Below are 57,671 nucleotides of genomic sequence, written 5' to 3'. Positions count from 1 at the left end.
CCTCAAACCTCGTCCGTCGGCACCCGCGCCGGTCCGCCCCAAGCCCTCGGCGAGCACCAAGGACCGCCTGCTCACCGGTGGTTCCCCGGCCGAGAGCAGCGCGCCCGTCGTCGCACCCGCCGCCGTCGCCGCGTTCGTACTGGTGGGCTTCGGCGGTGTCCTGGCCCTGGTCCTCGGCGGCCGCAGCCGCCGCCGGGCCCACCGCCGGGCCGGCGTGCGCAGCCACCGGAGGCAGTAATCGGCGTGCCCTTCGCGTGGGTCGAAGGGTGTCAACCTACAGTGATCCAGATGTCCACCTGGCCGAGCAGTCAAGCCCACCACCGCTGGCTGGACCAGCACACCCGCGACCTGCTGGCCTTCGGCCGCCGGACCGCCGACCCCGAGGGCGGCGCCCGCTGGCTCGGCGCGACGGGACTGCCCGAGCCCGGTCAGCCCACATCGACGTTGATCAGCAGCCGGATGGCTCACGTCTACGGCGTCGGCACGCTCCTCGGCGTGCCCGGGTCGGCGCCGATCGCCCAGCAGGCGCTGCACGGCCTGACCGGCCGCCTCCACGACGCCGAGCACGGCGGCTGGTTCCCGTCGGTCGCCGACCGCTCGATCAAGGCCTGCTACGACCACGCGTTTGTGCTGCTCGCCGCGGCGACGACCACGGCGGCCGGACTCCCGGGTGCGGCCGGGCTCCTCGCCACGGCCGAACGGACGTTCCTCGACCGTTTCTGGGACGAGAAAGCCGGCCGCTGCACCGACACCTGGAACCCCGGCTTCACCGAACTCGACGACTACCGCGGGCTCAACGGCAACATGCACGCGGTCGAGGCCATGCTGACGGTCGCGGGTGTCACCGGCGACCAGGAATGGCTCAACCGCGCCCTGCGCGTCTGCTGGTTCGTGGCCCAGACCGCCGAAGCCCACGAGTGGCGCCTGCCGGAGCACTACGACGCCGACTGGCAGCCCCTCCTCGACTTCAACCGCGACCAGCCCGACCACCCGTTCAAGCCGTACGGCGCGACGGTCGGCCACGGCCTGGAGTGGTCCCGCCTCTTCCTGCACGCCGAGGCCGCCCAGCCCCCCGGCTCGGCCCTGTGGCTCGCCGAGGGCGCCACCGAACTCTTCGACCGCGCGGTCACCGACGGCTGGGCGGTCGACGGCCAGCCCGGCTTCGTCTACACCACCGACTGGTCGGGCACCCCCGTCGTCCGCGACCGCATGCACTGGGTCGCCACCGAGGCCATCAGCGCGGCAGCCGCCCTCCACAGCCGCTTCGGCACCAGCCAGTACGCCGCCTGGTACCAGACCTGGTGGGACTACTCGGCCGCGTACCTGATGGACCACGACGAGGGTTCCTGGTTCCACCAGCTCGACCCGCAGAACGCCCCCACGGACACCGTCTGGCCGGGCAAACCCGACCTGTACCACGCCTTGCAGGCGACCATGACCGCCCGCCTCCCGCTCTACCCGATGCTCGCGCCGGCGGTCCTCTCCGGCCTGCAGTGACCAACCACGGCATCAACCTGGAACTGGACGTCGCAGCCTCCAGCGCCGTCATCCTGGAACCCGACCGGCGAGCCCCCGGAGATCTGGGGCATGGCCGAGGTCGCCGAGGGTCCCCGCACCCGCTGGGGCCCTCACACGATGAGCTGGTTGCGCCGCGAGCTTGCCGAGCTGCCCGCCCGCACCGACGTGTCCTTCGGCCTGCGGGCCGGCACCCGCTCGGTCAGCTACTGGCCGTCGCTGTACGCGGCAACGCCGGACGAGTCACCGCGCTGGCTGCGCATCGACGCCTACGTCCCGGAACATCTGTTCACCGACTCCCACGTCCAGCGCGTCTGGCTCGACGTCCTGCGCCCCTTTCGCCGAACGCCTCAACCCCGGATTCGGCCAGATCGAATACGGCTTCGACACCGAGGGCACGACCGCGCTGGAGGACGCCGTCGGCCAATCCCGCCGCTACCTCCGCGGCTACTCCTGGCTCACCGTCGTCCCCACCGAACTGGCCGACCGCCTCGGCGGCGTCCCCGCCCTCCAAGTGACCGGCGCCTTCACCGAGGTGGCGGCGCTCGCCCAGGGCGGCGTCTGGCTGCTGGCCACCGACGACTGGCGCGACTACGGCCCGGCCCAGGTCGAGGCCGCCTTCCACGCCCTGGCCCCGGTCCTCCGCCCAGGCCCACCGACGCCCGGCCTCCTGCGCCCCGGCCAGCCGCCGCGCCGGCTGATCTACACCGACGCGGCGGAGTTCACCCGAACCGACGATCGAACGCCCGAGTTCTGACGCCTAGGCTTCTACGGTGAAGCCGATCGAGCTGGCCGAATTCCAATCTGGCGTGTCCTGGTGGCGCACCGAGACCACGTGGCCCGCTGACCTCCACCACGCCGACTATCGCGTTCTTGCCGAGCAGAATCCGAACGGCAAGTTCGATCCGGTGTGGTGGGCGAGCGCGGTCAAGAGACTCACCAGTTGGAAGGCCCTGCGCCCCTTCAGCGGCGCGGAGGTGGGCCGGCGGGTCGCGCTCAACGCCGAAGAACTCGCTGAAGCGTGGAGGACCTCCTGCGAGCCCTACGGCAACTCCGACATCGAGCAGGTGACGTGGGAGAACGTGCGAGGCTTCCCGGACCTCGTGGGCCGGCTGAAGCCTACGAAGACTCCCTCCGCGGTGTTCACCTCCAAGTTCTGTCACTTCCTTCTGCCCCGGGTCTTTCCCGTCGTCGATGGCGTCGCCCTCCCGAGTGGACAGGGGACCTACGAGTCCTACTTCAACCAGGTCAAAGCCACCTGGGAGGCAACGGATGACGACGTTCGGACGCGGTTGAAGTCTGAGTTGAGGCGTTACCTGGGCAGCGAGGTGGACAGTTCTTTCCCTGTCGTCACCAAGATTGTTGAAGTAGCTCTGATCGGCCGGAACCACCAGGTGCCCGCTTGAAGTCCGCGGAGCGTCAGACTCCGGCGAGTTTGCGGGACGACGAGCGGAGGTAGACCGCCCAGGTGACCAGCACGCAGAGGGCGTAGAACGCGATGAACGCGATATAGGCAGCATCCGCGGTCTTGTAGGTCAGGAACGACTGGCGGAACGCCAGGTTGACCAGGACACCGCCGAAAGCGCCGATAGCCCCCGCGATCCCGATCACCGCGCCGGACAGACGCCGGGCTTCGTGGTTGTCGCCCGGGTGCTTCAGCGCAAAGATCCGAGGGATCATCTTGTAGGTCGACCCGTTGCCGATGCCGCTGAACACGAACAGCGCGATGAAGCCGACCAGATAGAGCGGCAGCGACCGCAGCTGCGAAGCCAGCAGCACGATGCTCGCCCCCGCCGCCATGGCCACGAAGTTCCAGAACGTCACGCGGGCGCCGCCCAGGCGATCCGCCAGGGCTCCGCCGACCGGGCGGATCAGGGAGCCGAGCAGCGGGCCGAGGAAGGTCAGGTACGCGGCTTTCACCGGAGTGCTGAAGACGTCCGCGAACTGCACCTGCAGTACCTGGCCGAACGCGAAGCCGAAGCCGATGAACGAGCCGAACGTGCCGATGTAGAGCAGGGACATGATCCAGGTGTGGGGTTCGCGGGTGGCGTCGCGCATGCCGCGTTTTTCGTTGCGGGCCTGCGACAGGTTGTCCATGTAGAGCGCCGAGCCGGCCGCCGCGATCACGATCAGGGGGATGTAGATGCCCGCGACCAGGCCGGGGCTGCCCGCGCCGAAGACCGCGAGGACGAAGAGGCCGATGAGCTGGACCGCGGCGACGCCCAGGTTGCCGCCGCCGGCGTTGATGCCGAGGGCCCAGCCCTTGAGGCGGTCCGGGTAGTAGGCGTTGATGTTGGCCATCGAGGAGGCGAAGTTGCCGCCGCCGACACCGGCGACCGCCGCGAGCACGATCAGCGTGCTGTAGGAGACGCCTGGTTCGATCAGGAACGCGGCCAGCACCGCCGGGATCAGCAGGAGGGATGCGCTGATGATGGTCCAGTTGCGGCCGCCGAAACGGGCCACCGCGAACGTGTACGGGATCCGCAGCGCCGCCCCGACCAGAGCCGGTACGGCCGTGAGCAGGAACTTGCCCGCGGGGTCGATGCCGTACGCGGGGCCGAGGAAGAGCACCAGCACCGACCACAGTGTCCAGACGGAGAAGCCGATGTGCTCGCTGAAGATCGAGAAGATGAGGTTGCGCCGGGCGATGCGGGCACCGGTCTGCTCCCAGAAGGTGGGGTCCTCGGGGCGCCAGTCGTCGATCCAGTGGCCTTGCACGGTCAGGGCGGCGGGACGTTCCAGGGTGGTGGCGCTCATGAGGGGACCTCCGCGGAAGCGAGTGAGGAGATGACGAGGTGGTCGGTGGCGTCGACGGTGACGGCGTAGACGGTCAGGTCGGGCTGGCCGGACAGCGAGCAGCCGGTGGTCAGGTCGAAGGCGTTGAGGTGCAGGGGGCAGACGACGACCTTGAGGTCGATCTGCCCGTCGGCCAGGGGTCCGCCGCGGTGCGGGCAGACGGCCTGCAGCGCACGCAACGAGCCGTCGCGCAGCCGGAAGACGGCGACCATCTCGCCGTCGACCGCGTACGTGCGGCCTTCGCCCAGGGGGATGTCGTCGACGGGTCCGAGGCGGGTCATGCCGGCTCCCCCGAGGCGCGGACCGGGACCTGCGGCAGGACGACCAGGGGCAGTGAAGTGCGGAACTGGCCGGGTGTCGCCGGTTCCGCGCGTTCCTTCCACGGGTCCTTGTAGGCCGCCACCGACGCGGCCATCGCCGCGTCGAGGTCGGCGGCGAGGCCGTCGCTGTCGTCGACCACGATCTCCCGGACCCGCTCGATGCCGATCCGTGGCACGAACGCGTAGGTGCGCTCGAGCCAGTTGGCGTTCTCGCGGTAGTACTGGAGGAATCGGCCGGTCAGCGTGACGACCTCGTCCGGCGAGTCGACCGTCGCGAGCAGGTCGCCCTTGCGGATGTGGGCGCCGGCCGCGCCGCCGACGTAGATCTCCCAGCGGCCGCCGTCGATCGCCACCACACCCAGGTCCTTCACGTACGCCTCGGCACAGTTGCGCGGGCAGCCGGTGACGGCGAGTTTCATCTTGCCGGGGCCCTCGATGCCCTGGAAGCGTTGCTCGATGGCGATGCCGAGCGCGGTCGAGTCACCGACCCCGAAACGGCAGAAGTCCGAGCCGACGCAGGTCTTCACCGTGCGGAAACTCTTGCCGTAGGCGTACCCGGACGGCATGTCGAGATCGGCCCAGATCTTCGGCAGCTGCTCCTTGGGCACCCCGAGCAGATCGATCCGCTGCCCACCGGTCAGCTTCACCATGGGTACGGCGTACTTCTCGGCGACGTCGGCGATCTTGCGCAGCTGCGCCGGGGTGGTCACGCCGCCTTTCATCTGCGGCACCACCGAGAAGGTGCCGTCGCGCTGGATGTTGGCGTGCACGCGGTCGTTGATGAAGCGGGCGTCGCGCTCGTCGACGTAGCGGTCGCCCCACATCATCTTCAGCAGCGAGGCGAGGCCCATCTTGCTCTTGGCGTCCTCCTCGCCGCCGGGCACGAGCTTGGCGAAGACCGACGAGACCGAGAACAGCTCGTACTGCCGGATCGCGTTCATCAGTTCGGGCTTGGGCATAGGTACGCCGGGGACGTACCAGCTCGCCTTGGGGTCCTCCTCGACGGCTCCCCCGGCGGCCCACTCGACGATCTGCGCGACCAGGCCCTTGCACGTGCCGCAGCCCTTGCCCGCCCGCGTCTTGTCCATGACGCCGGTGACCGTCTTGCAGCCCGCGTGGACCGTCTCGGCGATCGTGCCCTTGGTGACGCCGTTGCAGTTGCAGACCTGGGCGTCGTCGGCGAGCTCGGCCGCGCTGACCTCGGCCGGTGGCCCGCCGAGGTCGAACATCAGCTCGACGCGTTCCTCGGGCAGCGCCAGCCCCCGGTCGAACGCCTGCATCAGGAACGCGACCTTCTTGACGTCGCCGACCAGGGTGGCGCCGACGAGCCGGCCGTCACGGATGACGACACTCTTGTAGATGCCCTTGCGGGGCTCGCTGAAGACCAGCGTCTCGTCGTCGTCACGTTCGGCCTCCTTGAGGCCCATCGAGGCGACGTCGACACCGGCCACCTTGAGCTTCGTGGCGATCCGCGAGCCGTGGTACGCCGCCTGCGGGTCCCGGCCGGTGACGTGATCGGCAAGCACCTTGGCCTGATCCCAGAGCGGGGCGACCAGGCCGTACGTCTCACCGCGGTGCTGGACACACTCACCGACGGCGTAGATGTCGGGCTCGTCCTGGACGCGCATCTGATCGTCGACGACGATGCCGCGTTCGACGGTGAGCCCGCTCGCAGCGGCCATCTCGGCGTTGGCACGGATGCCGGCGGCGACCACCACGACGTCGCAGTCGATGACCCGGCCGTCGGCGAGCTTGACGCCGGTGACCGCGTGCTTGCCGAGGATCTCGGTGGTCCGCGCGTCGGTGACGATGCTGATGCCGAGCTTCTCGACGCTGCGCTGCAGGATCGCACCGGCCTGCGCGTCGAGCTGGGCGTTCATCAGGTGGCCGGCGGCGTGCAGCAGCGTCACGTGGGACAGGTGGTTCTGCAGGCCGCGGGCCGCCTCGAGACCGAGCAGGCCACCGCCGATGACCACGGCACGCTCGTGCTCGCGGGCGTACCGGATCATGTTGCGGGTGTCGTCGAGGGTGCGGAAGGCGAAGACGCCCTGGTGGTAGCCGCGGCCGGGGCGGTGGATGCCGGGAATCGGCGGGACGAACGCCCGGCTGCCGGTCGCGATGATCAGCTTGTCGTACGCCGCCGTGGTGCCGTCCTCGGCGTGGACCTGCTTGGCGTACGGGTCGATGCGGCTGATGCGGGTGCCGGTGTGGAGGGTGATGCCGTTGTCGGCGTACCAGGAGAGGTCGTTGAGGAAGATGCCCGCCTCGTCCTCGACACCCGCGAGGACGTTGGACAGCATGATGCGGTTGTAGTTGCCGTACGGCTCGTCGCCGAACATGGTGATGGCGAAGCGGTCGCCGCCGCCCCGGGCGAGGATCTCCTCGACCGTGCGGGCGCCCGCCATCCCGTTCCCGATGACCACGAGGCGTTCCATCAGACCTCGACCAGCCCGAGGTCGACGATCACGGTGCCCGTGACACCGGCGGGTGCGGCCAGCCACAGCTCCACCGCCGTACCGGAATCGAGGTCCTCGACGACGCGCAGCGGGACGTGGACGTCGCTCTTGGCGCCGATCGGGAAGTAGCGCATCGGTGTGCCGTCGCGCATCAGGACGAGGCAGACGAGTTCGTCGGCGGAGTTGCCGCCGCGGAAGTAGACGGCCTGCGCGACGACGCCGCCGGGCACTACGTATCCCAGGGACGCACCGATCGGTGCGGCCTGGTCGAGGCCCTTGCCCTCGAAGGCGAAGACGCCCTGCAGGAATCGGGGTGTGGAGTTCACCTAGGTGGTCCCTTCTCGGTGGGGAGCCGGCGCGATGGCGACCGCGCAGGCCTTGAAGGCGGGCATCTTGGAGTGCCGGTCGAGCGCCGGATCGGTGAGCAGGTTGACGGCGCCGTCGCCGCCCCAGTGGAACGGCGCGAAGACCGTGTCGGGCCGGATGCCGGGGTTGAGGCGGGCCCGGAAGTACGCCCGTCCGCGGCGGCTGCGCAGCTCGACCATGTCGCTGTCGGCTACACCGAGCCGCCGGCCCAGGTCCGGGTGCAGCTCGACGCGGGGCTCGGGCAGCGAGACGGTCAGCGCGGCGACCCGGCGCGTCTGGTTGCCGCTCTGGTACTGCTGCATGTTGCGGCCGGTCGTGAGCACGTACGGGTAGTCGCGGTCCGGCATCTCGTGCGGGTCCCGGTGCTCGACGCGGAAGAACTTCGCGCGCCCGTCGGCGGTCGGGAAGTCCTCGGCGAACAGTCGCGGCGTACCCGGGTGGTCCTCGGCCGGGCACGGCCAGAACACACCCTGCTCGGCCTCGATCCGCTCGTAGGTGATGCCGGCGTAGTCGGCGATCCCGCCGGCGCTGGCCCGCCGCAGCTCGTCGAAGACGGTCCGCGGGTCGTCGCTGAAGAACTCGCCACGACCGAGCCGGTCGGCCAGCCCACCGAGAAACTGCAGGTCGGTACGCACGTCCGGCGGTGGCGGCAACGCCATCTTGCGGCGGATGACCCGCCCCTCGAGGTTGGTCATCGTGCCCTCCTCCTCGGCGAACTGCGCGGTCGGCAGGACGACGTCGGCGAGCGCGGCGGTCTCGGAGAGGAAGATGTCGGAGACGACCAGCAGGTCCAGCGCCCGCAGCCGCTCGATGACGTGCCCGGCGTGCGGCGCGGAGACGGCCATGTTGCTGGCCAGCACGAGCAGGGCCCGGACGCCGCCGTCGGTGCCGAGGCGGTCGAGCATCTCGTAGGCGGACTTCCCCGGCTGCGGCAGCTCGGCGGGGTCGATGCCCCAGACACCGGCGACGTGTGCGCGGGCCGCCGGGTCGTCGAGCCGGCGATATCCGGGCAGCTGGTCGGCCTTCTGCCCGTGCTCGCGGCCGCCCTGCCCGTTGCCCTGGCCGGTGATCGTGCCGTACCCCGAGTGCGGCCGCCCGACCAGCCCGAGCGCGAGGGCCAGGTTCAGGTAGGCCTGGGCGGTGTCGGTGCCGTTGCTGTGCTGCTCGGCGCCGCGGGCGGTGAGGATCATCGACGGGCGTTCGGTAGCGAGCAGCCGCACGGTCTCGCGCAGATCGGACTCGCTGACACCGGTCATCCGCTCGACACGTTCGGGCCAGTAGGACGTGACCGCGGCCCGGACGGCGTCGAAACCGGTGGTCCGGTCCCGGATGTACTGCTCGTCGAGCAGGCCCTCCCGGACCGCGACGTGCAACAGACCGTTGGCCAGCGCCAGGTCCGTGCCGGGCAGGGGTTGCAGATGCCGGTACGCGCCCGCAGCCGTCGCCGTCCGCCGCGGATCGACGACGATGTGCCGCGCCCCCTCGGCCCGCCCGGCGTCCAGATATTGCATCGACGGCGGCATCGCGTCGGCCGGATTCGCGCCGACGAGCAGCACGGTCCGCGCCCCGGCCAGGTCCTCCAGCGGGAACGGCAGCCCACGGTCCACACCGAACGAGCGGTTCGCGGCGGTCGCGGCCGACGACATACAGAAGCGCCCGTTGTAGTCGATCGACGCCGACCGCAGAGCCACCCGCACGAACTTGCCGAGTGTGTACGCCTTCTCGTTGGTCAGCCCGCCGCCACCGAACGCACCCACGCTGTCCGGACCGTACTCGGCCTGGCTGCGGCGGATCCCGGTGACGATGCGCTCGTACGCCTCGTCCCAGGTCGCCTCGCGCAGCGGGCTGGTGCGGTCGGCCGGATCCTTGCGGACCAGCGGCGTGAGCAGCCGGTCGGGATGATCGAGCAGTTCGGCCGCGGTCCAGCCCTTGGCGCACAGACCGCCGCGGTTGACCGGGAACTCGGTCGGCTCCAGCCGGACCCGCGGGATCTGAGGCGTCAGGGCGATGCCGCACTGCAGGGCGCAGTACGGGCAATGCGTCTCGGTCACCGTCACGCAGATGATGCTCGGCGTTCACCGTTACCGCACCGGACCGTCCCGGTTGCCACGGCGTACGGAAATCCCTACAACCGCCGGATCGCCGTTGTGAGGTCCGCGGTCTGCCGGTCGTAGCGGGACAGGACCAGGTCGACGAGGGACGGATCCTCGCACAGCGGCGGTGTCACGACGTCGGCGCCGGCCCGGTGCAGTGACCGGTAGAACAGACCTTCGGCCAGCAGGTACGCCGCGACCGTGATGTGACGGGCACCCTCGGCGCGGAGGCGGGCGATCACGTCGGGGACGCGGAGGTCGGCGCCGGAGGCGTAGGCCACATGCGCGCCGAGCTGCGCGGCCACGCCCGCGATGTCCGCGCGCCAGACCGGGTCGGACGACCCCGCGGCCGCCAGCACGACGGCGTCACCCGGGCCGATCCTCCGGCGCAGGCTCTCCACGAGAAGGGGGTCGGGACCGAGTGGCGGGGCGGCCACGGCGTGGTGGGCCGCCACGGCCTCCGCGATGTCCACGCGGACGTGGTAGCCGGCCGACAGGAGCAGGGGCACGACCACCGTGTCCGGCCCGTGCAGGGCGTCCGCCACGCGGGGCTGCTGCACGTCCACATAGGCGAGCCGGACGTCGAGCTCGGGGCGGCGGCAGGCCACCCGGTCGACGAGGTCACGGATCTGGGCCTGACCGGCCGCCGAGCGGGTGCCGTGCGCAACGGCCAGGAGTGCCGGCGGGCGGCTCACTCGTCCACCCGCAGCCGGTACCCGCGCTTGATCACGGTCTCGATGTGGCCCGCCGGGCCCAGCGCGGTGCGCAGGCGGGCCACGGCGACGTCGACGGCGTGACCGTCGGTGCCGCGCGGCAGCGACGCGACCAGGCGGTCCTTCGAGACGACCGCACCCGGGCGGGCCGCGAGGGCGCCCAGGATGGCCATCGCCGCCGGGGCCAGGGCCTGGAGGCGGCCGTCGATGAGCACGGCGTGGCCACGGATCTCCAGCGTCGTACCGGCGACCGACAGGCTCGGGGCGCGCCGGGGCAGCTCGTCGGTCACCACCTTGACCAGGGCGCCGAGCCGGGACCGGTGCGGTGTCACCACCGGGACGTCCTGCTCGACCAGGGACGCGGCGGTCACCGGGCCGACGCAGGCCGCCATCGTGCCGGTGCGGAAGCTGTCGAGCACGTCGGCGGCGTTGTCACCGGCGATCTCCAGCAGTGCCTGGACGGCCGGTGCGCTGGTGAACGTGACCGCGTCGACCTGCCCGGCTGCGAGCTGGCCGACGAGGCGGCGTACCGGGGAGACGTCGGGGGGAAGCGTCCAGCGGTAGACCGGGATCTCCACGACGGCGGCGCCGGCCGACCGCAGGGCGGCGGTGAACTCCGCCTGCGGGCCACCGTGCAGCTGGACCGCGATGCGGCGGCCCGCGATGCCCTGGGCGATCAGCCGCTCCTGGATCTCCTCGGACGACTCGGTGACCGCCGACCACTCCTCGCTCAGGTCGGCCGCCCGGATGGCACCACAGGGCTTCGCGCCGCGGGCGATGAGCCGGGCCCGGCTGAGTGCCGCGCGCAGCGTGTCGCCCATCCCCCAGCCCTCGGCGGCCTCGAGCCAGCCACGGAACCCGATCCCGGTGGTGGCGATGACGATGTCGGGGGCCAGACCGACGCAGGCCTCGGTCGCGGCGTGCAGCGCCTGGTCGTCGCCGAGCGGGACGATCGTGATCGCGGGCGCGACCAGGACCTTCGCGCCGCGACGCTGGAACAGCGCGGCGAGCTCGTCGCGGCGCCGCTCGGCGGTGACCGCGATGGTGAAACCCGCCAGCGGCCCGGCGGGTGCGTCGGGGGCGGAAGCGCCCGCGGGCGTCACCGGCCCGGTCGAGTCGGCCATCCCCGCAGGCTGCCGACCCGCAGTTACCTGCGCGGGTAGGACGTGTTACCACGGTGAAAACCGTGTATCACTTCGTCGATCAAGACACGGTGAGGTTGCTCTCAGCCGTTCGGGGTCGCACGTTCCAGCAGCGTTCGGGTCCACCCGGACAGGAGGCCGCGTCGCGCGGCGGCTCCCCGCGTTCGCCGTACGTAAGTACCCGAACTGTGGATGTGAGTGCATTGCGACGTACCTTCACCATGCTGGCGCTGCTCGGTCTCGGCGGTGCCGCCCTGGTGGTGCTGCCGGACGCGTCGGCGTCGGCCGTACCCGACACGACACCCGCCCTGGCCGCCACCGGCGCCGAGTCGATGAGCCTGGTCTGGCGGGGTTCCGCGCCCCGCCGGCTGAACGAGCAGACCTCGACGGGCGGCCGCTGGGGCGAGGCGGCCGCGTTCACCGGCGCCCGGCCCGTCGGCGACACCAGCGGCGTCGGCCTCGGCGCCGACCCGGCCACCGGCAAGGTCGTGGCGGCCACGGTCGCCGACGAGCAGGTCTGGGTGCGTACCGAGGCGGGCGGGAAGTGGTCCGGCCTGGGCGGGAACGCAACCGGCGCCCCGGCGGTCGCCCACCTCGGCGGCGGCGCGTTCGCGCTGGTCGTCCGCGACGACGAGGGTGCGATCCGCGTCCGCTACCTGCGCGGGGGCAGGTGGAGCCGCTGGTCGGCGCTGGGTGGCAAGTTCGGCACGTCGCCGGCGGCGGTGGGCCGCTCCGGCAGCCTGGTCGTCGCCGCAGCGGGCAGGAACCGTCAGGTGAGCACCACCGTCGTCACCGGCGGCAGGTCGTCGGGCTGGCGCAACACCGGCGTGGTGTCGACGGCGACGCCGGGCCTCGCGGCCGAACCGGGCAGCGGCACCCTGCACCTGATCACCCGCAACCCGGACCTGACCCCGGCCGCCCGGATCTCGGTCAACGGCGCCCGCACCTGGGGCAGCCCCACCCGGCTCAACGGCCGGCTGGGCTCCGGCATCGCCGCCACCTCCCGCGCCCGGGGCACGGTGGACATCGCCGCCCTCGGCCTCGACGGCCGGGTCGTGCAGAGCACCCGCGGGTCCGGCCGGTGGGGCGAGTTCCGCCTGGTCGCGACGAGCAGCACCACCGTCCTGCCCGAGGACGCGGTCACGTCGGTCAGCGGCGACCCCGCGGGCACCCGCACCATTCAGCTGGCGCCGACCGCGCGCCTGCCGAAGGCGGGCGAGATCTTGGCCGCGACCAGTACCCCGGCCACCCCGGACGGCCTGCTGGTCAAGGTCACGTCGGTCTCCGGCCGCACGATCCAGGCCGGCCCGGCCAAGCTCACCGAGGCGATCCCCGAGGGCACGATCGACGAGACCTTCACCCTCGGTACGGGCGACGTCGCCGCCCGCTCGTCCGGCGGCCCGCTCCTGCAGCCGATCAAGAAGAACATGACCTGCGGGAACGGCGCCAAGGCCGAGGTCACGGGCTCGGTCAGCATCACGCCGACGTTCGACTTCGACGCGAAGTGGAGCCTCCTCGGCGGCGTCGAGAACGTGGCCTTCACCGGCACGGTGACCGAGGACGCGCAGCTCAAGGCGTCCATCAGCGGCAACGCGTCGTGCTCGCTGAAGGAGACCGCGCTGCTCGCCGAGCCGGTCCGCTTCAAGCCGATCACCTTCTCCGTCGGCCCGGTCCCGATCGTCGTCACCCCGGAACTGCAGCTGTACCTGGACGCCACCGGCTCGGTGCAGGCCGCGCTGGAGACCTCCGTCGGCCAGCAGGCGACGGCGAAGGCGGGCGTGTCCTACCGCAACGGCCAGCTCAGCCCGGTGTCGTCGCTGAGCAACACGTTCTCGTACCAGCCGCCGACGATCAGCAGGACGTCGTCGGCGCAGGCCGGGGTCTCGCCGAAGTTCAGCTTCCTGATCTACGGCGTTGCCGGTCCGCGGCTGAGCACCCGTGCGTACGTGCGGATCGACTCGTCACCGGCCTGGACGCTGAAGGCGGGCCTCACCGCGGGCGTCAAGCTGGTCGTGCCGCAGCTCGGTGTCGACCAGGGCAAGGACGACATCATCCGCTTCGAGAAGACCCTCGCGACCGGCGGCAGCACCCCGCCGGCCACCGGTTCCAAGACCACGATCGCCACCACCCGGACGACCGCCAGGGTCGGCGACAAGGTCACCCTCTCCGGCAAGATCCTCAACGGCGACGGCACCCCGGCCAAGAACGCCTTCCTGTACGTGTCCTGGCACTCGCCGAAACGCGACGGCAAGGGTGAGGTCCTCGACCTGCGGACGGGCGCGGACGGGTCCTACAGCGTGACGGTGACGCTCGACGAGAAGGGCCAGCACTCGTTCAACGCGGTCTACTCCGGCACGCCCGACGCCGACGACGGCTCCGACGCGCGGGTGAACGTGCAGGTCAGCTGACCATTCTTGGCCTTCAGAACGCGTAGGGGCCGAAGCGACCCCAGGCCACGACCGCCGCGAGGAGCAGCAGGACGACGTTGCCCGCGATCATCGGGTACTCCTTGCGGCGGCCGTGGGTCACCGCCGCGGCGATCATCATCAGGACCAGGCCGACGGCCGCGAGGGGCACGAACACCGGTGCGATGTCCAGCAGCGGGGGCAGGATCAGGCCGATCGCGGCGAGGATCTCCAGCACGCCGATCAGCTTGATCGTGCCGGTGCTGAAGCTCTCCGTCCAGGCCAGGCCGGACTCGGCGAGCTTCTCCTTGGGCTGCAGCACCTTCATCACGCCGGCGCCCAGAAAGACCACGGCCAGCAGGCCGGCGATGATCCACAGAACCAGGTTCACCGCGTGAACATAGGGCTCCATGGTTCAAGGTGCAAGTGATCGGCGGCTATCGTGGATCCCGATGAACTCGATCATGAATCCGGCCGTCCACGCCGGGGCGTACGACACGTTCCTGCCGGAGGCCCTGCCGCGGGCACAGGCCCAGCGTGACTGGACGCCCGCCGACGGCCCACTGCCGACGCTGTACCTGAGCCACGGCGCACCGCCGCTGTTCAACGACGGCCCGTGGCTGCGCGAGCTGTTCGACTGGGCGCAGTCGATGCCGAAACCGAAGAGCATCCTCATCGTCTCCGCCCACTGGGAGACCGCGCCGGTGATGCTGTCGTCGCCGGCCGCCCGCACTCCCCTGGTCTACGACTTCGGCGGCTTCGACCGCCGCTACTACACGATGCGATACGAGACCCCCGACGCGACCGAGCTGGCTCGCCAGGTCACCGGGCTGGTCCCGGGCGTCTTCGCGCACCCGAGCCGCGGTCTCGACCACGGCGCGTGGGTGCCGCTGATGGCGATGTACCCGCTCGCCGACGTACCGGTGCTGCAGCTCAGCATGCCCACCCAGGACCCCGGCGGGCTGCTCGACCTGGGCCGCCGCCTGCGCTCGCTGCGCGAGGAGGGTGTCCTGGTCGTCGGCTCCGGCTTCATGGTCCACGGCCTGCCGTTCGTCACCCGCGAGATGTTCCTGCACGGCACGGTCCCCGCCTGGTCGTCGGACTTCGACGCGTGGGCCGCCGACGCCCTCGCCCGCGGCGACATCGACGAGCTGGCAGGCTACGTCACCAAGGCGCCGGGCATGCCCTACGCCCACCCGACCCCGGACCACTTCACCCCGCTCTTCGTCACCCTGGGCGCCGCCGACCGCCCCGAGGGCCCGGTCCGGACGGCCATCGAGGGTTACATGATGGGCTTCTCGAAACGCTCGTTCCAGACCGTCAGCGACTGAGCCTCACCGGGTCCCGTCCGGATGGGCCGCGATCGGTAACGCCTCGGACAGGAAGTCCTCGTCGAGGACGAGTGCCATGTGGAGCAGCCACGGGCGCAGCAGCGAGTAGTCACAGGTCACCATCCAGCGCAGCGGTGTGCGTTCGAGGCGCTGGTGGGCGTGCAGCAGCGTGGTGTGGAGACGACCGGCGACAAGAGCCGTCGCGCACAGGCCGTCCCAGCCGAGGTCGCGGACCAGCCGGCGATGGGTCTCGGCCTGGTGAAAGGTGCAGGCCAGATAGCGGGTCAGGCTTCCGGCGTGGTCGGGTGCGGCCCAGCCGAGGGCGACGATCGACTCTTCGATCAGGTCGTGACCCACCGTGTCCACCCCCAGGCTGCGGGCGGCCAGGAGGTGCTGGAGGGCCGGGCGGAGCGACCGGAGGTCGGTGCGGCTCTTCGGCCGGTGCTCGGGCTCGTCCGACAGCCGCCGTTCACCGCTCAGCGCTGCGCCCAGGGGCTCGAAGTCCTCCAGAAAGGCCTTGATCCCCTGTCGTGCCAGGTACTTGTCGGCCTTGGCCTCCCGCTCGGCGTCCGCGTAGGCGGAGTCCTCGTCCCGCTGGGGACCGGCCTCACCCGAGAAGACAGTGTCGAGGGCCTTCCGCACCGGGTGCTCGGGAATCGCCGTCGCGTCCTGGAAGGACACCATGGCCAGGTCGTAGAAGCGCCAGAGAATCCGGCCGACGAGGTCGGGGCCGGTGCGGCTGCACCGCTCCAGCATGCGGGCGCACTCGACGGCTTCCGGGCTCAGGACGGACACCGATCCGCGACCGCGGCCGAGACCTCGGCGCTGGTTCCGCGGCAGCAGGCCGGCGGTCCTCCAGCGCTCCAGCTGGTACGGCGACACCGTGAACCCGTCCAGCGCCAGAATCAGGATGAGTTCATGGTCAGCAGCACCGGCCGGCGACCTCGGCATGGACGCAGTTTAGAACCCCGCAGCAGTTATCACCGAGCGCCCCAGCCGTCTGGTCCACTTTGAGCCGTCCCCTCTCGAAGGATCCGAAGGAGTGCTCACCCGTCATGTCACAGCTTGCCGACGCCGCCCTCGTGGCCACCGGACTGATCACCATGCTGGCGTGCGTCTACCTGTGGTCGAAGGACGACCTGCGCCGCCGGAGGGCCGCCCACGTTCTCCGTCTGCTGCTCCGGCCCGGAAGCAGCATCACCGCCCCGGACAAGGAGAACTAGAGGAGGCGCCCGATGGTGTCGGCTGCTTTCAGGGCTGTTCCGGTGAGGACGGCCACCGCGGTCTCACCCGGGCGCAGCGAGCCGCGGCGGACGAACTCGCGGATCGCCGGGAGGATGGCCGCGCTGGTCGGTTCGGCGTAGAGGCCGCGGGAGGCGAGCTCGAAGGTGGCCGGGCCGAGGTCGGTCTCGTCGACCGCGGTCATGTCGCCGCCGGACGTGCGGATGGCGGCGAGCACCTCGCGGTCGCGGACCGGCATCGCGATCGCTGTTCCCTCGGCGATCGTCGGCGTCCACTCCCCCGGTGAGACCGACTCGGCGCCCGCGGCGAAGGCGCTCACCAGTGGGCTGCAGTTGCGGGGCTGGGAGACCAGCAACCGGGGACGCCGCGTGATGGCGCCGGAGCGGAGGAGCTCGCCGAAACCGACATGACAACCCAGGACGAGGCTGCCCGCGCCGGCCGGGAGGATCACCGCGTCCGGGGCGGTGAAACCCAGGTCCTCCCAGATCTCGTACGCGATCAGCTTCGTCCCCTGCAGGAAGAACGGGTGCCAGTTGTGGCTGGAGTAGAACGTCGTCGCCGAGCGGCGCACCGCCTCGTCGGCCGTGGCCTGGCGGGTGCCGGGCACGAGCTCGACCGTCGCGCCGTGCACCCGGCTCTGCTGGATCTTGGCGGCTGAGGTCGACGACGGGGCGAGGATCGTGGCGCGGATGCCCGCCGCGGCGGCGTACGCGGCCACCGACGAGCCGCCGTTGCCGCTGCTGTCCTCGAGCATCTCGGTGACACCCTGCCGGGCCAGCGTCGACACCATGACGGTGGTGCCGCGATCCTTGAAGCTGGCGGTCGGGTTGAACCACTCGGGCTTGACCGCCAGCGTCATCCCGTCGACCTCGAGAGGCAGCAGCGGGGTGCAGCCCTCACCGAGACTCACCGGACGGTCGTAGGTGAGCGGGAGCGCGGCGGCGTACCGCCACTGGGACCGTACGCGGGTGTCGACGTCGCCGCGGGTGATGCCGGGCTGGTCCTCGACCAGCAACGGGGAGCCGTCGTCGCCCTGCCAGCGGGGCTCGTCCAGCGGATAGCGGCGTCCGGCACGATCAACGAGCATGGCCCGATCCTGCCAGGTCGAGGAGGTAGTCGTCGGAGCCGGTACGGAAGCTGTCGATCGCCTCCACGACCCGCCGGGCCGGGCCGCTGCGGCGCACGATCCGCTGCACCAGCCACTGCTGTTCCGCGCGGGCCAGCAGGTCGGCTGCCGGTTCGAAGCCCGCGGACTCGTAGGCTTCGGCGACGGCGAGGCTGCCCTGGGCGCGTACGCGGGTGCCCGGGGGTGGGAGGTCCGCGGCCGGGCCGAGGTCCTGGGCGTAGAGGAGGATCCCGGCGGCCTCGACGAGCCAGCCGTCCGCGAAGATCGTGGTGGCGTAGGACTGCGACACGCCGACGAGCTCGCAGTCCCGGCCTTCCTCGCTCGTCACCCGGCTCGGCTCGTCCGCAGCGGCCGCCTCGCGCCGCAGGCACGCGAAGCCCAGCGCCACGGTGATCAGATCGCCCGTCGTGGCCCGGAATCCGTCGCTGTGCACGACGTGACCCGGCACCTGGACCCCACGCAAGATCACCACTCGCCCAGCGTGCCGCACCTCCTCCGAAAATTCTTGGGGAATGCCTTGGCACTCGGCCGGGGTCAGTGCTAAAAAATTACTTGTCGCTGCTGCTCACCGCGGTGATGAGCCACCGCTGACGGCACGCGACCTCGGCAGATTTGATCTGACGGCCGAGCGCCACACGCCCGCCGGACGGTCCGGCGGGCCACGTCGAGGAGGTGTCTCCCGTGGTGCTGACTTTCGATCCTTTCCGCGAGTTCGACCGCCTGGCCGGACAGCTGTCCGGCGGTGCCGGCGACCCGGCCGGCCTGGCGATGCCCATCGATCTGTACCGCTCCGGTGACCACTTCGTGCTGCACTGCGACCTGGCCGGTGCCGACCCGGGCTCGGTCGAGGTGGACGTCGACGGGCGTGTGCTGACCATCCGCGCCGAGCGGAGTGCCCGGACCGACGCCGACGTCCAGTGGCTCCGCCGCGAGCGCCCGACCGGCACCTTCACCCGGCGGCTCACGCTGGGCGACGGACTCGACCTCGACCGCATCGACGCGACGTGGCAGGAAGGCGTCCTGACGCTGACCATTCCGATCGCCGAGGCCGCCCGCCCGCGCCGGATCGCGATCAACACCGGCCAGGCGTCCACCGCTCCGGCCCTCAGCAGTTCCTGACCTTTTCCACCCGGCACGGCCCGGCGGGTGGTGCACCCGCCGGGCCCTTCGATCAGTTTTGAAGAAGCCGGCTCGCGGCAGCCTCCCTAGCATGGGAAACGACCCCAGCAGGATCGACCGGGAAGCAGGCAGCCGTGGCGGAGACGCAGAAGTACGACGGGTTCACCGACGAAGAGCGCGACGCGATGAAGGAACGCGCCGGCGAGCTGAAGGCGGCCACCCGGCGTCCCCGCGGCAAGAAGGCCGACGAGGAGGGCCCCGTCCTCGAGAAGATCGCCGGCATGCCGGACGGCGACCGCGTCCTGGCCGAGCGCCTCCACGCGCTGATCAAGGAGCACGCCCCGGTCCTGAAACCGAAACTCTGGTACGGCATGCCCGCGTACGCCCGCGACGGAAAGATCGTGTGCTTCTTCCAGGGCGCGGAGAAGTTCAAGACCAGGTACGCGACGCTCGGCTTCAACGACACGGCCACGCTCGACGACGGCAGCATGTGGCCGACCGCCTTCGGTCTGACCGAACTGACCGCGGATGACGAGAAGCGCATCGCCGCGCTGCTGAAGAAGGCGGTCGGCTGACGCTCATGACCCGCTCCGCGCCGCCGATAGGCCGGAGCGTGCGAGTGCGTCCCGAAGTTGCCGCCACGGTCGAGAGCCTGATCGCTGACATCTACGTGCGTCACGACGGGCTGGCCGGGCGGGCCGCGGAGCTCGTCGCGACGGCCACGGCGGCCGGGGACCGCCGGCACGCCGACCTGGGCCGGCTGATCCTCGCCGAGCTCGACAACCGCAGCGGCCGCGTCGACGAGGGTGTCCGGCGGGCCCGGGACATCCTGCGGAGCACCGACGACCGGCTTGTTGTCGCGCATGCCCACGCTGTCATCGCGGGCGGGCTGTGGCGTGTCGGTGACAACGCCGCCGCGGTCCGGCACGCCTATCCGGCGAACCGCATGCTGGAGGACGGCGACCCGCCGGCCCTGCGCGCGGACCACGCGATCATCCTGGCGCTGCAGGTCAACGACCAGCGCATCGGCGGCGTCTCGCACGCGGAGTTCCGGGCTGCCCAGGAGCTCGCCGACGCCACCGGGGTGCCCGCGCTGATCCTGGCGAACCTGAACAACTGGGCCTGGTGTGCCTACACGCACGGCGATCTGGACGCGGCGGCCGAGCTGGTGCAGCGGATGCGCGCACACAGCGGGAGCACCGGCGAGCCGTTGAACGCCTCCTGCGCCGACACCGTCGCCCGGATCCTGCTGGAGACCGGCCGCCCGCGGGAGGCGACCGTTGTCATCGAGGCCGCGATCGCCGGGGCCGCGCCGACCGACTCCGACGCGATCCCGGCCGCACTGATCACCCTGGCCGACATCCAGCGCCGCGACGGCAACATCGGCACCGCGATGCGTACGCTCGAGGCGTGCCGGGAGATCGCCGCCCGCGACCTGCTGCCCGACGTGGATGCGCTGGCGCTGCGGATGCTCGCCGGCTGCCACGCCGAGCTGGGTGACTTCCAGGCCGCGTACCAGGACATGGTCGACTTCCACGAGGCGTGGACCGTGCGGCGGTCGGAGCAGAGCGACGTCGCGGCCCGTGTCGCCCATGCGCAGTTCGCCGTCGACGAGGCGCACCGCAACACCGAGCGGTTCCGCGATCTGGCCGAACGGGACGCCCTCACCGGCCTCTGGAACCGGCGCCGCTCGGACGCCGAACTGGACACGATGCTGGGCGCGGGCCGTCCTGCGGCCGTCGCGCTGCTGGACCTCGACCACTTCAAACAGGTCAACGACACGTACGCCCACGCGGTCGGCGACCTCGTGCTGTGCCGGGTCGCGGAGATCCTGCAAACGGTCGCCGGGCATGCCGGGCGGCACGGCGGCGAGGAGTTCATCCTGATCCTGGACGCCGATCCGCGGACCGCCGCGCAGACGTGCGAGGCCGTCCGCGCGGCCGTGGCCGGTCACGATTGGCAGGCCGTCGCACCCGGCCTCCGGGTCACCACCAGCATCGGTCTGACGACGGTCCGGCCCGGCGACGACGCCCGGTCCGTCGTCCGCCGCGCCGACGAGCACCTGTACGCCGCCAAGCACTCCGGCCGCGACCAGGTCAGCTCCGACCCGAGGACAGGTGAGGATTCTCCTGGTGGGTCGCGGTGAGCTTGACGCGGCTCAGGCGCCAGCCGCCGGGCGTACGGACCGCCTCGTTGTCGTAGAAGCCGACCACCAGCCACCGGTCGGGTCCACCGGCGGCCGCCTCCTCCGGGAGCCAGTGCTCGGCCCGGACGTGCGCGTGGATCGTCGCCCGGTCACCGTCGATCTTGATGACGTGACCGGTGATGACGTGGTGTGTCGCCGCGTAGGGCGCGAAGGCGGCGCGGAGGTTCTCGACGTAGCCGGCGAGCGGCACGGTCATCGGCGGGATGTCGGCGACCGAGGCGAAGTCCAGGGTGATCGGGTCGGTCAGGACCCGGCCGGGCAGCTCGGTGAACTCCTTGAGATCGGCGATGTCGGCGTACAGGCCGAACAATTCGATGAGCTCGGCGCGATCGGCCAGCACGTCCATGGCAGTTCCTCCTCCGGGCGCCGCCCTCTGCGACAACCTGTCGTAAAGATTACGACAGGTTGTCGCATAAACCAAGATCAGGCGTGCGCCCGCCAGGCCAGGGGCAGGGCGATCAGCGTCACCGCCTGGATCGTGAACAACGCCGCGACGATGCCCCACCGATCCGCCACCAGACCGGCTCCAACGGCGACCAGCGCATAGAGGACGCTGCCGAGCAGCGCCGCCAGCGAACCCATCGTCGCGCGTTCCCGGTCGCTGAACTCACGCTGCAGCAGCGTCTGCTGGGCGATCGTCGACATGCCGTAGGCCGGTGATCCGAGCAGCACGGGTGACACCACCGTGGGCTTGACCAGCGCCACGAAGTTCACCACGTTGTCGAACAGCTCACCGCCCCGCAGGGTCCGGACCGCACCGAACCGCCCGATGACCCAGCCACTGGCACGAAATCCGGCGAAGGCGACGCCGTGGCCGAAGGTGCGCCACAGACCGAGCGCCCAGAACGGCCACAGCCCGGCCACGAACACCGGCGACAACTGCGCCGCGCTCTCGCTGCTGTAGCGCAGTGCGGACACCAGCGTCATCCGGCGGAGCACCGGACTGCGGCGGATGCCGCGCACGGCCGATCCGAGATGCGACAGCACGCTCGACTCCAGCGGGCCGTGCACCCGTGGCTCCCGGATCCGCAGAGCCACCAGCACACACAGCACCTGCGGCACGACCGACAACACCACCACCGTACGCAGGGACGACGCGCCGGCGACGACACCACCGACGGCTGCCCCCAGGGCGAGCGCGATCTGGAACATCGAGTTCACCCGGCCCGAGTGGCGGGGGAACTCGTCCGCCCGGCCGGCTTCGAGCAACGTGTCGTAGAGCAGGGCCTCGTTGTTGCCGCTCCACAGCGCGGTGGCCAGTCCCTCCAGCACCACGGCCGCCAGCAGCAGGCCGTAACCGGGAGCAGCGGCGTACCCGAGATGGGCGGCCACCATGACGACGGCACCGGCGATCATCGTGCCGCGCCGGCCGAGGCGGTCGGAGAGGATCCCGGCCGGAACCTCGAACGCCGCCGACGACAGCATTTTCACCGCCAGGAGACTGCCGGCGGCGGTGTACGAGCCGGAGACCTGCGCGAAGTAGATGACCATGATCGGCCCGTACAGGCGGAAGTCGCCGAAGAAGTTGAACCAGCCGAGCAGGCGGACGGTGCGGTCGGCCGGTGGCTCGCGGAACAGCGAACGGGCACGAAGCAGCAAGGAAGGACGTGCGGACACAGCAGAACTCCCGGAAAGGCAGAAGGAGACGCCAAGAAGCGCCTGGGGCCGGAGAAGCCCCTGGCGACCGGGAGATGTGTGCTGACTGTGCTGCTACACGCGCGGCTTCACCAGCCGGCGACCGCGGTCACCAAGGGGCGGACGGGAGCTCCGGTCATCGTTGCGTGCATCAGTGCTCCTCGTTTCCTCGGTGAACAGCGGGCAGCCGTGACTCTAGCGGTGACGACCGAGGACCGTTCCGACGCGGGTGACGAACTGGTCACCCGCGACCAGGACCTCACCGAGGTACGACGACACGCGATCCATCACCAGCAGGGCCCGGGCCAGGTCGTCGGGGTCCTCGCGGAGCGCCCAGAGTCGTTCGCCCTGCTCCCAGGCGCGGGCCCGGGTGGCCGACACCAGCACGCGCTGACTCCAGTCGTCGAGGGTGCCGACGAGGTCGTCGAGGCGCAGCTGCCACGGCGTCGAGTAACGACGGCGCAGGTCCGGGATCTCCTCGAAGAAGATCTTGTTGATGAGGAGGTAGTCCGGGTGGACCCGGTCCTCGTCCGGCGGTCCGAGCTGCTCCCAGGTGGCGATCAGGGCCAGGGCGAGGTCGTGGTTGATGTGGGCGTTCACACCGAGCATCGCGGCGGTCAGCTTGCTCACCTCGCCGTCCTGAGCGCGCCGGAAGAGCACCTCCCAGGCGTCCGGCGTGCTGTCGTCGTCGGCACCCCAGAGGCTCAGCGCGTGGAAGTAGCGCTTGGCGAACTCGACGTCGAGCAGCTCCAGGAACGCCGCGTCGCGCACGTTCGCCGTGCTCAGCGACCGGGCGACGCGGTCCGTGATCGTGAAGTACAGCGAGTTGAACGCGGCCACCCGGTTGCCCGCCGGCGGTGGCAGCCCGTCGAAGATCTTCTGGGCCGTGGTGAGCCCCCGCAGCACGCCGCCGATGTCGGTGGGTGCGATGGCGCAGAGCTCGGCGATCTCCTGGTGGGCGGGTGCCCAGCCGCGGCCCGGCCACGAGTCCGGGGCGAGCTGGATCCGCCCGTCCCGCAGGCGGGCGGCACTGTCCTGGACACCGTCGCGATCGAAGACGACCGTCATGGGAACCTCCACGCGATCAACCATGGAGAAGCCGGGCCGCGCTGACCAGAGTCCCGGCGGCTACCCGACAGAAGAGCCGCCGACGAGCTGAGCGAAGCGCGCGGCGTCGATGTTACCGCCCGAAATGATCAGACCGACGCGGCGAGGCAGCGGTCCGGCCCGGCCGGCGAGCAGCGCCGCCAGCGGGGTCGCGCCGCTGGGCTCCATGACGACCCGCATCCGCTCGAAGGCGAAGCGCATGGCGTCCCGGATCTCGTCGTCGCTGACCAGCACGACGTCGTCGACGAGGCGCCGGTTGATCGAGAAGGTCAGCTCACCGGGGATGTCCGCGGCCTGACCGTCGGCGATGGTGCGCGGCACGGGCACCGCCACCCGCTCCCCCGCCGCGAGGGAACGTCTGGTGTCGTCACCCTCCTCGGGCTCGACACCGACGACCCGGATCGCCGGGAAGAGACCCTTGGCCGCCGTCGCACTGCCGGCGAGCAGCCCGCCACCACCGACCGGTACGAACAGGACGTCCAGCTCGCCGGTCTCCTCGAGCAACTCGAGCGCGGCGGTCCCCTGCCCGGCGATCACGTCCGGATGCTCGTACGGGGGGATGAGCGCGAGGCCCCGCTCGGCCGCCAGCGCGGCACCCAGGGCGACGCGGTCGCCGGTGTAACGGTCGTACGTGATGATCTCGGCGCCGTAACCCTCGGCCGCGGCCCGCTTCGACGCCGGGGTGTCCTCCGGCATGAGGATCACCGCGGTCGTGCCGAACTCGCGGGCCGCCAGGGCGAGGGCCTGCGCGTGGTTGCCGGACGAGAACGAGGCGACACCGCGGTCGCGCTGCTCCGGTGAGAGCCGCGCTACCGCGTTGTACGCGCCCCGGAACTTGAAGGCGCCCACCCGCTGCAGATTTTCGGCCTTGAGGTGCACCTCGGCGCCGACAAGAGCGTCGAGCGTGCGGGACCGCAGCACCGGCGTGCGATGGGCGACACCCTTGAGCCGGGCGGCGGCGTCGTGCACGTCGTCGAGCGTGACGCTCATGCGGCCGCACCCCGCAGGACGGCGTCGACCAGCGCCTCCGCAAAACCCTGGTCGGGAACGTTGGGGTTCCAGCGGAGCATGTTCTGCGCGATGGTCGGCCCCGACAGCATCAGCATGGTCAGCTCGATGTCGAGGTCGGCCCGCAGATCACCGTTCGCGACACCGCGCACGAGCACCTGGCGCATGACGTCACGCCGGGGCTCCATGGCGCTCTGGTAGATGGTGTACATCTCGGGGCTTTTCAGCAGCTCCGGCACCAGGCAGGCGGTGACCTTGCCGTAGTGCTCCATGCGCTTGTTGCGCATGCCGGCGATCAGCATGACGAGGTCCTCACGGACCGACTCACCGGCCGGCACGGGCGGCGGGCCCTTCATCGTGCGGATGGCGTCGATCAGCAGCGCTTCCTTGTTGGGCCAGCGGCGGTAGACCGTCGCTTTGCCCACGCCCGCCTTGGCCGCCACGGCCTCCATCGAGAGCGCATCCGCGCTCTGCCCGGCGCTGAGCAGCTCGAGCACCGCCTCGATGATGGCCGCGTCCGCGCGGGCGTTGCGCGGCCGACCAGGAGCCTTACGCTCCTGGTCGGCCGCATCGTCAAGGCTGACCGTCGTCATGCGCTCCATTGTTACCGAGCCTTCACGTCGTGGCCATACGCCCCGGCGTTCATGCCTCGATCAGCTCCACACCCTGATTCTCGGCGAGACCCTCCGCATTGGTGGGAGCGGGGGCGTTGGCCGGGCGCTTGCCGGGCAGCCAGATGGCCGCGACGAGCGCGCCGAGCAGGGCGAAGACCGTGCTGCCGATGGACGCGTAGTGCATCGCCGTGATGAAGGCGTCGTTCGCGGACTGGATCAGCGCCTGACCTGCCGGACCGGCCTGCTCGGCCACACCGTACGCACCGGAGATGGACTCCTGGGCGACGTCGCGGGCCTCGTCCGGCAGCCCGGCGGTGGCAGTGGTGACGCCGTCGCGGTAGTAGGACGAGATGACCGCACCGAGCGCGGCGACACCCAGGGCGCCACCGATCTGCCGGATGGTGTTGCTGACCGCGGAGCCGACACCGGCCTTCTCCCGCGGCAGCACCGACATGATCGCCTCGGTCGCCGGCGGCATCACGTTGGCCATGCCCACGCCCATCAGGAAGAACAGCGCGCCGACGACCCAGATCGGCGTGGTCGCGCCGACGAAGAGCCAGCCGGCCAGACCGGCCGCGACGAGCAGCAGGCCGACGGTGCTGACCAGCTTCGGGCCGAACCGCTTGACCATGGCCGCGCTGCGCGGGGCGAAGACCATCTGGGCGACCGCGAACGGGACGAACAACGCGCCGGAGGCCAGCGGGCCGTAACCCCGGACCAGCTGGAGGTAGAAGGCGCTGAAGAACATCGCACCCATGGCGGCGAAGAAGACCAGGCCGATGGCGCCGACCGAGGCCGAGAACTCCCGGATGCCGAAGAGCTTGACGTCGAGTGAGGGGAACTTGATGCGGCGCTCGTACAGGACGAAGCCGGTCAGGACCGCGACGGAGGCGACCAGCGTGCCCCACGCCTCGGGCTGGCCGAAGCCCTTCTCGCCGCCCTCGATGACACCGTAGGTCAGCAGCGTGAGACCGATGATCGACAGCAGGACGCCGACGATGTCGATGCGTCCCGGCTTCGGGTCACGCGACTCGGGGACGAGGGTGAGGACGAGCGCGACCCCCGCGATCACGATCGGCACGTTGATCAGGAAGACCGAACCCCACCAGAAGTGCTCCAGCAGCAGGCCGCCCACGATCGGGCCGATGGCCACGCCGAGACCGACGGCGCCGGCCCAGACACCGATGGCACGCCCGCGCTCCCGCGGGTCGAAGACGTTCGCGATGATCGACAGCGTCGACGGCATGACCGCGGCGGCGCCGAGACCCATCAGCGCCCGTGCCCAGATCAGCTGGTCGGCGGTCTGCGCGTACGCGGAGACCAGCGACGCGATCCCGAAGAGCGCGAGCCCGACGGTGAGGGTGATGCGGCGGCCGAGCCGGTCGGCCAGGATGCCGGCGGTGAAGAGCAGACCGGCGAAGACGAGGGTGTACGAGTTGATCGCCCACTCGAGCTGGCTCTGGCTGGCGCCGAGGCCTTCCCGGGGGTCCGCGATGGTGCGCAGCGCGACGTTGAGGACGGTGTTGTCCAGCACGACGACGAGCAGGCTGATGACGAGTACGCCGAGAATGGCCCAGCGCCGGGGATGCCCGGTGTTCTCTGCGGCAGGAACGTCCATGTGGTGCCACTCCTGAGATCGGTACACGTTTCGATACGGAACTGTTCCGTATCCTCGACAGACCATAGGCTGGTCGCCGGGGATACGGAACGGTCTCGTATCGGATTGTGTCGACCGTCACCCGCGATCGGGTGACACCGCGCTCAGGCCAGCTGGCCGTCGTAGTCCGGCAGCTTGAAGGTGCGCTCCGCGTGACCACCCGACAGGTCACTGGTGTTGTTGCCGATGTTCGCGACGATCGTGTAGCCCTTGCTCTCGATGTCCTCGCGGGCGTCGGTCTTGAGCTCGGCGTCGGGCTGCGTGTTGAACCACGGGCGCAGGTAGATGCCGGCGAACGGGTACCCCACCCCGCGCAGGTTCGCCTCGGACTGCCAGCCGAGGATCTCCGGCCGGGCCGTCACGAAGAAGACAGCCGCACCGTCGGCCGAAGCCTGCTGCGCGACGTCGAGGACCGCCTCCGTCGCCGGCGAGACCAGACCGGGCCGGTACTGCGTCTGCAGAGCCGTGTTGTCGATGTCGAGGACGATCGCCGGGCGGACGGACGCGTCGGGCAACCGGCCCTCGAGGTAGTCGGACGCGGTGGCCGCGACAGCCCCCACGTCGGCGATCCAGGTCTCGTACGGCGGGAGCGCGAGGGGCGCCACCTGCGTCGCGGCCCCGGTCGGGGAGGCGGCGTGCGCGGCGGCGGGCACGGCGAGCACGCATGCGGTGGCAGCGGCGGCCGAGACGACGGCGTAACGCAGAAGGGATTTCATGTCGGTCACTGTAGAGAGGGCAGTGATCGTCATCCATCAATGTCGCCGGTCAATTCCTGCCATTGTCGCCGTGCCGCGCCCCGGGATCCGCGCGGATTCGGCCGGAAGTTGCCAAAGGCGAGGTCACGGCCCTGCCGCGGGCGCGCTTGCCGGGCCGGTGAGCAAACCGGTAAAGTCGCCCATCGTGCCCGGCGACCCGAGCGACATCACCGTTCCGCAGAACCATTCCGGAAACGACACCGCGAAAGCGCCGGAGGTTTCCTTCACCAACCGCGCGCTCGGCTTTGTGGCCGGGATCCTGACGGCATTGCTCGAGGCCGGCTACTTCGTGGTGGTCGGCGCCGTCCTCGGACCGGCCATGCTGTGGCCGCGCACCCGCGCCGCCGCGATCCGGCGATTCCTGGTCGGTGTGCGATGGCTGACCGAGCTCGAGTTGCGCCGCCGGTCGCGGTTCTTCGACGATCTGTTCCCCGTCGAGCGCGACGACCAGAAGGCTCTCCCCTATCTGACGTCGCACCTCGCCGCCGGTCTGCTGTCCGCGATCGTGGTCGGGCTGCTCGGTTTCGGTCTGGTGCTGGTCGTGCTGGTCACCCGGGGCATGATCCGCGGTTCGCTGGGGATCTGGGACCTGCTGGCCCAGGTGCTCCTCGGTGGCGTCCTGCTCTTCCTCGACATCCAGGGCATCATCACCCTCGCCGGCCTCGACGGCCGGCTCGCCCGCCGCTACTTCGGCCCCTCCGAACGCGAGATGCTCAAGCGGCGCATCGCCGAGCTGTCCGCGAGCCGCGCCGGCATCGTGCGGGCCGTCGACAGCGAACGCCAGCGCATCGAACGCGACCTGCACGACGGTGTCCAGCAACGACTCGTCGCCCTGGCCATGCTCCTGGGCCGGGCCCGCCGGCACCGCGATCCCGTCGAGGCCGGACGGCTGATGGAACAGGCCCACCGCGAATCCGAGGAGGTGCTCGTCGAGCTGCGGGAGGTCGCCTGGCGGGCGTACCCGTCGGCGCTGGACAACCTGGGGCTGCCCGAGGCGCTGGCCGGTGTCGCCGAACGGTCCAGCATCCCGGTGCGGGTCCGCATCGACCTGGACACGCCGCTGCCCCGGCCGGTGGAGACCGCGACCTACTTCGTGGTGTCCGAGGCGGTGACGAACGCCGTGAAGCATTCCGGGGCCGCCGCGATCGGCGTGGCCATCGAGCGCCGCTCCGGCTGTGTGCACGTCAGAATCACCGACGACGGCGCCGGTGGCGCGGACCCGGCGGGCAGCGGCCTGTCCGGGCTCGGCCTGCGGGTCGCCGCCCTCGACGGCCGGATGTCCGTCGGCAGCCCGCCCGGCGGACCGACCGAGATCACTGTGGAGATCCCTTGCGAATAATCCTGGCCGAGGACTCGATCCTGCTGCGTGAGGGCCTGATCCGGCTGCTCACCGAGGAGGGGCACGAGGTGCTCGCCGCGGTCGGTGACGGCGACGAGCTGATCCGGGAGGTGGAGGCGCGTCAGCCGGACCTCATCGTGGTGGACATCCGGATGCCCCCGACCCACACCGACGAGGGCCTGAAGGCGGCCCTGGAGATCCGCCGCCGCTGGCCGGCGCTCGGCGTGCTGGTGCTCTCCCAGCACGTGGAGAAGAACTACGCCACACAGCTCCTGGCGTCCGACACCGCGGGCGTCGGTTATCTGCTCAAGGACCGGGTGTCGCGGGTGGAGGAGTTCCTCGACTCGCTCGACCGGGTGCACAACGGCGGAGCGGCCATCGACCCCGAGGTCGTCCGGCAACTGCTGGCCCGGACGACCCACGTCGACCCGCTGAGCAAGCTGACCAACCGCGAACGCGAGGTCCTCGACCAGATGGCGCAGGGTCACACCAACGCCGCCATCGCCCTGAAGCTGCACATCTCGCAGAGCGCGGTCGAGAAGAACGTCAACATGATCTTCGAGAAACTGGACCTGACCCGCACGACCGGTTACAGCCGGCGGGTCCTGGCCGTCCTGCAGTATCTGGGCTCGTGAGGCTCAGCTGTAGGGGTTGAGCGCGTCCTCGGGCAGGTGCTCGAGGGCGACGCGGTCGCCGACACCGGCCTCGGCGGCCAGCTCGATGAGCGTGCTGAAGGCGACGTGGTCCTCGAGGGCAAATCCGGTCGAGTCGAAGACGGTACGCCCGGAGCGCAGCGCCACCGCCTCCTGCGGGCGCGCGCACAGTGTCATCAGGTCCGGGCCGACCTCGTCGTCGGCGAGCTGCTGGCACTCCCCCTCGGCCCGGGCCTGGGCGAAGTGGTCGGGCACGACCGTGGCACTGCGCAGCACCGCGACCGGCAGCTCGAACTTGCCGACGAGGTCGGCGCCGATCGCGTTGATGTGCACGTCGGGGCGCAGCGAGGTGCCCGGCAGGACCGGGCCCGCGCCGACACCGACCGTGGTCGCGGTGCAGATGATGTCGGACTCCCGCTCGATCTCCTCCACGTCGGCCACGCGCACGTCGAGCCCGAGGAAGTCGACACGGTCGGCGTACGACGCGGCGTGGGAGGGCTCGGCGTCGGTGACCAGGATGCGCTCCAGCGGGAAGATCCGGCTCAGGGCGTGCGCCTGGGTGACGGCCTGCGCACCCGCACCGACCAGACCCAGGGTCCGTGAGTCCGGCCGGGCCAGCAGCGAGCTCGCGACCGCGGACGCGGCACCGGTCCGGAACGCTGTCAGCAGCACGCCGTCGCTCACCGCCTCCAGATGACCGGTGACGTCGTCGTACCGGGTCAGCGTGCCGATGATCGTCGGCAGGTTGAGGCGCTCGGGGTTCGACGGTGTGTAGGCCACCAGCTTCAGCGTCATCGACTCGCCGGCCCGGTGGTGCGGCATCCACTCGATGACGCCGGTGTCACCGGGGCAGCGGAGAAAACCGCCGCGGGGCGGTGTGTGCCCTTTCGACTCGGCCCGGAATGCCGTCCGCAGATTGCGGATCAGCAGATCCATGAAATGGTCCCGGCCATTCATCTCGACGAGTTTGGCAACATGTTGCCGCGTCAGCAGGAGCGTATCCATGGCGTTCTCCTCCAGCAATGGGGCAGGGCGCAGCACAAGACCTGTGCACGAATGAGGGGGTGGCGCCGGCCGGCGTACCGAGCCGCAATTCGCGGGCCGCTGCGACAGCCGTGACGCTACCGGAGGAATGTCGACGACGGTCACTGCGACGACCAAGTTGCAGGAAGTTACCAACGCGCCCGGCACGACCGGGTGACTGTGGTTTCTCGCAGTTTCCGACTGCGGTTCGCTGCGCCGTTTTCGGGGGTTCGTCTTGTAGGTGGGAGGACCCGCGATCACTAGCGTCATCGGGGTCCGGAGAACACCCGTGAGCTCGAAAGGAAACGACGTGAGGAAAAACCCGGCAACGGTACGGATCGCGCGGTGGAGCGCCACCCATCCGTGGTCCGCGATCGTCGGTTGGACGGCCTTCGTCGTCGTGTGTTTTCTGCTGGGCGGCGCGGCCGGAACCAACAAGATCAGCGATGCCGACTCCGGCGTCCGCGAGTCCGGCACCGCGACCCGGCTGGAGGCGTCCGGCAACTTCCCGGAGGCGCCCGAGGAGAGTGTGCTGATCACCGCCGAGAACGGCGGCAAGATCGACGCGGCGGAGGCCAAGGCCGTGTCGCAGGACGTCATCGCCCGGATGAAGACCCTCGCCGAGGTCGCGGAGGTCGGCGAGGCCATCCCCGCACCGGACGGCGAGGCCGTGCTGGTGCCGGTCACGATGACCGGTGACAGCGAGACGGCGGACGCGCACGTCCAGCCGCTGCTCGACCAGAGTGCGGCCGTTCAGCAGGCGCACCCCGGGTTCCGGGTCGAGCAGGTCGGCACCGGCTCGACCGCCAAGGGCCTGACCGAGACGCTCGGTGAGGACTTCGAGCGGGCGGAGTTCCTCAGCCTGCCGATGACCCTGCTCATCCTGCTCGTCGTCTTCGGCGCGGTGATCGCGGCCGGCATCCCGGTCGTCCTGGCGCTCTCCTCGGTCGCCGCCGCGATCGGCCTCTCCGCGCTGGTCTCGCACTTCGTGCCGGCGACGAGCACGGTCACCAACGTCATCCTGCTGATGGGCATGGCGGTCGGTGTCGACTACTCGCTCTTCTACATCAAGCGGGAACGCGAGGAGCGGGCCAAGGGCCGCGACCGGCTCGATGCGATCGAGATCGCCGCGCTGACCTCGGGTCACACCGTGGTGATGTCCGGCATCACCGTCATCGTGGCGATGGCGGGTCTCTACCTGGCCCGCGAGGCGACCTTCAGCTCCCTGGCCACGGGCTCGATCGTGGTGGTCGCCGTGGCCATGCTGGCCTCGCTGACCGTCCTGCCCGCACTGCTGGCCAAGCTGGGCCGCTGGGTCGACCGGCCCAAGGTGCCCTTCCTGTGGCGTCTGACGATGCGGTCCGGCCGGTCCCGCGTCTGGCCCAGGCTGCTGCGTCCCGCGCTGAAGCACCCGGTGCTCACGCTGATCGTGTCGGTCGGCGCACTGCTGGCGCTCGCCGTTCCGGCGCTGGACATGAAACTCAAGCAGTCCAGCAGCGAGGACCTGTCCCGCGACATCGCCGTGATCCGGGCCCTGGACCGGCTGACCGCGCACTTCCCCAGCGAGGGCACCACGCACCAGGTGGTCGTCCGGGCACCGGCCGAGGAGTCGGCGGCCGTCACCACGGCCCTGAAGGGCCTGATCGGCAAGGCCGAGGCCGACCCGCTGTTCGCCAAGGACCGCGAGCCGACCGTGCGGGAGTCCGCCGACAAGACCGTGCACACGGTCACCGTGGGTACGCCGTACCCGGCGAAGTCCGACGGCGCGCACGACTCGCTGGACGCCCTGCGCGGCTGGCTCCCCGACGCGGTCGGCGGCGTCTCCGGTGTCGAGTACGCGGTCGGCGGCAAGGTCGCCCAGAGCGACGACTTCACCAACCACCTGCAGGAACGCCTCCCCTGGGTGGTCGGCTTCGTGCTGCTGCTGACCATGGGCATGATGGCGGTGATGTTCCGCTCGGTGGCCATCGCGCTGTCGGCCGTCGTCCTCAACCTGCTCTCGGCGGCCGCCGCGTTCGGTGTGCTGGTGGCGGTCTTCCAGAACACCTGGGCCGAGGGCGTGCTGGACTTCAGCTCGTCGGGTGCCCTGGTCAACTGGCTGCCACTGTTCCTCTTCGTGGTGCTCTTCGGGCTGTCGATGGACTACCACGTCTTTGTCGTCAGCCGCATCCGTGAGGCGGCCCAGCAGGGCCTGACGATGCGGGCGGCGGTCGAGGAGGGCATCACCCGCTCGGCCGGCGTGGTCACCAGCGCGGCCATCGTGATGGTCGGTGTCTTCTCGATCTTCGGAACGCTCAGCCTGATCGAGTTCAAGCAGCTCGGTGTGGGTCTGGCCACCGCGATCCTGATCGACGCGCTGGTCATCCGCACCTACGTCCTGCCGGCCCTGATGGCCGTGCTCGGTGACGCGAACTGGTGGCCCGGCCGCATCAAGGTCGACCGGCCGGTCGAGGAGACCCCGGCACCGACGGAATCGGCGGCGCAGTGGGCGCCGCCGGAGCAGAGTTACGCGCACGCCGCCACCGCGCAGTTCCCGGTCTACGGCCAGGGCCCGCAGCACCGGCGGCCGGACGGCAACTGACCTGCCGCCCGAAAACCGGGAGGGAGGACACCGGTTCCCCCGGCCGGCGTCCTCCCTCCCCCTCCCCTCCTGCGCCGCCGTGGATCACTCCACGGCGGCGAGGAAGTCCACGATGCACTTGCCGACCGACTCCGGATCCTCGAGGTACCCGTAATGGCCGCAGTCGGCGATCAGCTCGTACCGGGCGCCGGTGATCGCGTCCGCAACCTCCCGGCCCAGGTGCGGCGGGGTGATCAGGTCGTCCGCGAACGCGATGACCTGGCACGGGACGGTGATCCCCGCGTACGCCGGGAGCCGGTTGCGCAGCTTGGAGATCTCCATCTGGGCGCGTTGTCCGGCACCGGCGCCGGGCGAGAACTCGAAGAGTTCGAGCCAGTCGGCGACCTTGCGCTCGTCGTCCAGGGTCCGTGGGGACAGCGACTTGAGGGCCCGGACGACGGCGGCGTACCGCGGCGGCAGGGTGATGCCGGCGTCGTGCAGCTCGATCTCGGCCCGGGTCAGCTCGGCGCGCAGCCGGTCGCTGCGACCGCGGGTGGCCATGAGGACGGCGCTGCGCACCAGATCGGGGCGGCTCAGGGCCAGCTCCTGGGCCACGAAGGAACCCATCGACGTGCCGACCACGTGGGACGGCCCGAGGCGCAGGTGCTCGATGAGCCCGGCGACGTCACCGGCCAGATCGTCGATCGTGAAGCCTTCGGCGCAGACCGAGGTCGGCGGGATCCCGCGGTTGTCGAAGACGATGACGCGGTAACCCGCGGCGGTGAGGTCGGGAACCTGATGCAGCAGCCACACGCTGTGACCACCGCCGGTGCCCTGGATCAGCACGACCGGGTCGCCCGAGCCGAACTCCTTGTAGTGCAGCTGAATACCGTTGACGGCAGCGAGGGGCATGCCCGTTCCTTTCCGGCGGCGGGGACGAGGACGGCCCGCCCACCGGACGGTGAGCGGGCCGGAAACTGCGGTGCGTCAGGCGTCCATCGCGGCGATCAGGCTCTTCGGCCGCATGTCGGTCCAGGTCGTGTCGATGTATTCCAGGGCCGCGTCACGCGGGCCCTCGGGCAGGACGGTCTCCCAGCCCGCCGGCACCTCGACAAAAGCGGGCCACAGCGAGTGCTGGCCCTCGTCGTTGACCAGCACGAGATAGGTGCCCTCGGGGTCCTCGAACGGGTTTGTGCTCATCTGTTTCTCCTTGGGATCGGCCCGGTCGGTCAAACGCGGCCGCTGCGCAGCCGGCTGTCGAGGATGGCGCCGACGCTCGCGACGTGGCGCGGGTCCGTCATCAGATCGCCGTGTGTCGATTCTACGTCCGCGACGTCCACGGAACCGCCGATGAACGGCTGCCAGAAGTGGACATTCAAGCGGGACTCGCGGTCTTGCGCGGACATCTTCGCGGCCGACACGAACAGGATGTTGCCGTCGAAGAACTGCGGGCGGAAAGCCCGCATGATGCGCACGTTGTTCACGTAGACGTCCTTGAGCGCAAGAATGTCGTGGGCGTCGAGATGCCCGAGTGACGCGTCGCTCGCGCGCAGGAAGTCGCGGAAACGCAGCAGCACCGCCTCCTGATCGCCGAGCAGTTCCTGCTCCTCGAAATCGAAGCCCAGAGCCCGCATGTTGTGGGCCACGACCTCGTGCTCGACAACCTCGAGGCGGTCGGCGCCCGGCGTCGGCGGGTACGCGTCCAGCAGCGCCAGCAACTCCACCTCCTCACCCTCGTGCCGCAGCCGCACGGCGAGCGCGTGCGCGGACAGCCCGCCGAACGACCACCCGGCGAGCCGGTACGGGCCGTGCGGCTGGATGCGCCGGATCTCGGTCAGGTAGTCGTCGACCATCTCGTCCATCGTGGACGCCGGTGTGGTGCGGCCGTCGAGGCCGCGCGCCTGGATGCCGTACACCGGCACGTCGGCGTCGAGGTGCTGGACGAGCCCGGCGTAACACCAGCTGAAGCCGCCACCCGGGTGCAGGCAGAAGAGCGGCGCCGCCGAGCCGCCGGTCCGCAGGGGCAGGACCACCGCACCGGAGGCGCGCCGGTCCCGGGGGCCGCCGTCGAGCAGCGCGGCCAGTTTGGCCACGGTCGGCGCCTCGAAGACGTACCGGACGGGCGCTTCGGTGTCCAGCCGCTCCCGGAGGCGGGCGACGAGCCGGGCCGCCAGGAACGAGTGACCACCGAGGGCAAAGAAGTCGTCGTCGGCGCCGACTGTCGCGGCCCCGAGCACCTCGGCGAAGAGTTCGGCGACCACCCGCTCGGTCGGCGTCGCCGGAGCCCGGCCCTCCGCCGACTGCCCCGGTGCCGGCAACGCGGCCCGGTCGAGCTTGCCGTTCGGGGTCAGCGGCAGCTCGTCGAGGCCCACGATCACCGCCGGCACCAGGTGCGCGGGCAGGCGCCCGGTCAGCTCCCGGTGCAGGGCTGCGGTGTCCTGCGCCGGGACGACGTACGCGATCAGGCGTTTGTCCCCCGGCCGGTCCTCGCGGACGGTCACGGCGGCCCGGGTGACGCCGGGCAGGGTGGTGAGGACGGCCTCGACCTCGCCCGGTTCGACGCGGAAGCCGCGGATCTTGACCTGGTCGTCGGTGCGGCCGAGGTAGCGCAGGTTGCCGTCGCCGTCCCAGCTCGCCAGGTCGCCGGTGCGGTACATCCGGGTGCCGGGCGCGCCGAGCGGGTCGGGCACGAACCGCTGGCCGGTCAGAGCGGGCCGATTCAGGTAGCCGCGGGCCAGGTTCGCCCCGGCGATGTAGAGCTCACCGGGCACGCCGGGCGGCACCGGCCGCAACCACGGGTCGAGCACCCGCATCGCGGAGTTGGCGATCGGCGCCCCGATCGGCGCGGTTGCGGGCCACTGCTCCACCCGCTCCGGCAGCCGGTACGCCGTGACGACGTGCGTCTCGGCGGGACCGTAGTGGTTGTGCAGGCGGCACCCGGGGTGCTGCTCGTGGAACCGGCGTACGGCCGGGTGCAGGGTGAGGGCTTCCCCCGCCTGGACCAGGTCGGTCAGCTCCGGCAGCGTGATGCCCCGGGTGGTGGCGGCCTCGCAGACGGCGTCGACGACGAGGTTGGGCGCGTAGAGCTCCTGGATGCGGGAGTCGCGCAGCCAGCGGGTCAGGGCGACCGGGTCCCGGCGGACGTCCTCGTCGCAGACGACCAGGGTGCGACCGGTGAGCACGGCCGAGAGCATCTCCTGCACCGACACGTCGAAGCTGACCGCGGTGAACTGCGCGACCCGGGCTCCCGGCCGGCCGGGCAGTTCCCGGGCGTGCCACTCGAGGAGGTTCGCGGTCGCGCCCGCCGGCATGGTGATGCCCTTGGGGCGGCCGGTCGAGCCGGAGGTGTAGATGACGTAGGCCGGGTGGGCGGGTGTCAGCGCCGCGGTCCGGTCGGCGTCGGTGAGATCCGTGCCGGCGAAGCCGTCCAGGGCCCCGGGTTCCAGCACGACCGTCCGATCGTCCGGGAACCGCGCGGCGAGGTCCCGGCTGGTCACGATCACGTCGGGTGCCGCGTCGTCGAGCATCGCCCGGATCCGGGCGGGCGGATATTCGGGGTCGACCGGCAGGTAGGCGGCACCGGCCTTGAGCGTGGCGAGCATCGTGGTGACCAGTTCCCCCGAGCGGGGCAGCAGCGCCGCGACCCGGCTCTCCGGTCCGGCTCCCCGGGCGGCCAGCAGTCGCGCCAGGCGGTTCGCCGCGACGTTCAGCTCCGCGTACGTGAGGACGGCGCCCGGCCACTCGACGGCGGGCAGGCCGGGCGTACGCGCGACCTGGGCCTCGAAGGACTCGGGCAGGGACCGGCCGCCGACCTCGGTCTCCGTGGTGTTGAAACCGGTGGTGACCAGCCGCCGCTCGGGCTCCGATAACAGCTCGAGGGCGCCGATCCGCTGCTTCGGATCGGTCGTGACGGCCGTCAGCAGGCGCAGCAGCCGGTCCACGAACGACTCCGCGGTCGTGTGGTCGAACAGGTCGGTGCTGTACTCCAGGCTCGCACCCAGCCCGCCGGGTCGCCCGGCCGGGTCACGGCGCTCGGCGAAGGCGAACAGCAGGTCGAACTTGGCCGTCTCCGCGGTGCCGGGCAGGTCCTCCGCGCGCAGTCCCGGCAGCCGCAGCGCGGTGCCGCCCCGGGCGGTGTTGTTGAACGTCAGCATCACCTGGAAGAGCGGGTGCCGGGCCAGGGACCGTTCCGGGTTCAGTTCCTCGACGAGCCGCTCGAACGGCAGGTCCTGATGCGCGTACGCGGCCAGGTCCGTCTCGCGCACCCGCGCGACCAGGTCGCGGAAGGCCGGGTTGCCGGTGGTGTCCGTGCGCAGCACCAGGGTGTTGGCGAAGAAGCCGACAAGGTCGTCGAGCGCGTCGTCGGTGCGCCCGGCGACCGGTGTGCCGATCGGGATGTCGGTGCCACCCGTGAGCCGGCTGAGCAGGACGGCCACGGCCGCCTGCAGCACCATGAACGGGCTCGCGTGACACTGCTGTGCCAACTTCGCCAGGCGGTCGTGGAGCTCCCGTGGCACCTCGAAGACGACCCGGTCGCCGCGATAGGTCGAGACCGCCGGGCGGGGGCGGTCGGTGGGCAGGCCGAGCTCCTCCGGAAGCGCTGCGAGGGTACGGCTCCAGTGCGCCAGTTGCTCGCTCAGCACACTGCCGGGGTTGTCCTCGGTCCCGAGCAGCCGCCGGTTCCACAGGGTGTAGTCGGCGTACTGGACCGGCAGCGGCAGCCAGGCGGGTGCGGTGCCCGTGTGCCGTGCGGCGTACGCGGTGCTGAGGTCGCGGGCCAGGATCGGCACCGACCAGCCGTCACCGGCGACGTGGTGCAGCAGGACCAGCAGCACGTGCTGGTCCGGCGTGATGGTGAAGAGCCAGGCGCGCAGCGGGGTCTCGGCATCGAGGGCAAAGCAGTAGCCGGCGGCACGGGCGAGCGCGTCCGGCAGCTCCTCCTCGGTGACGTCCTCGGCGGTGAGCACGGGAGCACCCCGGTCGGCGTCGAGCACCACCTGGTGGGGGCCGTCGGCATCCTCGGCCAGCACGGTCCGCAGCACCTCGTGCCGGGCCGCCAGGTCGGCGAACGCGGCCCGCAGCGCCCCGGTGTCGAGGTCGCCCGTCAGCCGCAACGCGAACGGGATGTTGTAGGTCGGGCTCGGCCCCTCGAAACGGTGGAGGAACCAGAGGCGGCGCTGGGCGTACGAGGCCGGCACGCGGTCGGGTCGCGGGTCGGCGGCGGTGACGGGCTCGCGGGCCGTACCGGCGGTGTCGAGGGCGCGGGTGAGCCGGGCGACCGTGGGGGCGTCGAAGAGGCCGCGGATCGCCAGTTCGGCGCCGAGGACGGTCCGGATGCGGCTGACCAGCCGGGTGGCGAGCAGCGAGTGCCCGCCGAGGGCGAAGAAGTCGTCGTCGATGCTGACCGACGCGACGCCGAGGCACTCGGCGAAGAGCTGGCAGAGCAACTCCTCGCGGGGTGAGCGCGGCGCCCGGCCGGCCGGCGCCCCGGCCAGCTCGGGAACGGGCAGACGGGCGCGGTCGACCTTGCCGTTGCCGGTCAGCGGCAACGTGTCGAGCACGACGAACGCCGCGGGGATCATGTAGCCGGGCAGCACAGCCTCGGCGTGAGCGCGGACGCCCGCGGTGTCGAGCGTGCCGCCGCGGGCGCCGACCAGATAGGCGGCGAGGCGCTTGTCACCCGGTGCGGGCTCCCACACGGTGACGACGGCCTGGGCGACCTCGTCGTGGCGGGCCAGGACGGCCTCGATCTCACCGGTCTCGATGCGGAAGCCCCGGATCTTCACCTGGTGGTCGGCGCGGCCGAGGTATTCGAGCACCCCGGTCTCCGTCCAGCGGACCAGGTCGCCGGTGCGGTACAGGCGGGCGCCGGGCTCGCCGTACGGGTCGGCGGCGAACCGGGCGGCGGTCAGCGCGGGCCGGTGGTGGTACCCGCGGCCGACACCCGTACCGCCGAGGTAGAGCTCGCCGGGGACGCCGGGCGGGACCGGCCGCAGCGCAGCGTCCAGGACCCGCAGGTCGGTGTTGTCCAGGGCGGTGCCGATGGGCACCTCCGCCGGGACCGGGGTGCCGGGGGCCAGCCGGTGCCGGACCGCGAACGTCGTGGTCTCGGTCGGCCCGTACCCGTCGACGACCGTGACGTCGGGGCAGGCGTCGAGCACGGCCCGCACCGACGCGGCCGGGACGACGTCACCACCGGTCCACACCTCGCGCACGCCGGCCAGGCTCTCGGGCGCCTCGTCGGCGACCAGCTGGAACAGCCCGGAGGTGAGCCACAGAGCGGTGACCGCGTGCTCGGCGAGGGTCTTGCCGAGCTGGGCCACGTCGAGTTTGCCGGGCGGCGCGACCACGGCGGTGCCGCCGGACAGCAGGGGCACCCAGAGCTCGTACGTGGAAGCGTCGAACGCCTGGGGCGAGTGGATCAGCACCCGCTCGTGGGCGCCGGTCCGGAACGCCGAGTCGGCGGCCAGCTCGAGCACGTTGTGGTGGGTGACGGCCACACCCTTGGGCACACCGGTCGAGCCCGAGGTGTAGATGAGATAGGCCAGCGCGCCGGGGCTGAGGGCGGGCTCGGGGACAGGGCCGCCCTCGGTCGCCGAGGGGTCCACGACGCGGGGGCCGAGGCCGGCCGCGCGGGCCGCGTTGGCCGGGTCGGCCAGGATGATCGGCGCGCCCGTGTCGGCGACGACCGTCCGCATCCGGTCGTCCGGGTCGCCGGGGTGCAGCGGCAGGTAGGCGCCGCCGGCCTTGAGGATGCCGAGCAGCGCGACGATCAGCGAAGCCGACCGGTCCATCAGCAGCGCGACCGGGGTCTCCGCGCCGACGCCCAGACCGGCGAGGTGCCGGGCGAGACCGTCGGACGCCTCGTCCAGTTCGGCATAGGTCAGCGTGGTGTCGTCGGCCCGCACGGCGATCGCGCCGGGGGTTCGGGCCGCCTGGGCCCGGAACGCGGCGGGCACGGTGCCCGGCGCTGCCTCACGACGCCGCCCGTGGCCCAGCGCCAGCGCCGCACGGTGCTCGGCGTCCGACAGCAGGGCGAGGCGCCCGAGCGGAACGGACGGGTCCTTCGCCAGGGCGTTCAGCACCCGCTCGAGGCGGTCCAGGACGGCTCCGGCCTGCGTCTCCGGCACGAGGTCGGGCTGGTGGTCGAGGCGCAGCTTGAGGCTGCCGCGGGCGACGACGACCAGGGCGAGCGGATAGTGAGTGGCGTCCCGGTTGCGGCTGCTGGTGACGCGGACACCCCGGAAACCGTCGGCGCCGCCCGACCCCACGTCGACCGGGTAGTTCTCGAAGACCATCGTCGTGTCGAAGAGCTCACCGGGACCCGCCAGCCGCTGCACGTCGGCCAGACCGAGCTGCTGGTACGGCTGCAGCCGCAACTGCTCGTCCTGCAACCGCCGCAGCCCCGCCACCAGCGGCTCGCGCGGGTCGAGGCGTACCCGGACCGGCAACGTGTTGATGAAGAGCCCGACCATCGTCTCGACACCCTCCAGCTCCGGCGGACGGCCGGAGACGGTGGTGCCGAAGACGACGTCGTCCTGCCCGGTGAGGCTGCCGAGCACGACCGCCCAGGCGCCCTGCACGAGCGTGTTGAGCGTGAGGCCCTGCGCCCGGGCGAGCTCGGTCAGGGCGGTGAACGTGGACGCGGGCAGCTCACGGTCGAGACGTCCCGGCACGACGGGCCGGCGGTCCTGGGCCCGCGGCGCCACCAGGGTGGGACCGGGCAGACCGGCGAGCGCGTCCCGCCAGGCGTCGAGGGCGCGTTCCCTGTTCTGGGCGCCCAGCCACTGCAGGAAGTCGCGGAACGGCCGGACACGTGGCAGGCCGCTGTCGTCGCCCCCGGTGGCGTAGAGGGCGAGCAGCTCGCGGACGAGCATCGGGCGGGACCAGCCGTCCAGCAGGATGTGGTGGTTGGTCAGCACGAACCGGTAGTGGTCCGTACCGAGGCGGTAGAGCGTGTAGCGCAGCAGCGGTGGCCGGGCGAGATCGAAGCGGTGCAGCCGATCCTCGTGCTGGGCGGCATCCGCGGCCGAGACCCGGTCCTCCACCGGCAGGTGCGTCAGGTCCACTTCGGACCACGGCAGCGCCACCTCGTGCGGGATCAGCTGCACGGGCCGTTTCAGACCGCTGTGCCGGAACGCCGCCCGCAGGTTGGCGTGACGCCGCAGCAGCGCGGCACACGCGGCCTGCAGGGCTCCGACGTCGAGATCACCCTCGAGGTCGATCGCCTGCTGCACGACATAGACGTCCGTGGCGTCGGTGTCGTACTCGCTGTGGAACAGCAGGCCCTCCTGCAGCGGTGCCAGGGGCAAGATGTCCTTCAACCCGTTCTGCGCCGCCATCACGACACCCTCCACTCGTCTTCCAGCAAGTCGATCTCGTCCTGGTCGAGCAGGCTCAGCGAGACGTCCGAGACGGTCAGACCGCCCGCGTCGGACCGGCCCGCGTGCGCCACCAGCGCTTCCAGCGCGGCGAACCACAGATCGGCCAGTTCCTGGACCTCGGGCTCGGTGAGCACGCCGGTCGCCCACGTCCAGCTCGCGGCCAGTTCCGGCCCGCGCGGCCCGTCATTGGTACGCGCGTTGACCTCCACCGCGTGACTCAGCGGCACCCGCGGGTCGGTGGCCCCGAAGCCGGCGGCCGTACCGAGCATCGTCCAGTCGGGGATCTCGGCGGCACCGGCGTCGGCGAGGTCGGCGGTGGTGAACCGGCCCAGGTAGTTGAAGCCCGCACCCGGCTCCGGCAGGCCCGCAAGACCGGGAGCCGTGTCCGGGTTGAGGTGGCGCACCATGCCGTAGCCCATGCCCTTGTCGGGTACGGCCCGCAGCTGTTCCTTGACTCGTTTGAGCACCGCTCCGACGGCCGGGCCACCCGCCCACGCGTCGGTTTCGTCGTCCGGGCGGCCGTCGAGGCGTACCGGGTAGACGTTGGTGAACCAGCCGATCGTGCGGGTCAGGTCGGCGCCCGGGACGAGGTGCTCCTCGCGGCCGTGGCCCTCGAGGTCGAGCAGCAGCCCGTCACCACCGCGCCAGCGGGCCCAGGCCAGCGCGAACGCGGCCAGCAGCACGTCGTTGACCTCGGCGTGGAACAACGCGGGAACCGTGGTCAGCACCTGTTCGGTGACCGCCGCGGGCAGCGTGACGGTCAGGTGGCCGGCCGTGTCGTACCGGTCCCGCTCGCCGTCGAGCGGGCGTTTGCCGAGCAGCGGGGTGTCCCGGCTCAGCACCTGCTGCCACCAGGTCGCCTCGGCGGCCCGGACGGGTGACGCCGCCACCTCCGTGAGCTGCCGCGCCCATCCCCGCAGCGAGGTGCCGACGGGTTGCAGCCGTGGTGGCCGCCCGGCGCTGACCGCCTGGTACGCCTCGGCCAGGTCCGGGACCAGCACCCGCCAGGAGACGCCGTCGACGACCAGGTGGTGCACGATCAGCAGCAGCAGGCCGGGTGTCGCGGGGCCGCGGTCGAACCAGACGGCCTGGAGCATCGTCCCGGCGCCGGGATCGAGGCGCTGCCGGGCTGCCTCGGTGTGCGTGCGCAGCAGGGCCTCCTGACCGTCCTCGCCGGTCTCGACCCGCGTGATCAGCGTCCGCGCGTCGGTCGCGCCCGGAGGCGGGATCGTCAGCCGGCGAGCGTGCAGCTCGGCCCGCAGCGCGTCGTGGTGGTCGAGCACGGCCTGGAGCGCCTCGGCCAGCCGCTCGGTGGTGAGGCTCGCCGGGACCTGGACGAGCCGCGACTGGTTGAACTGGTCGGTGGGACCGCCACGGTCCAGGAACGACTGGATGATCGGGGTCAGCGGGACGTCGCCGTAGGCCTCACCCGGCGCCTCCACCGGCGCGGCACCCACCTCCCGCACGACCGGGGCCAGTGCCTCGACCGTGCGGTGCTCGAACACCTCCCGCACCGACAGCTCCAGACCGGCCCGCCGAGCCCGGCTGACCAACTGGATCGACATGATGCTGTCACCACCGAGATCGAAGAACCCCTCGTCCACACCGACCTCGGCCACACCCAGCACCTCGGCGAACAACGCCGCCAGGACCTTCTCCCGCTCGTCACGCGGACCCCGGCCCGAACTCCCACCGAACTCCGGCACCGGCAGAGCAGCCCGGTCGAGCTTGCCGTTCGCCGTCAGCGGCAACACGTCGACCAGCACCACGGCCGACGGGACGAGATAGTCGGGCAGGGTGGCGGCGACGTGCCGGCGCAGGTCGTCCGGGTGGGCGGAGAACGCCGCGGCGGTGACCACGTACGCGACCAGCCGCTTGTCGCCCGGCCGGTCCTCGCGCAGGATGACCGCGGCCTCGGCGACCTCGGGGCGCTGCCGCAGCACGGCCTCGATCTCGCCCGGCTCGACGCGGAAGCCGCGCAGCTTGACCTGGTCGTCGACGCGTCCGGCGAAGATCAGCCGTCCGTCGGCGTCCCAGCTGACCACGTCGCCGGTGCGGTACATCCGCTCGCCGGACCCGGTGAACGGGTCGGCGACAAAACGCTGCCCGGTCAGCCCGGGACGGCCGAGGTAACCACGGGCGACACCGGCACCGGCCAGGTAGAGCTCACCCTTCACGCCCGGGGCGACCGGTTGCAGCCGCTCGTCGAGGACGTAGACGCGGGTGTTCCACAGCGGCGCACCGATCGGCACGACCGCCTCGGGCACGGTGTCAGCGGCCCGCAGCGGGTTGACCGTCGAGAAGACCGTGGTCTCGGTCGGGCCGTACTCGTTGGCGACGATCGTGCCGGGGCACGCGTCGAGGACCCGGCGGACCGCGACCGGGGAGACGACGTCGCCACCGGCCCAGATCTCCCGCACCCCGGCGAAGCAGGCCGGGTGCTCGTCGGCGAGGACCCGGAACAGGCCCGCGCTGACGAACATGCCCGTGACCTGCTGTTCCGCGATGACGGCGGCCAGATCCGGCGCCCCCAGCCGGCCCGGGGGCGCGACCACGATCCGGCCCCCGGTCAGCAGTGGCGTCCAGATCTCGAAGGTCGACGCGTCGAAGGCGTACGGCGAGTGCATGAGCACCCGGTCGTGCCGCCCCTGCCGCCAGTACCGGGCACCGGCGAGGTGCACGACGTTGGCGTGGGTGTTCGCGACGCCCTTCGGCGTACCGGTCGATCCGGACGTGTACATGACGTAGATGAGCTGGTCAGGGGCGGTCGGCACGTCGGGGTCCGCGGTGGTGCCGTCGCCGCTGTCCGCCGCGACGACCGATGCGAGGGCGGCGAACCCGAGCGCGTCCGGCGCCCGGTCGGTGACCAGGGCGACGGCGGCGGTGTCGCGCAGGATGAACTCGGAGCGGGCGGCCGGCTGGTGCGGGTCGAGCGGCACGTAGACACCGCCCGCCTTGAGGACGGCGAGGCTGGTGACGACCAGTTCGGCTGTCCGCTCCTGCAGCACCGCGACGCGGTCCTCCGGACGGACACCCTGGCGGATCAGCCGGTGGGCGAGACGGTTCGCCGCGGCGTTCAGTTCCGCGTACGTGAGGGTGGTCGTGCCGGCCGTCACCGCGACGGCGTCCGGGGTCCGGGCCGCCTGCCGGGCGACGAGCTCGTGCACCGCCACGGCCGGGAAGTCCTCGGCCGTGTCGTTGCGGTCGGCGAGCAGCGTGCGACGCTCGGCCGGGTCGAGGACGTCGATGCTGCCGAGCCGCCGGTGCGGGTCGGCGGCGACGGCGGCCAGGATGCGGGTGAACCGGGCGGTGAGCCGCGCGGCCGACGTCTCGTCAAAGAGGTCGGTGCTGTAGTCGAGCCAGCCGCCGAGCACCGGCGGGCCGTCCGCGGTGGCGCCGCGTTCGGCCAGTTCGAACGAGAGGTCGAACTTCGCCGCGACGGTGCCGGACGGGCGGCCGCTGACCGTGAGGCCGGGCAGTTCCGCGACGGTGGCGGGCGTGGCGTTGTCGAGGTTCAGCATCGTCTGGAAGAGCGGGTGCCGCGCGAGGGACCGTTCCGGGTTCAGCTCCTCGACCAGCCGCTCGAACGGCAGATCTTGATGCGCGTACGCCGCCAGATCCGTTTCGCGGACCCGGGCGATCAACTCCGCAAACGTTGGGTCACCCGAGGTGTCGGTGCGTAGAACGAGGGTGTTGACGAAGAACCCGACCAGATCGTCGAGCGCGTCGTCGGTGCGGCCCGCGATGGGCGTACCGATCGGGATGTCCGTGCCCGCACCCAGCTTCGACAGCAGGGTCGCCAGGGCCGCCTGCAGGACCATGAACAGCGTCGACCGGGTCTCCCCCGCCACCGCCGTCAGACGCGCGGACAGCTCGGCCGGGATCTCGAACGGCACCCGGGCACCCGCGTAGGACGGCCGTGAGCCACGCGGGCGGTCGACGGGCAGGTCCAGCTCCTGCGGCAGACCGGTGAGGGTGTTCCGCCAGAAGTCGAGCTGGCGGGTCTGCTCGGCCTCACCCAGGACCTCGCGTTGCCACAAGCTGTAGTCGGCGTACTGGACCGGCAGCGGTGGCCAGGCCGGCTCGGTGCCGGTCACCCGGGCCGCGTAGGCGGTGGCCAGGTCGCGGACGAGGATGGCCCGCGACCAGGCGTCACTGGCGATGTGGTGGGTCAGCAGGACGAGCACCTGCCGGTCCGGCGCGGTCGTCAGGAGCCAGGCCCGCAGCATCGTCTCGGCCGAGATGTCGAAGACGTACGACGCGGCCTCACGGACCCGGGCGTCGACATCGGCCTCGTCGGTCTCCTCGACGGTGAGGGTCACGGCTGCCTGGGCCGGCGAGAGCACCACCTGGTAGGCCTCGGCCTCGTCGCTGCCGACGACAACCGTCCGGAGACTCTCGTGGCGGGTCACGACATCGGCGAGGGCGCCCCGCAGCGCCTCGACGTCCAGGTCACCCTCCAGATCCAGGGCGACTGGCACGTTGTACGCGTCGCTCGGGCCCTCGAGCTGCCGCAGGAACCAGAGCCGCTGCTGGGCGAACGACACCGGCACGCGGGCGGGTCGTTCCCGGGCCGCGGTGACCGGGGTCCGGGCAGCACCGCCGTCGTCGAGCGTGGCAACCAGCGTGGCAACCGTGGGCGCCTCGAAGAGCCGCCGGACGGCGACCTCGGCGCCGAGGACCGACCGGATGCGGCTGATCAGACGGGTGGCGAGCAGCGAGTGCCCGCCCAGGGCGAAGAAGTCGTCGTCGATCCCGACACTTTCGACCCCGAGCACCTCGGCGAACAGCCCGCACAGCAACTCCTCGCGCGGATTCCGCGGCCGGCGTCCGGTGCCCTCGACGTCGTACTCGGGAGCGGGCAGTGCCCGGCGGTCGAGCTTGCCGTTCGGCGTCAGCGGGAACGTGTCGAGCTCGACGAACGCGGCCGGAACCATGTAGCCGGGCAGGGCGGCGGCAGCGCGGTCCCGCAGCCCGTCGGCGCTGCCCCGGACGTACGCGACCAGACGCTTGTCACCCGGCCGGTCCTCGCGGACGATGACGGCGGCCTGGGCGACCGCGGCGTCGGCGGCGAGCACGGCTTCGATCTCGCCGAGCTCGATGCGGTGTCCGCGCAGCTTGACCTGGTCGTCGGCGCGGGACAGATATTCGAGCATCCCGTCGGCGGCCCAGCGGCCGATGTCACCGGTGCGGTAGAACCGCGATCCCGTTGTTCCGTAGGGGTTCGCGACGAACCGCTGCGCCGTGAGACCGGGGCGCTGCCAGTAGCCGCGGACTACGCCGTCACCGGCGATGTAGACCTCACCCGCAACCCCGGCGGGCACCGGGCGCAAGGCCGCGTCGAGGACGTAGACCTGCGTGTTCGCGATCGGGCTGCCGATCGTGGAGCGGTCGGGGTCGACGTCGGCCACGGTGGACCAGACCGTCGTCTCGGTCGGGCCGTAGAGGTTCGTGACCGACGCCGCCCGCGTGTGCAGGTCCCGGGCCAGGTCAGATGGCAGTGCCTCGCCACCGACCAGCACGTGCAGAGCGCTCAAGTCGGTGTCTTCGGCCAGAACCGCACGCCACAGACTCGGGGTGGCCTGCATGACCGAGATGCCCGCGGAGCCGATCAGCGCCGACAGTGCTGCCGCGTCGCGCACGACGTCTCGGGGTGCGATCACCACGGTGGCGCCGGCCAGCAGCGGCACGAACAATTCCAGACCGGCGATGTCGAACCCGACCGTGGTGACGGCCAGGAGCCGGTCGCCTGCGGTCAGACCGAACCGGTCGCGCATGTCGATCACGAAGTTGACGAACGCCGCGTCCGGGACGACAACACCCTTCGGGCGCCCGGTCGAACCGGAGGTGTAGATGACGTAGGACGCCCGGTCGCGCAGGCCCTCGACCGTGGTCGTCAAAGGCAGCTGCGTGGTGAGGTCGATGTCGTCGATCGGCGTCGCCCCGGGCAGTCCGGAGCCCAGCACCAGGACCGGTTGCGCGTCCTGAAGCATGTAGGCCAGCCGGTCCGCCGGATACTCGAGGTCCAAGGGCAGGTAGCCCGCACCGGCCTTGGCCACCGCCAGCAGCGTCACGAGCAGGTCGAGCGAGCGAGGCAGAGCCACCGCGACGAACCGCTCCGGGCCGACACCCTGGTCGACCAGCCACGACGCCAGCCGGGCGGCCCGGTCGTCCAGTTCCGCGTAGGTCAGGTGGACGCCGTCGCACTCCACCGCGATAGCGTCCGGGGTGCGGGCGACCTGCTCGGCCAGGAGTTCGACCAGGGACAGGTCGGGGGTGGGACGCGCGGTGGTGTTCCAGTCGAGGAGCAGGCGGGCGCGGTCGGCCGGGCCGAGGATGTCGATCTCCCCGATCGGCGCGCCGGGCGCCTGTACCGCCTCGCGCAGGACTCGCTGGAAACGCTCGATGAGCAACCCGGCGGTGCCCCGGTCGTAGAGGTCGGTGCTGAACTCGAGAATGCCGGCGAGGCCACCGGGCCGGTCGGCGAAGGCGAACGACAGGTCGAACTTGCCCGTCCCGGTGTCGGTGCCGGCGCGGGTGACCGTCAGCCCGGGCAGCCGGGTGAGCGCGTCGTCGACGGCACCCAGGTCGGTGTTGTTCAGCGTGAGCAGTACCTGGAAGAGCGGGTGCCGGGCGAGCGACCGCTGCGGGTTCAGCTCCTCGACCAGGCGCTCGAACGGCAGGTCCTGGTGGGCGTACGCGACCAGGTCGGCCTCGCGGACCCGGGCGAGCAGGTCCGTGAACGTCGGGTTGCCGCTGGTGTCGGTACGCAGGACGAGGGTGTTGATGAAAACACCGATGAGGTCCTCGACGGCCTCGTCGGTGCGGCCCGCGATGGGCGTACCGATGGGAACGTCCGTGCCCGCTCCGAGCCGGGTCAGCAGGGTCGCCAGGGCGGCCTGCAGCACCATGAACGGGCTCGTCCCGGACTGTCGCGCGAGCGTGGTCAGCTGCTCCTGGACGTCGGCGGGCACCTCGAAGTCGAGGCGCTCGCCGCGGTAGGACGCCACCGCCGGTCGGGGCCGGTCGGTGGGCAGCTCCAGCTGGTCGGGCAGGCCGTCGAGAGCCTGCTTCCAGTGTCCGAGCTGACGGTCGAGCTCGTCGTCGCCGAGGATCTCGCGCTGCCAGAGGCTGTAGTCGGCGTACTGCACGGGCAGCGGCGACCACGAGGGTGCCTCACTGGCCGCCCGGGCGGCGTAGGCCGTCACGAGGTCGCGGGCGAGCGGTCCGCGCGACCAGGCGTCGCTGACGATGTGGTGGGTCAGGATCAGCAGCACGAAGTCGCGCTGGCCGAGAACGAACAGCGTCGCCCGGACCGGCAGGTCGGCGCGGAGGTCAAAACCGCGGCGGGACTCGGCCCGCAACTGCTCCGCCACGGCGTTCTCGCTGCTCTCGATCACGGTGAGCGGCGCTTCGGCCCGGTCGAGGACCACCTGGTACGGCCCGGAGGCGTCCTCACCGAACACCGTCCGCAGGCTCTCGTGGCGTTCGATCACGTCGCCCAGGGCCGCCCGCAGGAGCGCGGGATCGAGGTCACCCGACAGCCGCAGGGCCATCGGCTGCAGGTACGTGGCGCTCGGCCCCTCGAACTGGTGGAGGAACCAGAGGCGCTGCTGGGCGTACGAGAGGGGGATGCGCTCGGGGCGCACCCGGGCGACCACCGGGGTCCGCGCGGCGACGGTCCCGCCGTCGAGCGCGGCGGCGAGGCCGGCCACCGTGGGGGTCTCGAACAGCTGCCGGACGCCGACCTCGACGGCGAGGACCGAGCGGATGCGGCTGATCAGACGGGTGGCGAGCAGCGAGTGCCCGCCGAGGGTGAAGAAGTTGTCGTCGATGCCGGCCGCGGGCAGGCCGAGGGTCTCGGCGAAGAGCCCGCAGAGCACTTCCTCGCGCGGGTTGCGGGGTGCCCGGCCGGTCGGGGCGGTGCCGTAGTCCGGTGCGGGCAGGGCGCGGCGGTCGAGCTTGCCGTTCGGCGTCAGCGGGAACTCGTCGAGGGCCACGAACGCCGACGGGACCATGTAGTCCGGCAGCGCTTGAGCGACCCGCTCCCGTAGACCGTCGACGCTGCCGCGGACGTAGGCGACCAGGCGCTTGTCGCCCGGCTGGTCCTCGCGCACGACAACCGCGGCCTGCGTGACGGCCGGGTCGGTGGTCAGGACGGCCTCGATCTCGCCGAGCTCGATGCGGAAACCGCGGAGTTTCACCTGGCCGTCGGCGCGGCCGAGGTAGACCAGGGTGCCGTCGGCGTTCCAGCGGACCAGGTCGCCCGTGCGGTAGAGCCGGGTGCCGGGTGCGCCGAACGGGTTGGCCACGAAGCGTTCCGCGGTCAGGCCCGGACGCTGCCAGTAGCCGCGGGCCAGGACCACACCGGCGACGTAGAGCTCACCGGTGACCCCGGCGGAGACCGGCTGCAGCGCGGCGTCGAGGACGTACGCCTGGGTGTTCCAGAACGGCCGTCCGATCGGCACGGGGCCGGCGCCCAGGGGTTCGCCGGGCGCAACGTGGTGGTCGGTGCAGTTGACGGTCGCCTCGGTCGGCCCGTACGCGTTGACCAGCGCGACGTCCGGGTGCGCGGCCCGCCACGAGTTGATCACCTCGCCGGTCAGCGCCTCGCCACCGGTCACCAGCGTGCCCGAGGGCGAGACGTGCGCGGGGAGCGCTTCGAGCAGCGCCAGGTGCGACGGCGTCACCTTCATGAAGGTCGGCCGGGTGGTCGTGGTCTCGGTCAGGTCGCCGAGCACCACCCGCCCGCCGGACACCAGCGGCGTGTAGAGGGCGGTGACGGTCAGGTCGAACGACACCGACGAGTGCAGCAGCGCCACCCCGGCCGCGTCGGGATAGACCTCACGCCCGCGCAGCAGGTACGCGCCGACCGACGAGTGCTGGACGACAACACCCTTGGGCCGGCCCGTCGATCCGGAGGTGTAGATGACGTAGACCGGGTGGGCGGGTACGGCGTGGTTCACCGCGGTGGTGTCGTAGGTGCCGGCCTCGGCCAGGGCCCGCACGTCGTCGATCACCAGGACCGGCCGGGCGTCGTCGAGGATGTATCCGATCCGCTCGGCCGGGTACGCCGGGTCGACCGGCACGTAGGCGGCACCCGACTTGGCGACACCGAGCAGAGTGACGACGAGGTCGGTCGAGCGGGGCAGGACCACCCCGACGAACCGTTCCGGGCCGGCACCCCGGCCGACGAGCCAGCGGGCGACCTGGTTCGAGCGCCGGTCCAGTTCGGCGTACGTGAGGGTGGTGCCGTCGCACTCGACCGCGATCGCGTCCGGGGTGCGGGCGGCCTGCTCGGTGAAGAGCTCCGGCAGCGTGACCGGACGGGTCGGACGGGCGGTGTTGTTCCACTCGTGCAGCACGCGGTGCTTCTCGTCGGCGCCGAGAACCGAGACCGTCCGCAGGGGCACCGCGGGGTCGGCGGTGACGGTGTCGAGGAGCCGGACGAACCGCTCGACCAGCTGCGCCGCCGTCGACGCGTCGAACAGGTCGGTGCGGTAGTCGAGAGCGCCGTTCAGGGAGCCGTCGTGCTCGGTGAGCCGGAACGACAGGTCGAACTTCGCCGCGCCGGTGCCCGCCGCACGGCTGGTGACGGTGAGTCCGGGCAATGCCGGTGCTTCCACCTGCTCGGTGTTGTTGACAGTGAGCAGCACCTGGAAGAGCGGGTGCCGAGCGAGGGACCGTTCCGGGTTCAGCTCCTCGACCAGGCGCTCGAACGGCAGATCCTGATGCGCGTACGCCGCCAGATCCGCCTCACGGACCCGGGCGATCAACTCCGCAAACGTTGGGTCACCCGAGGTGTCGGTGCGCAGGACGAGGGTGTTGACGAAGAACCCGACCAGATCGTCGAGCGCGTCGTCGGTACGGCCCGCGATGGGCGTACCGATCGGGATGTCCGTGCCCGCACCCAGCTTCGACAGCAGGGTCGCCAGGGCCGCCTGCAGGACCATGAACAGCGTCGACCGGGTCTCCCCCGCCACCGCCGTCAGACGCGCCGACAGGTCCGCGGGGAGCTCGAACGGCACGCGTCCACCGGCGTGTGCCGCCCGGGTGCCACGAGAACGGTCGGCGGGCAGGTCGAGTTCCTGCGGCAGTTCGGCCAGGGCCTGCCGCCAGAAATCCACCTGGCGGTCCAACTCGGACTCGTCCAGCACGTCGTGCTGCCACAGGCTGTAGTCGGCGTACTGGACCGGCAGCGGCGACCACGAGGGCGCCGCGCCGGCCACCCGGGCCGCATAGGCCGACGCGAGGTCGCGGGCGAGGGGGCCCATCGACCAGGCGTCACCGGCGATGTGGTGCACAACAACGAGCAGGACGTGGTCGTCCGTGCCGAGCCGGAACAGCCGTGCCCGCAGCGGCGCCTGCGTGCGCAGGTCGAAGGCCTCCTGGACGGCCAGGTCCAGCTCGTGGTCGAGACCGGCCTCGGCCACGTCGAGGACCGGCAGAGCGGGCCGGGCCTGGTCCGGCGCGAGGACCGTCTGGTACGAGCCGTCGGCGTCCTCCCCGAACACGGTCCGCAGGCTCTCGTGCCGGTCGGTGACGTCACCGAGCGCCGCGGTCATCGCGTCCACGTCGAGGGCGCCGTGCAGCCGCAGGGCCACGGGCAGGTGATAGGTGGCGCCGGACGCCTCGAACTGGTGCAGGAACCAGAGCCGCCGCTGCCCGTAGGAGAGCGGCACCCGGTCCGGACGGGCAGCTGGTGTGATCCGGGTGCGTGCTGCCGCGTTGGTGTCGAAGGTCGCGGCCAGGCCGGCGACGGTCGGCGTCTCGAACAGCCGCCGGACGGCGACCTCGGCGCCCAGGACCGACCGGATGCGGCTGATCAGACGGGTGGCCAGCAGCGAATGGCCGCCCAGGGCGAAGAAGTCGTCGTCGATCCCGACACTTTCGACCCCGAGCACCTCGGCGAAGAGCCCGCACAGCAACTCCTCGCGCGGGTTCCGCGGCTGCCGGCCGGCGCTTTCGACGCCGTAGTCGGGTGCGGGCAGCGCCCGCCGGTTCAGCTTGCCGTTCGGCGTCAGCGGGAACGTGTCCAGCTCGACGATCGCCGCCGGGACCATGTATTCGGGCAGGGACCGGGCGATGCGCTCCCGCAGCCCGTCGGCACTGCCGCGGACGTAGGCGACCAGGCGCTTGTCGCCGGGCCGGTCCTCACGGACCAGCACCGCGGCCTGGACGACGGCCGGGTCGGCGGCCAGGACCGCCTCGATCTCGCCGAGCTCGATCCGGTAGCCGCGCAGCTTGACCTGGTCGTCCGCCCGCGAGAGGTATTCGAGGGTTCCGTCGGCGGCCCACCGGCCGATGTCACCGGTGCGATAGAAGCGGGATCCCGTTGTGCCGTAGGGGTTGGCGACGAACCGCTGAGCGGTCAGGGCAGGGCGCTGCCAGTAACCGCGGACGACGCCGTCACCGGCGATGTAGACCTCACCGGGGACACCGGCCGGCACCGGGCGCAGCGCGGCGTCCAGGACGTAGACCTGCGTGTTGGCGATCGGCGTGCCGATGGTCGACCGTCCCGGCTCGACCTCGGCCACCGTGGACCAGACCGTCGTCTCGGTCGGGCCGTACAGGTTCGTCACCGACGCCGCCCGCTCGTGCAGGTCCCGGGCCAGGTCAGACGGCAGTGCCTCACCACCGACCAGCACGTGCAGAGCGCTCAGATCGGCGTCCTCGGCCAGGACCGCACGCCACAGGCTGGGCGTCGCCTGCATAACCGAGATGCCCGCGGAGCCGATCAGCGCCGACAGGGCGGCCGCGTCCCGCACGACGTCCCGGGGTGCGATCACCACCGTCGCGCCGGTCAGCAGCGGCACGAACAACTCCAGACCGGCGATGTCGAACCCGACCGTGGTGACGGCCAGGAGCCGGTCGCCTGCGGTCAGGCCGAACCGGTCCCGCATGTCGATCACGAAGTTGACGAACGCCGCGTCCGGGACGACAACACCCTTCGGGCGCCCGGTCGAACCGGAGGTGTAGATGACGTAGGACGCCCGGTCGCGCAGGCCCTCGACCGTGGTCGTCAAAGGCTGGTGCATGGTGAGGTCGATGTCGTCGATCGGCGTCGCCCCGGGCAGTCCGGAGCCCAGCACCAGGACCGGTTGCGCGTCCTGAAGCATGTAGGCCAGCCGGTCCGCCGGATACTCGAGGTCCAGCGGCAGGTAACCGGCCCCCGCCTTGGCCACCGCCAGCAGCGTCACGAGCAGGTCGATCGAGCGAGGCAGAGCCACCGCGACAAACCGCTCCGGGCCGACACCCTGGTCGACCAGCCACGACGCCAGCCGGGCGGCCCGGTCGTCCAGCTCCGCGTAAGTCAGGCGGGCGCCGTCGCACTCCACCGCGATCGCCTCGGGAGTCCGGGTGACCTGCTCGGCCAGGAGCTCGACCAGCGACAGGTCCGGGGTCGGCCGGGTGGTGTCGTTCCAGGTGGTGAGGATGCGGTCGGACTCGGCCCGGTCCAGGGTCTGCGCGGCGCCGATCGGTGCCTGCGGGTCGGCCAGGACGGACCGCAGCACGAGCAGGAAACGGTCGGCGATCAGCCCGGCCGAGGCCCGGTCGAACAGGTCGGTGCTGAACTCGAGGACACCGCGCAGGCCCGCGCCGGCCCGGTGGTCGGAGAAGCCGAACGCGAGGTCGAACTTGGCGACCGCGGAGTCGAGGACCTGCTCGGCGGCGGTGAGGCCGGGCAGCCCGGCCAGGCTGTCCAGCGCACCCTGGTGATCGGTGTTGTCGAGGGTCAGCAGCACCTGGAAGAGCGGGTGCCGGGCGAGCGACCGCTGCGGGTTCAGCTCCTCGACCAGGCGCTCGAACGGCAGATCCTGGTGCGCGTACGCCGCCAGGTCGGTCTCGCGGACGCGGGCGAGCAGCTCGGTGAATCCCGGGTTGCCGCTGGTGTCGGTGCGCAGGACCAGGGTGTTGATGAAAACGCCGACGAGGTCGTCGACGGCCTCGTCGGTGCGGCCCGCGATCGGTGTGCCGATCGGGATGTCGGTGCCCGCTCCGAGCCGGGTCAGCAGGGCGGCCAGGGCGGCCTGCAGGACCATGAACGGGCTCGCGCCGGAGCGGCGTGCCACGGCTTTGACCTGCTCGTACAGGTCCGCGGGCACGTCGAAGTCGAGGCGCTCGCCACGGTAGGACGCCACCGCCGGGCGGGAGCGGTCGGTGGGCAGCTCCAGCTGGTCGGGCAGGCCGTCGAGCGTCTGCTTCCAGTGTCCGAGCTGACGGTCGAGCTCGTCGTCGCCGAGGATCTCGCGCTGCCAGAGGCTGTAGTCGGCGTACTGGACGGGCAGCGGCGACCACGACGGCTCGTCGCCCGACACCCGGGCCGCGTACGCGGTGACCAGGTCGCGCGCCAGGGGCACCCGGGACCACGCGTCGCTGACGATGTGGTGCGTCAGGACGAGCAGGACGTTCTCGCGCTCGCCGAGGCTGAACACCTGGGCGCGTACCGGGATCTCGGTGCTGAGGTCGAAGCGGTGACGGACGGCAGCAGCAAGATCCGCCGGCAGCGACGCCGCGTCGGTGGTGACGACCGGCAGGGCGGCCCGCGCCGCCGGGAGCACCACCTGGACGGGACCGTGGGAGTCCTCGGTGAAGACCGTGCGGAGGCTCTCGTGGCGGGCGATCACGTCGTTGAGCGCCGCTTCCATGGCGGGCACGTCGAGCACGCCGGTCAGGCGCAACGCCACCGGGGAGTTGTACGCCGCACCCGGCCCTTCGAACTGGTGCAGGAACCACAGCCGTTGCTGCGCGAACGACACCGGCAGCCGCTCGGGCCGTGGCACGACGGCGGTGATCCGCGCGCGGGCCGGACGACCGGCGTCCAGGGCGGCGGCCAGACCGGCGACGGTCGGCGTCTCGAACAGCTGGCGCACGGTGACGTCGACGTCGAGGACCGACCGGACCCGGGCGGCGAGCCGGGTGGCGAGCAGCGAGTGGCCGCCGAGGGCGAAGAAGTTGTTGTCGATGCCGGCCGACTCCAGGCCCAGCACCTCGGCGAAGAGGCCGCAGAGCAGCTCCTCGCGCGGGTTGCGGGGTGCCCGGCCGGCCGTCGTCGGCCCGTACTCGGGGGCGGGCAGAGCGCGCCGGTCGAGCTTGCCGTTCGGCGTCAGCGGGAACTCGTCCAGGGCGACAAACGCGGCCGGGACCATGTAGTCCGGCAGCGCTTGGGCGACCCGCTCGCGCAGACCGTCGACGCTGCCGCGGACGTAGGCGACCAGGCGCTTGTCGCCCGGCTGGTCCTCGCGCACCAGGACCGCGGCCTGCGTGACGGCCGGGTCGGTGGTGAGAACGGCCTCGATCTCACCGAGCTCGATGCGGAAGCCGCGCACCTTGACCTGTGCGTCGGCACGACCGGCGTAGACCAGGTTGCCGTCGGCATTCCAGCGGGCGCGGTCACCGGTGCGGTAGAGCCGGGTGCCCGCAGCACCGAACGGGTTGGCCACAAAACGTTCCGCGGTCAGGCCCGGACGCTGCCAGTAGCCGCGGGCCAGGACCACACCGGCGACGTAGAGCTCACCGGTGACACCGGGCGGGACGGGACGCAGGCGCTCGTCGAGGACGTAGGCCTGGGTGTTCCAGAACGGCCGTCCGATCGGGACCGGGCCCGGCCCCGGACGGAAACCGGGTGCCATGGTGAAGTCGGTGCAGTTGACGGTCGCCTCGGTCGGCCCGTACGCGTTGACCAGCGCGACGTCCGGATGCGTGTCACGCCACGAGCTGATCACCTCGCCGGTCAGCGCTTCACCACCGGTAACCAGCGTGCCCGACGGCGACACCTCCCCCGGGAGCGCCTCGAGCAGCGCCAGGTGCGACGGCGTCACCTTCATGAACGTCGTCGGCGGAGCCTTCTCGTCGAGGTCACCGAGCACGATGCGGCCACCCGAGACCAGCGGGGTGTAGAGCGCGGTGACCGTCAGGTCGAACGACACCGACGAGTGCACCAGCGCCGACCCGGCGGCGTCCGGGTAGACCTCACGCCCCCGCAGCAGGTACGCACCGACCGACGAGTGCTGCACGACAACACCCTTCGGCCGCCCCGTCGATCCCGAGGTGTAGATGACGTAGACCGGGTGCGCCGGGCCGGCCTGGTTCACCGGGGCCTCGTCGTGATCCCCCGCCGCGGTGAGGACCGCGGCGTCGTCGATCACCAGGACCGGGCGGGCGTCCTCGAGGATGTAGGCGATCCGCTCCGCCGGATAGGCCGGGTCCACGGGCACGTAGGCGGCACCCGACTTGGCCACACCGAGCAGCGTGACGATCAGCTCGGGTGAGCGCGGCAGCACCACACCCACAAAACGTTCGGGTCCGGCGCCCTGGCCGATCAGCCAGCGGGCGACCTGGTTGGAGCGCCGGTCCAGCTCGGCGTAGGACAGGGTGCGGCCGTCGCACTCCACCGCGACGGCGTCCGGCGTCCGCGCGACCTGCTCGGCGAAGAGGTCGGTCAGCGACACCGCGCGGCTGGGCCGGGCGGTGGCGTTCCACTCCCGCAGGACGCGGTCCGCCTCGTCGGCGCCCAGCACGGGGACGTCACCGATGCGGACCGAGGCGTCGGCGGCAACCGTCTCCAGGATCCGCTGCAACCGCTCGACCAGGGCCTGCGCGGAGGCGTGGTCGAACAGGTCGGTGCTGTAGTCCAGGGCGCCGGCCAGGCCGTGGTCCTCGGCGAAGGAGAACGCCAGGTCGAGCTTGACCTGGCCGGTGTCGGCGTCCTCGCGGCGCGCGGTCAGCCCGGCGAAGTGGTCGATCGCGTCGAGGGCCTCGTCCAGGCGGGCGTTGTTGAGGTTGAGCATCGTCTGGAAGAGCGGGTGCCGAGCGAGGGATCGTTCCGGGTTCAGCTCCTCGACCAGACGCTCGAACGGCAGATCCTGATGCGCGTACGCCGCCAGATCCGCCTCGCGGACCCGGGCGATCAGCTCGGCGAACGTCGGGTCACCCGAGGTGTCGGTGCGCAGGACGAGGGTGTTGACGAAGAAGCCGACCAGGTCGTCGAGCGCGTCGTCGGTGCGGCCCGCGATGGGCGTACCGATCGGGATGTCGTCGCCGGCGCCGAGCCGGGTCAGCAGGGTGGCCAGGGCGGCCTGCAGCACCATGAAGAGGCTGGCGCG

The 57,671-nt window shown here is 71.5% G+C and carries 36 protein-coding genes (2 of these 36 running past the window's edge); 13 read left to right on the top strand and 23 right to left on the bottom strand.

What is annotated here, in order from left to right:
* From AFR_RS18860 to AFR_RS18845, 4 genes are all read left to right on the top strand, one after another.
* A protein-coding gene (locus AFR_RS18860; protein ID WP_023362392.1) for a S1 family peptidase crosses the window boundary here: on the top strand, positions 1 to 238 show its 3' end. It extends 776 nt beyond the left edge of the window; only the last 238 of its 1,014 coding nucleotides appear in the window; its start codon lies beyond the left edge, outside the window; its stop codon occupies positions 236 to 238.
* A 50-nt stretch (positions 239 to 288) separates the two neighbouring features.
* The gene (locus tag AFR_RS18855; protein ID WP_041842400.1) at positions 289 to 1,497 is read left to right on the top strand and encodes an AGE family epimerase/isomerase; all 1,209 of its coding nucleotides are present in this window, start codon (positions 289 to 291) and stop codon (positions 1,495 to 1,497) included.
* Positions 1,498 to 2,029: 532 nt separating this feature from the next.
* On the top strand, positions 2,030 to 2,272 hold the full coding sequence (locus tag AFR_RS18850; protein ID WP_023362390.1) for a hypothetical protein: 243 nt from the start codon (positions 2,030 to 2,032) through the stop codon (positions 2,270 to 2,272).
* Between the two features lie 16 nt (positions 2,273 to 2,288).
* Positions 2,289 to 2,921 (top strand): hypothetical protein, encoded by a 633-nt coding sequence (locus AFR_RS18845; RefSeq protein ID WP_023362389.1) that lies wholly within the window; start codon positions 2,289 to 2,291, stop codon positions 2,919 to 2,921.
* Between the two features lie 13 nt (positions 2,922 to 2,934).
* On the opposite strand, the gene AFR_RS18840 is transcribed toward AFR_RS18845, so the two are convergent.
* From AFR_RS18840 to AFR_RS18810, 7 genes are all read right to left on the bottom strand, one after another.
* The gene (locus AFR_RS18840) at positions 2,935 to 4,272 is read right to left on the bottom strand and encodes a nitrate/nitrite transporter (protein ID WP_023362388.1); all 1,338 of its coding nucleotides are present in this window, start codon (positions 4,270 to 4,272) and stop codon (positions 2,935 to 2,937) included.
* Positions 4,269 to 4,592: a Rieske (2Fe-2S) protein gene (locus tag AFR_RS18835; RefSeq protein ID WP_023362387.1), complete on the bottom strand. Its 324-nt coding sequence runs from the start codon at positions 4,590 to 4,592 to the stop codon at positions 4,269 to 4,271. The genes AFR_RS18840 and AFR_RS18835 overlap by 4 nt, the downstream gene beginning before the upstream one ends.
* Positions 4,589 to 7,066, bottom strand: coding sequence for a nitrite reductase large subunit NirB (gene nirB, locus AFR_RS18830; protein WP_023362386.1), 2,478 nt, complete (start codon positions 7,064 to 7,066; stop codon positions 4,589 to 4,591). Before nirB ends, AFR_RS18835 begins: the two co-directional genes overlap by 4 nt.
* Positions 7,066 to 7,413, bottom strand: a complete 348-nt coding sequence (locus AFR_RS18825; RefSeq protein WP_041840971.1) for a hypothetical protein — start codon at positions 7,411 to 7,413, stop codon at positions 7,066 to 7,068. The genes nirB and AFR_RS18825 overlap by 1 nt, the downstream gene beginning before the upstream one ends.
* A complete protein-coding gene (locus tag AFR_RS18820) occupies positions 7,414 to 9,510 on the bottom strand; it encodes a molybdopterin oxidoreductase family protein (protein WP_041840970.1) in 2,097 nt (698 codons plus the stop codon).
* Between the two features lie 68 nt (positions 9,511 to 9,578).
* The gene (locus AFR_RS18815) at positions 9,579 to 10,241 is read right to left on the bottom strand and encodes a sirohydrochlorin chelatase (RefSeq protein ID WP_023362385.1); all 663 of its coding nucleotides are present in this window, start codon (positions 10,239 to 10,241) and stop codon (positions 9,579 to 9,581) included.
* On the bottom strand, positions 10,238 to 11,383 hold the full coding sequence (locus tag AFR_RS18810) for a uroporphyrinogen-III synthase (RefSeq protein WP_023362384.1): 1,146 nt from the start codon (positions 11,381 to 11,383) through the stop codon (positions 10,238 to 10,240). Before AFR_RS18810 ends, AFR_RS18815 begins: the two co-directional genes overlap by 4 nt.
* A gap of 212 nt (positions 11,384 to 11,595) precedes the next feature.
* Between AFR_RS18810 and AFR_RS46125 the strand changes: the two genes are divergently transcribed.
* A complete protein-coding gene (locus tag AFR_RS46125; protein WP_148308003.1) occupies positions 11,596 to 13,809 on the top strand; it encodes a DUF8189 domain-containing protein in 2,214 nt (737 codons plus the stop codon).
* A gap of 13 nt (positions 13,810 to 13,822) precedes the next feature.
* On the opposite strand, the gene AFR_RS18800 is transcribed toward AFR_RS46125, so the two are convergent.
* Complete coding sequence (locus AFR_RS18800) at positions 13,823 to 14,197, bottom strand: DoxX family protein (protein ID WP_023362382.1); 375 nt, start codon at positions 14,195 to 14,197, stop codon at positions 13,823 to 13,825.
* Between the two features lie 61 nt (positions 14,198 to 14,258).
* On the opposite strand from AFR_RS18800, the gene AFR_RS18795 reads away from it, so the two are divergent.
* Positions 14,259 to 15,137 (top strand): dioxygenase family protein, encoded by an 879-nt coding sequence (locus tag AFR_RS18795; protein WP_023362381.1) that lies wholly within the window; start codon positions 14,259 to 14,261, stop codon positions 15,135 to 15,137.
* Between the two features lie 3 nt (positions 15,138 to 15,140).
* Here the strand turns inward: AFR_RS18795 and AFR_RS18790 are convergent, their stop codons facing one another.
* Complete coding sequence (locus AFR_RS18790) at positions 15,141 to 16,088, bottom strand: hypothetical protein (protein ID WP_023362380.1); 948 nt, start codon at positions 16,086 to 16,088, stop codon at positions 15,141 to 15,143.
* Positions 16,089 to 16,192: 104 nt separating this feature from the next.
* Between AFR_RS18790 and AFR_RS46795 the strand changes: the two genes are divergently transcribed.
* A complete protein-coding gene (locus AFR_RS46795) occupies positions 16,193 to 16,360 on the top strand; it encodes a hypothetical protein (RefSeq protein WP_158510554.1) in 168 nt (55 codons plus the stop codon).
* Here AFR_RS46795 and AFR_RS18785 read toward each other — a convergent pair.
* Complete coding sequence (locus AFR_RS18785) at positions 16,357 to 17,466, bottom strand: threonine synthase (protein WP_023362379.1); 1,110 nt, start codon at positions 17,464 to 17,466, stop codon at positions 16,357 to 16,359. The genes AFR_RS46795 and AFR_RS18785 overlap by 4 nt on opposite strands.
* On the bottom strand, positions 17,456 to 17,977 hold the full coding sequence (locus AFR_RS18780) for a hypothetical protein (protein WP_023362378.1): 522 nt from the start codon (positions 17,975 to 17,977) through the stop codon (positions 17,456 to 17,458). Before AFR_RS18780 ends, AFR_RS18785 begins: the two co-directional genes overlap by 11 nt.
* A 209-nt stretch (positions 17,978 to 18,186) precedes the next feature.
* On the opposite strand from AFR_RS18780, the gene AFR_RS18775 reads away from it, so the two are divergent.
* From AFR_RS18775 to AFR_RS18765, 3 genes are all read left to right on the top strand, one after another.
* Positions 18,187 to 18,624 (top strand): Hsp20/alpha crystallin family protein, encoded by a 438-nt coding sequence (locus AFR_RS18775; RefSeq protein WP_023362377.1) that lies wholly within the window; start codon positions 18,187 to 18,189, stop codon positions 18,622 to 18,624.
* 134 nt (positions 18,625 to 18,758) lie between these two features.
* On the top strand, positions 18,759 to 19,199 hold the full coding sequence (locus tag AFR_RS18770) for an iron chaperone (RefSeq protein WP_023362376.1): 441 nt from the start codon (positions 18,759 to 18,761) through the stop codon (positions 19,197 to 19,199).
* A 44-nt stretch (positions 19,200 to 19,243) separates the two neighbouring features.
* Positions 19,244 to 20,770, top strand: coding sequence for a tetratricopeptide repeat-containing diguanylate cyclase (locus AFR_RS18765; RefSeq protein WP_023362375.1), 1,527 nt, complete (start codon positions 19,244 to 19,246; stop codon positions 20,768 to 20,770).
* Here the strand turns inward: AFR_RS18765 and AFR_RS18760 are convergent.
* From AFR_RS18760 to AFR_RS18730, 7 genes are all read right to left on the bottom strand, one after another.
* Positions 20,721 to 21,176, bottom strand: coding sequence for a nuclear transport factor 2 family protein (locus tag AFR_RS18760; RefSeq protein WP_023362374.1), 456 nt, complete (start codon positions 21,174 to 21,176; stop codon positions 20,721 to 20,723). The genes AFR_RS18765 and AFR_RS18760 overlap by 50 nt on opposite strands.
* A 77-nt stretch (positions 21,177 to 21,253) precedes the next feature.
* Positions 21,254 to 22,447 carry an MFS transporter gene (locus AFR_RS18755; protein ID WP_023362373.1) on the bottom strand — a complete coding sequence of 398 codons (1,194 nt, stop codon included), beginning with the start codon at positions 22,445 to 22,447 and terminating at the stop codon, positions 21,254 to 21,256.
* Positions 22,448 to 22,660: 213 nt separating this feature from the next.
* Positions 22,661 to 23,545 (bottom strand): DUF5995 family protein, encoded by an 885-nt coding sequence (locus AFR_RS18750; protein ID WP_238547305.1) that lies wholly within the window; start codon positions 23,543 to 23,545, stop codon positions 22,661 to 22,663.
* A 48-nt stretch (positions 23,546 to 23,593) separates the two neighbouring features.
* Positions 23,594 to 24,562, bottom strand: coding sequence for a pyridoxal-phosphate dependent enzyme (locus tag AFR_RS18745; protein ID WP_023362371.1), 969 nt, complete (start codon positions 24,560 to 24,562; stop codon positions 23,594 to 23,596).
* Positions 24,559 to 25,173 carry a TetR/AcrR family transcriptional regulator gene (locus AFR_RS18740; protein WP_023362370.1) on the bottom strand — a complete coding sequence of 205 codons (615 nt, stop codon included), beginning with the start codon at positions 25,171 to 25,173 and terminating at the stop codon, positions 24,559 to 24,561. The genes AFR_RS18745 and AFR_RS18740 overlap by 4 nt, the downstream gene beginning before the upstream one ends.
* Before the next feature lie 49 nt (positions 25,174 to 25,222).
* Positions 25,223 to 26,812, bottom strand: coding sequence for an MFS transporter (locus tag AFR_RS18735; protein WP_023362369.1), 1,590 nt, complete (start codon positions 26,810 to 26,812; stop codon positions 25,223 to 25,225).
* A 143-nt stretch (positions 26,813 to 26,955) separates the two neighbouring features.
* Positions 26,956 to 27,567 carry an HAD family acid phosphatase gene (locus AFR_RS18730; protein ID WP_041842397.1) on the bottom strand — a complete coding sequence of 204 codons (612 nt, stop codon included), beginning with the start codon at positions 27,565 to 27,567 and terminating at the stop codon, positions 26,956 to 26,958.
* A 184-nt stretch (positions 27,568 to 27,751) separates the two neighbouring features.
* On the opposite strand from AFR_RS18730, the gene AFR_RS18725 reads away from it, so the two are divergent.
* Complete coding sequence (locus AFR_RS18725) at positions 27,752 to 28,945, top strand: sensor histidine kinase (RefSeq protein WP_023362367.1); 1,194 nt, start codon at positions 27,752 to 27,754, stop codon at positions 28,943 to 28,945.
* Entirely contained in the window at positions 28,936 to 29,580 is a 645-nt protein-coding gene (locus tag AFR_RS18720; protein WP_023362366.1) for a response regulator transcription factor, read from the top strand. Before AFR_RS18725 ends, AFR_RS18720 begins: the two co-directional genes overlap by 10 nt.
* Before the next feature lie 3 nt (positions 29,581 to 29,583).
* On the opposite strand, the gene AFR_RS18715 is transcribed toward AFR_RS18720, so the two are convergent.
* The gene (locus AFR_RS18715) at positions 29,584 to 30,603 is read right to left on the bottom strand and encodes an ornithine cyclodeaminase family protein (RefSeq protein ID WP_023362365.1); all 1,020 of its coding nucleotides are present in this window, start codon (positions 30,601 to 30,603) and stop codon (positions 29,584 to 29,586) included.
* Positions 30,604 to 30,931: 328 nt separating this feature from the next.
* On the opposite strand from AFR_RS18715, the gene AFR_RS18710 reads away from it, so the two are divergent.
* A complete protein-coding gene (locus AFR_RS18710) occupies positions 30,932 to 33,202 on the top strand; it encodes an MMPL family transporter (RefSeq protein WP_023362364.1) in 2,271 nt (756 codons plus the stop codon).
* 84 nt (positions 33,203 to 33,286) lie between these two features.
* Here the strand turns inward: AFR_RS18710 and AFR_RS18705 are convergent, their stop codons facing one another.
* From AFR_RS18705 to AFR_RS18690, 4 genes are all read right to left on the bottom strand, one after another.
* Positions 33,287 to 34,093 carry an alpha/beta fold hydrolase gene (locus AFR_RS18705; protein ID WP_023362363.1) on the bottom strand — a complete coding sequence of 269 codons (807 nt, stop codon included), beginning with the start codon at positions 34,091 to 34,093 and terminating at the stop codon, positions 33,287 to 33,289.
* A gap of 75 nt (positions 34,094 to 34,168) precedes the next feature.
* Positions 34,169 to 34,381, bottom strand: coding sequence for an MbtH family protein (locus AFR_RS18700; protein ID WP_023362362.1), 213 nt, complete (start codon positions 34,379 to 34,381; stop codon positions 34,169 to 34,171).
* Between the two features lie 29 nt (positions 34,382 to 34,410).
* Entirely contained in the window at positions 34,411 to 41,523 is a 7,113-nt protein-coding gene (locus tag AFR_RS18695) for a non-ribosomal peptide synthetase (protein ID WP_041842395.1), read from the bottom strand.
* A protein-coding gene (locus AFR_RS18690) for a non-ribosomal peptide synthase/polyketide synthase (protein WP_023362360.1) crosses the window boundary here: on the bottom strand, positions 41,523 to 57,671 show its 3' portion. The gene runs 3,837 nt beyond the window's last position; 16,149 of the gene's 19,986 nt are visible here — the last part of the coding sequence; its start codon lies off the right edge, out of view — the gene reads right to left on this strand; it ends in the stop codon at positions 41,523 to 41,525. Before AFR_RS18690 ends, AFR_RS18695 begins: the two co-directional genes overlap by 1 nt.

This window comes from Amorphoplanes friuliensis DSM 7358 (assembly GCF_000494755.1).
GTDB lineage: Bacteria > Actinomycetota > Actinomycetes > Mycobacteriales > Micromonosporaceae > Actinoplanes > Actinoplanes friuliensis.
Note: the sequence above shows the minus strand (reverse complement) of the source record. Positions and strands in the feature narration are given on the sequence as shown.

Bases quoted from the DNA above. Each gene is read 5' to 3' on its own strand.
- AFR_RS18855 (WP_041842400.1), top strand. From the start codon at position 289: ATGTCCACCTGGCCGAGCAGTCAAGCCCACCACCGCTGGCTGGACCAG.
- AFR_RS18840 (WP_023362388.1), bottom strand. From the start codon at position 4,272: ATGAGCGCCACCACCCTGGAACGTCCCGCCGCCCTGACCGTGCAAGGC.
- AFR_RS18835 (WP_023362387.1), bottom strand. From the start codon at position 4,592: ATGACCCGCCTCGGACCCGTCGACGACATCCCCCTGGGCGAAGGCCGC.
- nirB (WP_023362386.1), bottom strand. From the start codon at position 7,066: ATGGAACGCCTCGTGGTCATCGGGAACGGGATGGCGGGCGCCCGCACG.
- AFR_RS18810 (WP_023362384.1), bottom strand. From the start codon at position 11,383: ATGGCCGACTCGACCGGGCCGGTGACGCCCGCGGGCGCTTCCGCCCCC.
- AFR_RS18795 (WP_023362381.1), top strand. From the start codon at position 14,259: ATGAACTCGATCATGAATCCGGCCGTCCACGCCGGGGCGTACGACACG.
- AFR_RS18790 (WP_023362380.1), bottom strand. From the start codon at position 16,088: ATGCCGAGGTCGCCGGCCGGTGCTGCTGACCATGAACTCATCCTGATT.
- AFR_RS46795 (WP_158510554.1), top strand. From the start codon at position 16,193: ATGTCACAGCTTGCCGACGCCGCCCTCGTGGCCACCGGACTGATCACC.
- AFR_RS18785 (WP_023362379.1), bottom strand. From the start codon at position 17,466: ATGCTCGTTGATCGTGCCGGACGCCGCTATCCGCTGGACGAGCCCCGC.
- AFR_RS18760 (WP_023362374.1), bottom strand. From the start codon at position 21,176: ATGGACGTGCTGGCCGATCGCGCCGAGCTCATCGAATTGTTCGGCCTG.
- AFR_RS18745 (WP_023362371.1), bottom strand. From the start codon at position 24,562: ATGAGCGTCACGCTCGACGACGTGCACGACGCCGCCGCCCGGCTCAAG.
- AFR_RS18740 (WP_023362370.1), bottom strand. From the start codon at position 25,173: ATGACGACGGTCAGCCTTGACGATGCGGCCGACCAGGAGCGTAAGGCT.
- AFR_RS18735 (WP_023362369.1), bottom strand. From the start codon at position 26,812: ATGGACGTTCCTGCCGCAGAGAACACCGGGCATCCCCGGCGCTGGGCC.
- AFR_RS18730 (WP_041842397.1), bottom strand. From the start codon at position 27,567: ATGAAATCCCTTCTGCGTTACGCCGTCGTCTCGGCCGCCGCTGCCACC.
- AFR_RS18715 (WP_023362365.1), bottom strand. From the start codon at position 30,603: ATGGATACGCTCCTGCTGACGCGGCAACATGTTGCCAAACTCGTCGAG.
- AFR_RS18705 (WP_023362363.1), bottom strand. From the start codon at position 34,093: ATGCCCCTCGCTGCCGTCAACGGTATTCAGCTGCACTACAAGGAGTTC.
- AFR_RS18700 (WP_023362362.1), bottom strand. From the start codon at position 34,381: ATGAGCACAAACCCGTTCGAGGACCCCGAGGGCACCTATCTCGTGCTG.
- AFR_RS18695 (WP_041842395.1), bottom strand. From the start codon at position 41,523: ATGGCGGCGCAGAACGGGTTGAAGGACATCTTGCCCCTGGCACCGCTG.